The organism is Escherichia sp. WS1152, from assembly GCF_046487665.1.
GTDB classification, from domain to species: domain Bacteria; phylum Pseudomonadota; class Gammaproteobacteria; order Enterobacterales; family Enterobacteriaceae; genus Escherichia; species Escherichia coli.
The window spans coordinates 1-57,671 of record NZ_JBJQJA010000022.1 but is presented as its reverse complement, the minus strand read 5'-3'; the positions used below and the strand labels follow the sequence as shown (position 1 = coordinate 57,671).

43 protein-coding genes and 1 pseudogene (1 of these 44 running past the window's edge) are annotated in these 57,671 nt (G+C 48.8%); 35 read left to right on the top strand and 9 right to left on the bottom strand.

Annotation, left to right across the window (positions count from 1 at the left end):
- The 6 genes from ACJHW7_RS22275 to ACJHW7_RS22250 all read left to right on the top strand — a co-directional run.
- On the top strand, positions 1–679 hold the 3' portion of the coding sequence (locus ACJHW7_RS22275) for a fimbrial protein (RefSeq protein ID WP_021556816.1). The gene continues 236 nt to the left of window position 1, outside the view; the window shows 679 of its 915 coding nt (coding positions 237–915); its start codon lies beyond the left edge, outside the window; its stop codon occupies positions 677–679.
- 333 nt (positions 680–1,012) lie between these two features.
- A complete protein-coding gene (gene ydeP, locus ACJHW7_RS22270; RefSeq protein ID WP_040234716.1) occupies positions 1,013–3,292 on the top strand; it encodes an acid resistance putative oxidoreductase YdeP in 2,280 nt (759 codons plus the stop codon).
- A gap of 247 nt (positions 3,293–3,539) precedes the next feature.
- A complete protein-coding gene (safA, locus tag ACJHW7_RS22265) occupies positions 3,540–3,737 on the top strand; it encodes a two-component system connector SafA (RefSeq protein ID WP_000543389.1) in 198 nt (65 codons plus the stop codon).
- A gap of 73 nt (positions 3,738–3,810) precedes the next feature.
- Positions 3,811–4,572, top strand: a complete 762-nt coding sequence (gene ydeO, locus ACJHW7_RS22260; protein WP_040234715.1) for an acid stress response transcriptional regulator YdeO — start codon at positions 3,811–3,813, stop codon at positions 4,570–4,572.
- Positions 4,573–4,973: 401 nt separating this feature from the next.
- On the top strand, positions 4,974–6,656 hold the full coding sequence (locus ACJHW7_RS22255; RefSeq protein WP_001303114.1) for a sulfatase-like hydrolase/transferase: 1,683 nt from the start codon (positions 4,974–4,976) through the stop codon (positions 6,654–6,656).
- Positions 6,657–6,707: 51 nt separating this feature from the next.
- Positions 6,708–7,865, top strand: a complete 1,158-nt coding sequence (locus ACJHW7_RS22250) for an anaerobic sulfatase maturase (protein WP_001401031.1) — start codon at positions 6,708–6,710, stop codon at positions 7,863–7,865.
- Here the strand turns inward: ACJHW7_RS22250 and ACJHW7_RS22245 are convergent.
- Positions 7,831–7,953, bottom strand: a complete 123-nt coding sequence (locus ACJHW7_RS22245) for a hypothetical protein (protein WP_122633168.1) — start codon at positions 7,951–7,953, stop codon at positions 7,831–7,833. The genes ACJHW7_RS22250 and ACJHW7_RS22245 overlap by 35 nt on opposite strands.
- A 201-nt stretch (positions 7,954–8,154) precedes the next feature.
- On the opposite strand from ACJHW7_RS22245, the gene ACJHW7_RS22240 reads away from it, so the two are divergent.
- The 14 genes from ACJHW7_RS22240 to ACJHW7_RS22175 all read left to right on the top strand — a co-directional run bounded on the left by ACJHW7_RS22240 (position 8,155) and on the right by ACJHW7_RS22175 (position 30,393).
- Entirely contained in the window at positions 8,155–9,840 is a 1,686-nt protein-coding gene (locus tag ACJHW7_RS22240; RefSeq protein WP_024227169.1) for an ABC transporter ATP-binding protein/permease, read from the top strand.
- 37 nt (positions 9,841–9,877) lie between these two features.
- Positions 9,878–12,250, top strand: a complete 2,373-nt coding sequence (locus tag ACJHW7_RS22235) for a TonB-dependent receptor plug domain-containing protein (protein ID WP_021556813.1) — start codon at positions 9,878–9,880, stop codon at positions 12,248–12,250.
- Positions 12,251–12,306: 56 nt separating this feature from the next.
- Positions 12,307–15,090 (top strand): M16 family metallopeptidase, encoded by a 2,784-nt coding sequence (locus tag ACJHW7_RS22230; RefSeq protein ID WP_021556812.1) that lies wholly within the window; start codon positions 12,307–12,309, stop codon positions 15,088–15,090.
- A gap of 361 nt (positions 15,091–15,451) precedes the next feature.
- Positions 15,452–16,852: a glutamate decarboxylase gene (locus tag ACJHW7_RS22225; protein WP_000358933.1), complete on the top strand. Its 1,401-nt coding sequence runs from the start codon at positions 15,452–15,454 to the stop codon at positions 16,850–16,852.
- A 155-nt stretch (positions 16,853–17,007) separates the two neighbouring features.
- The gene (gadC, locus tag ACJHW7_RS22220) at positions 17,008–18,543 is read left to right on the top strand and encodes an acid resistance gamma-aminobutyrate antiporter GadC (RefSeq protein ID WP_000246019.1); all 1,536 of its coding nucleotides are present in this window, start codon (positions 17,008–17,010) and stop codon (positions 18,541–18,543) included.
- A gap of 130 nt (positions 18,544–18,673) precedes the next feature.
- Entirely contained in the window at positions 18,674–19,993 is a 1,320-nt protein-coding gene (locus ACJHW7_RS22215) for a family 10 glycosylhydrolase (protein ID WP_000350395.1), read from the top strand.
- 371 nt (positions 19,994–20,364) lie between these two features.
- The gene (dosC, locus tag ACJHW7_RS22210; RefSeq protein WP_000426292.1) at positions 20,365–21,747 is read left to right on the top strand and encodes a diguanylate cyclase DosC; all 1,383 of its coding nucleotides are present in this window, start codon (positions 20,365–20,367) and stop codon (positions 21,745–21,747) included.
- A 24-nt stretch (positions 21,748–21,771) separates the two neighbouring features.
- On the top strand, positions 21,772–24,171 hold the full coding sequence (dosP, locus tag ACJHW7_RS22205; RefSeq protein WP_001427328.1) for an oxygen-sensing cyclic-di-GMP phosphodiesterase DosP: 2,400 nt from the start codon (positions 21,772–21,774) through the stop codon (positions 24,169–24,171).
- 257 nt (positions 24,172–24,428) lie between these two features.
- Positions 24,429–25,010, top strand: a complete 582-nt coding sequence (gene ddpX, locus ACJHW7_RS22200; protein WP_001285834.1) for a D-alanyl-D-alanine dipeptidase — start codon at positions 24,429–24,431, stop codon at positions 25,008–25,010.
- Between the two features lie 13 nt (positions 25,011–25,023).
- Positions 25,024–26,574, top strand: coding sequence for an ABC transporter substrate-binding protein (locus tag ACJHW7_RS22195; RefSeq protein WP_021556811.1), 1,551 nt, complete (start codon positions 25,024–25,026; stop codon positions 26,572–26,574).
- A gap of 1 nt (position 26,575) precedes the next feature.
- On the top strand, positions 26,576–27,598 hold the full coding sequence (locus tag ACJHW7_RS22190) for an ABC transporter permease (protein WP_021556810.1): 1,023 nt from the start codon (positions 26,576–26,578) through the stop codon (positions 27,596–27,598).
- The gene (gene ddpC / locus ACJHW7_RS22185) at positions 27,595–28,491 is read left to right on the top strand and encodes a D,D-dipeptide ABC transporter permease (protein ID WP_021556809.1); all 897 of its coding nucleotides are present in this window, start codon (positions 27,595–27,597) and stop codon (positions 28,489–28,491) included. Before ACJHW7_RS22190 ends, ddpC begins: the two co-directional genes overlap by 4 nt.
- The gene (locus ACJHW7_RS22180; protein WP_021556808.1) at positions 28,488–29,474 is read left to right on the top strand and encodes an ABC transporter ATP-binding protein; all 987 of its coding nucleotides are present in this window, start codon (positions 28,488–28,490) and stop codon (positions 29,472–29,474) included. Before ddpC ends, ACJHW7_RS22180 begins: the two co-directional genes overlap by 4 nt.
- Positions 29,467–30,393, top strand: coding sequence for an ABC transporter ATP-binding protein (locus ACJHW7_RS22175; protein ID WP_021556807.1), 927 nt, complete (start codon positions 29,467–29,469; stop codon positions 30,391–30,393). Before ACJHW7_RS22180 ends, ACJHW7_RS22175 begins: the two co-directional genes overlap by 8 nt.
- A 55-nt stretch (positions 30,394–30,448) precedes the next feature.
- Here the strand turns inward: ACJHW7_RS22175 and osmC are convergent, their stop codons facing one another.
- On the bottom strand, positions 30,449–30,880 hold the full coding sequence (osmC, locus tag ACJHW7_RS22170; RefSeq protein ID WP_000152305.1) for a peroxiredoxin OsmC: 432 nt from the start codon (positions 30,878–30,880) through the stop codon (positions 30,449–30,451).
- Between the two features lie 345 nt (positions 30,881–31,225).
- Between osmC and bdm the strand changes: the two genes are divergently transcribed.
- The 5 genes from bdm to ACJHW7_RS22145 all read left to right on the top strand — a co-directional run bounded on the left by bdm (position 31,226) and on the right by ACJHW7_RS22145 (position 35,109).
- The gene (bdm, locus tag ACJHW7_RS22165; RefSeq protein WP_000495766.1) at positions 31,226–31,441 is read left to right on the top strand and encodes a biofilm-dependent modulation protein; all 216 of its coding nucleotides are present in this window, start codon (positions 31,226–31,228) and stop codon (positions 31,439–31,441) included.
- Positions 31,442–31,542: 101 nt separating this feature from the next.
- On the top strand, positions 31,543–31,680 hold the full coding sequence (gene sra, locus ACJHW7_RS22160) for a stationary-phase-induced ribosome-associated protein (RefSeq protein ID WP_000841554.1): 138 nt from the start codon (positions 31,543–31,545) through the stop codon (positions 31,678–31,680).
- Positions 31,681–31,836: 156 nt separating this feature from the next.
- Positions 31,837–33,534: a malate dehydrogenase gene (gene maeA / locus ACJHW7_RS22155; protein ID WP_000433475.1), complete on the top strand. Its 1,698-nt coding sequence runs from the start codon at positions 31,837–31,839 to the stop codon at positions 33,532–33,534.
- 133 nt (positions 33,535–33,667) lie between these two features.
- Entirely contained in the window at positions 33,668–34,678 is a 1,011-nt protein-coding gene (gene adhP / locus ACJHW7_RS22150; protein ID WP_000642407.1) for an alcohol dehydrogenase AdhP, read from the top strand.
- Between the two features lie 146 nt (positions 34,679–34,824).
- Positions 34,825–35,109, top strand: a complete 285-nt coding sequence (locus ACJHW7_RS22145; RefSeq protein WP_000781370.1) for a HigA family addiction module antitoxin — start codon at positions 34,825–34,827, stop codon at positions 35,107–35,109.
- Positions 35,110–35,337: 228 nt separating this feature from the next.
- Here the strand turns inward: ACJHW7_RS22145 and fdnI are convergent, their stop codons facing one another.
- The 3 genes from fdnI to fdnG are packed head-to-tail and all read right to left on the bottom strand — an operon-like array spanning position 35,338 to position 39,928.
- Entirely contained in the window at positions 35,338–35,991 is a 654-nt protein-coding gene (fdnI, locus tag ACJHW7_RS22140; protein WP_000045648.1) for a formate dehydrogenase-N subunit gamma, read from the bottom strand.
- A complete protein-coding gene (fdnH, locus tag ACJHW7_RS22135; protein ID WP_001240582.1) occupies positions 35,984–36,868 on the bottom strand; it encodes a formate dehydrogenase N subunit beta in 885 nt (294 codons plus the stop codon). The genes fdnI and fdnH overlap by 8 nt, the downstream gene beginning before the upstream one ends.
- Before the next feature lie 12 nt (positions 36,869–36,880).
- Positions 36,881–39,928, bottom strand: a complete 3,048-nt coding sequence (gene fdnG / locus ACJHW7_RS22130) for a formate dehydrogenase-N subunit alpha (protein WP_094319692.1) — start codon at positions 39,926–39,928, stop codon at positions 36,881–36,883.
- 231 nt (positions 39,929–40,159) lie between these two features.
- On the opposite strand from fdnG, the gene yddG reads away from it, so the two are divergent.
- The 9 genes and pseudogenes from yddG to ACJHW7_RS22085 all read left to right on the top strand — a co-directional run bounded on the left by yddG (position 40,160) and on the right by ACJHW7_RS22085 (position 52,378).
- Positions 40,160–41,041 carry an aromatic amino acid efflux DMT transporter YddG gene (gene yddG, locus ACJHW7_RS22125; protein WP_000198214.1) on the top strand — a complete coding sequence of 294 codons (882 nt, stop codon included), beginning with the start codon at positions 40,160–40,162 and terminating at the stop codon, positions 41,039–41,041.
- Between the two features lie 258 nt (positions 41,042–41,299).
- Positions 41,300–41,575, top strand: a pseudogene (locus tag ACJHW7_RS22120) (porin); the annotation flags it as partial.
- 38 nt (positions 41,576–41,613) lie between these two features.
- Positions 41,614–42,945 (top strand): leucine-rich repeat domain-containing protein, encoded by a 1,332-nt coding sequence (locus tag ACJHW7_RS22115; protein WP_000627095.1) that lies wholly within the window; start codon positions 41,614–41,616, stop codon positions 42,943–42,945.
- 323 nt (positions 42,946–43,268) lie between these two features.
- A complete protein-coding gene (narU, locus tag ACJHW7_RS22110) occupies positions 43,269–44,657 on the top strand; it encodes a nitrate/nitrite transporter NarU (protein WP_001207907.1) in 1,389 nt (462 codons plus the stop codon).
- Between the two features lie 94 nt (positions 44,658–44,751).
- The gene (gene narZ, locus ACJHW7_RS22105; protein WP_021556803.1) at positions 44,752–48,492 is read left to right on the top strand and encodes a nitrate reductase Z subunit alpha; all 3,741 of its coding nucleotides are present in this window, start codon (positions 44,752–44,754) and stop codon (positions 48,490–48,492) included.
- Complete coding sequence (gene narH / locus ACJHW7_RS22100; RefSeq protein WP_000702550.1) at positions 48,489–50,033, top strand: nitrate reductase subunit beta; 1,545 nt, start codon at positions 48,489–48,491, stop codon at positions 50,031–50,033. The genes narZ and narH overlap by 4 nt, the downstream gene beginning before the upstream one ends.
- Positions 50,033–50,728, top strand: a complete 696-nt coding sequence (narW, locus tag ACJHW7_RS22095) for a nitrate reductase molybdenum cofactor assembly chaperone (RefSeq protein ID WP_021556802.1) — start codon at positions 50,033–50,035, stop codon at positions 50,726–50,728. Before narH ends, narW begins: the two co-directional genes overlap by 1 nt.
- On the top strand, positions 50,725–51,405 hold the full coding sequence (narI, locus tag ACJHW7_RS22090; protein ID WP_000617116.1) for a respiratory nitrate reductase subunit gamma: 681 nt from the start codon (positions 50,725–50,727) through the stop codon (positions 51,403–51,405). The genes narW and narI overlap by 4 nt, the downstream gene beginning before the upstream one ends.
- 79 nt (positions 51,406–51,484) lie before the next feature.
- On the top strand, positions 51,485–52,378 hold the full coding sequence (locus ACJHW7_RS22085; protein ID WP_021556801.1) for a PhzF family isomerase: 894 nt from the start codon (positions 51,485–51,487) through the stop codon (positions 52,376–52,378).
- Positions 52,379–52,473: 95 nt separating this feature from the next.
- Here the strand turns inward: ACJHW7_RS22085 and nhoA are convergent, their stop codons facing one another.
- The gene (gene nhoA / locus ACJHW7_RS22080) at positions 52,474–53,319 is read right to left on the bottom strand and encodes an N-hydroxyarylamine O-acetyltransferase (RefSeq protein WP_021556800.1); all 846 of its coding nucleotides are present in this window, start codon (positions 53,317–53,319) and stop codon (positions 52,474–52,476) included.
- A 172-nt stretch (positions 53,320–53,491) separates the two neighbouring features.
- Between nhoA and ACJHW7_RS22075 the strand changes: the two genes are divergently transcribed.
- Positions 53,492–54,061: a flavin reductase family protein gene (locus ACJHW7_RS22075; protein ID WP_021556799.1), complete on the top strand. Its 570-nt coding sequence runs from the start codon at positions 53,492–53,494 to the stop codon at positions 54,059–54,061.
- A gap of 3 nt (positions 54,062–54,064) precedes the next feature.
- On the opposite strand, the gene pptA is transcribed toward ACJHW7_RS22075, so the two are convergent.
- The 3 genes from pptA to ACJHW7_RS22060 all read right to left on the bottom strand — a co-directional run.
- Positions 54,065–54,292 (bottom strand): tautomerase PptA, encoded by a 228-nt coding sequence (gene pptA / locus ACJHW7_RS22070; protein ID WP_001120147.1) that lies wholly within the window; start codon positions 54,290–54,292, stop codon positions 54,065–54,067.
- A 594-nt stretch (positions 54,293–54,886) separates the two neighbouring features.
- Entirely contained in the window at positions 54,887–55,300 is a 414-nt protein-coding gene (locus ACJHW7_RS22065; RefSeq protein ID WP_021556798.1) for a hypothetical protein, read from the bottom strand.
- Positions 55,301–57,671, bottom strand: a 2,371-nt coding sequence (locus tag ACJHW7_RS22060; RefSeq protein WP_175172330.1) for an RHS repeat domain-containing protein, incomplete at its 5' end; no start/stop codon positions are given.

Here is a 57,671-nt window from a genome sequence, read left to right as displayed (position 1 = left end):
AAACCTGGTACAAGGCTCAGCTTTCGCAGGCTCTCTACAGTCATATAAAGGATCGCTGTACTGGAATAATGTGACCTACCCCTTCCCGTTGACGACAAATACCAACGTATTGGATATTGGTGATAAGACACCGATGCCATTACCGTTAAAACTCTATATTACCCCAGTCGGGGCGGCCGGTGGAGTTGTCATAAAAGCCGGGGAAGTTATTGCCCGTATTCATATGTATAAAATTGCCACGTTAGGAAGCGGAAATCCGCGTAATTTTACGTGGAATATTATTTCAAATAACAGTGTTGTTATGCCAACAGGCGGCTGCACTGTTGATAGTCGTAATGTCACCGTGAATCTCCCGGACTTTCCTGGAAGCGCAGAAATCCCCCTTGGCGTATATTGCTCAAGCGAACAAAAGCTCTCATTTTATCTTTCGGGTGCCACCACTGACAGTGCCCGACAAGTGTTTGCTAACACAGCACCTGATGCAACAAAAGCATCGGGAGTGGGTGTCTCTCTGATGCGTAATGGAAAAATACTGGCTACGGGAGAAAATATCTCCCTGGGGACAGTAAATAAAAGCAAAGTACCTCTGGGTTTAAGCGCAACCTATGGACAAACAGGAAACAAGGTTTCAGCCGGAACCGTCCAGTCAGTCATTGGTGTCACTTTTATCTATGAATAATTGTGATTTTGACATTGGTCTATGCGCTCCATTCACGAAAATTGCGCGGATAATTATTTTGTGAAGGCTATTATCCTACACCTGTAAGAAAATCCGCGCACAATTGAAGCCAGAGTCTTATTTTTTATATTAAAAAATATGTTAATTTAAACACTATGAGAGATGATGCTTACCTTATCGTATTTAATCTATTGTTTAACGATAATAGATTAAAAATAGAAAGAGAGTAGTCCCCTACTCTTATATATCCATGTTGGCGATAATCCCTTTGTATGTACTGTGCATCATCGCTATTACAAATCCTAATAATTCATTTCCACACAGGATAAGTAGATGAAGATAAAAATTGAATCCTACCAGGGAGCTGCCGGTGGTTGGGGTGCTGTTAAATCCGTAGCGAATGCAGTACGTAAGCAGATGGATATACGCCAGGATGTTATTGCCATGTTTGACATGAATAAGCCAGAGGGCTTTGACTGTCCGGGTTGTGCATGGCCAGATCCTAAGCACAGTGCGTCATTCGACATTTGTGAAAACGGCGCAAAAGCAATCGCCTGGGAAGTCACGGATAAGCAGGTAAACGCCTCTTTCTTTGCTGAGAATACGGTTCAATCATTACTTACCTGGGGAGACCACGAGCTTGAGGCTGCGGGGCGACTCACTCAGCCTTTGAAATATGATGCCGTCAGCGACTGTTACAAGCCATTAAGCTGGCAACAAGCTTTCGATGAAATTGGCGCACGCCTTCAAAGCTATAGTGATCCCAATCAGGTTGAATTCTATACTTCGGGCCGCACTTCCAATGAGGCTGCCTTTCTTTATCAGCTTTTTGCCCGTGAATACGGGAGCAATAACTTTCCCGACTGCTCCAACATGTGCCATGAACCGACAAGCGTGGGTTTGGCAGCGAGTATCGGTGTAGGTAAAGGGACCGTGTTGCTGGAAGACTTTGAGAAGTGCGATTTAGTCATTTGCATTGGGCATAACCCTGGTACAAACCACCCTCGCATGCTGACTTCGTTGCGCGCTTTAGTGAAACGGGGAGCGAAAATGATCGCCATCAATCCTCTACAGGAACGTGGCCTGGAGCGATTTACCGCACCGCAAAACCCGTTTGAAATGCTGACGAACTCTGAGACTCAGTTGGCCAGTGCCTACTACAACGTGCGCATTGGTGGCGATATGGCGTTGCTCAAGGGGATGATGCGCCTGTTAATTGAGCGCGATGATGCTGCAAGTGCCGCAGGTCGGCCCTCATTGCTGGATGACGAATTTATTCAAACGCATACCGTCGGCTTTGACGAGCTACGCCGTGACGTTCTCAATTCCGAGTGGAAAGATATCGAACGTATTTCTGGACTAAGTCAGACACAAATCGCCGAACTGGCTGATGCATATGCCGCTGCCGAACGCACCATTATCTGTTACGGAATGGGGATCACTCAGCACGAACATGGTACCCAGAATGTACAGCAACTGGTCAATCTGCTGTTGATGAAAGGTAACATTGGCAAGCCTGGTGCGGGTATCTGCCCACTACGTGGCCACTCTAATGTACAGGGCGACCGAACCGTCGGTATCACCGAGAAACCGTCTGCAGAGTTTCTGGCTCGCCTGGGTGAGCGCTATGGCTTCACTCCACCTCAAGCACCTGGACATGCTGCAATTGCCAGCATGCAAGCAATATGTTCAGGGCAGGCTCGAGCATTGATCTGCATGGGGGGCAACTTTGCACTGGCAATGCCAGATCGGGAAGCGAGCGCTGTACCGTTAACGCAATTAGATCTGGCGGTACACGTAGCCACTAAGCTTAACCGCTCTCATCTGCTGACCGCACGGCATAGCTATATTCTGCCGGTTCTGGGACGTAGCGAGATTGACATGCAAAAAAGCGGTGCGCAGGCGGTAACCGTTGAGGATTCAATGTCGATGATTCATGCCTCGCGTGGCGTGTTAAAACCCGCCGGTGTAATGCTGAAATCAGAGTGTGCAGTGGTCGCGGGAATCGCGCAGGCAGCACTACCCCAGAGCGTGGTAGCCTGGGAGTATCTGGTGGAAGATTATGATCGCATTCGCAATGACATTGAAGCTGTGCTGCCAGAGTTCGCCGATTATAACCAGCGCATCCGACATCCTGGTGGTTTTCACCTGATAAACGCTGCTGCTGAAAGGCGCTGGATGACTCAGTCAGGTAAGGCTAATTTCATTACCAGCAAAGGGCTGTTAGAAGATCCCTCTTCAGCGTTTAACAGTAAGCTGGTCATGGCGACAGTACGCAGCCACGATCAGTACAACACGACGATTTATGGTATGGATGATCGCTATCGAGGGGTATTCGGTCAACGAGATGTGGTCTTTATGAGTGCTAAACAAGCTAAAATTTGCCGTGTAAAAAACGGCGAAAGAGTTAATCTTATTGCGCTTACGCCAGACGGTAAGCGCAGCTCACGCCGCATGGATAGATTAAAAGTGGTCATTTACCCTATGGCTGACCGCTCACTGGTGACCTATTTTCCAGAATCGAATCACATGCTAACACTTGATAACCACGATCCATTAAGTGGCATTCCTGGCTATAAAAGTATTCCGGTTGAATTAGAACCATCAAATTAATGCCTCTTCTCATTTCTTCTGCTGTCATCCGCACAGCAGAAGAATACCTCATTGACTATTATCGCGCAATTTGCTCACATGGATTAAATTAAACTACATACTATAAGATATAAACTTCTGCCTACAGCTGTAAGAAACTCCGCTCAGTACTGAAGTACCAGTCCTATTTCCTCTTTTCTCAAGCCTGTTATATTAAGCATACTGATTAACGATTTTCAACGTTATCCGCTAAATAAACATATTTGAAATGCATGCGACCACAGTGAAAAACAAAATCACGCAAAGAGACAACTATAAAGAAATCATGTCTGTAATTGTGGTTGTCTTATTACTGACCCTTACGTTGATAGCCATTTTTTCGGCAATTGATCAGCTGGGTATTTCAGAAATGGGTCGCATTGCAAGAGATCTTACACATTTCATTATCAATAGTTTGCAAGACTGAAAATAAACAGCGAATTATAAATATGAAATGTTAAAAAAGTATCGATAAAACTTTATTGTTTTAAGGAGATAAAATGTCGCTCGTTTGTTCTGTTATATTTGTTCATCATGCTTTCAACGCTAACATTTTAGATAAAGATTACGCCTTCTCTGACGGCGAGATCCTGATGGTAGATAACGCTGTTCGTACACATTTTGAACCTTATGAGCGGCATTTTAAAGAAATCGGATTTAATGAAAATACCATTAAAAAATATCTACAATGCACTAACATCCAGACAGTGACGGTGCCTGTTCCTGCGAAGTTTTTACGTGCTTCAAATGTACCGACTGGATTGCTTAATGAAATGATTGCTTATCTCAACTCGGAAGAACGCAATCATCATAATTTTTCAGAACTTTTGCTTTTTTCTTGCCTGTCTATTTTTGCCGCATGCAAAGGTTTCATTACACTATTAACTAACGGTGTGCTATCCGTTTCCGGGAAAGTGAGAAATATTGTCAACATGAAGCTGGCGCACCCATGGAAGCTGAAAGATATTTGTGACTGCCTGTACATCAGTGAAAGCCTGTTGAAGAAAAAACTAAAGCAAGAGCAAACGACATTCTCACAGATTCTATTAGATGCCAGAATGCAGCACGCAAAAAATTTGATACGCGTAGAAGGTTCAGTCAATAAAATTGCCGAACAATGTGGTTATGCCAGTACATCTTATTTTATTTATGCGTTCCGCAAACATTTCGGCAACAGTCCGAAGAGAGTTTCTAAGGAGTACCGTTGTCAAAGGCACACCGGTATGAACACGGACAACACGATGAGTGCTTTAGCTATTTGATTATTTGCTAACGGGTAGTCAACCACACACGCTACGTAAGAATTAAATGGGGCAGCCATTCCTTGCCCCGCGTTGTTTTTAGGCGATATATTTATTGAAATAAATAAGTGACATTCATCACATATTTATGCATTTGCATAACCTGTTGCATGATTATTTATGATCTCAATTCGGCATTTTGTCAGTAAAATACAATAATTTATTAAATATCAATAGATTAGTTGTTTATCGGCGAGAAATTACTTAGTAGAACAGAAAGTAATGTCAACGCTTTATGGACTGTTATTTCCCTTTTTTTAGCTAAATCTGCTATCTCTTTATGTGACTAACTTCACTTACATCCACTTATTTCTCTTCGTAAAATTACTTTGGAATTAAGTACAATAAGAAGAGGAACATTTATGAAGTCTGCATTAAAGAAAAGTGTCGTAAGTACCTCGATATCTTTGATACTGGCATCTGGTATGGCTGCATTTGCTGCTCATGCGGCAGATGATGTAAAGCTGAAAGCAACCAAAACAAACGTTGCTTTCTCAGACTTTACGCCGACTGAATACAGTACCAAAGGAAAGCCAAATATTATCGTACTGACCATGGATGATCTTGGTTATGGACAACTTCCTTTTGATAAGGGATCTTTTGACCCAAAAACAATGGAAAATCGTGAAGTTGTCGATACCTACAAAATAGGGATAGATAAAGCCATTGAAGCTGCGCAAAAATCAACGCCGACGCTCCTTTCATTAATGGATGAAGGCGTACGTTTTACTAACGGCTATGTGGCGCACGGTGTTTCCGGCCCCTCCCGCGCCGCAATAATGACCGGTCGAGCGCCCGCCCGCTTTGGTGTCTATTCCAATACCGATGCTCAGGATGGTATTCCGCTAACAGAAACTTTCTTGCCTGAATTATTCCAAAATCATGGTTATTACACTGCAGCAGTAGGTAAATGGCACTTGTCAAAAATCAGTAATGTGCCGGTACCGGAAGACAAACAAACACGTGACTATCATGACAACTTCACCACATTTTCTGCGGAAGAATGGCAACCTCAAAACCGTGGCTTTGATTACTTTATGGGATTCCACGCTGCAGGAACGGCATATTACAACTCCCCTTCACTGTTCAAAAATCGTGAACGCGTCCCCGCAAAAGGTTATATCAGCGATCAGTTAACCGATGAGGCAATTGGCGTTGTTGATCGTGCCAAAACACTTGACCAGCCTTTTATGCTTTACCTGGCTTATAATGCTCCGCACCTGCCAAATGATAATCCTGCACCGGAGCAATATCAGAAGCAATTTAATACCGGTAGTCAAACGGCAGATAACTACTACGCTTCCGTTTATTCTGTTGATCAGGGTGTAAAACGCATTCTCGAACAACTGAAGAAAAACGGACAGTATGACAATACTATTATTCTCTTTACCTCCGATAATGGTGCGGTTATCGATGGTCCTCTGCCGCTGAACGGGGCGCAAAAAGGCTATAAGAGTCAGACCTATCCTGGCGGTACTCACACCCCAATGTTTATGTGGTGGAAAGGAAAACTTCAACCCGGTAATTATGACAAGCTGATTTCCGCAATGGATTTCTACCCGACAGCTCTTGATGCAGCCGATATCAGCATTCCAAAAGACCTTAAGCTGGATGGCGTTTCCTTGCTGCCCTGGTTGCAAGATAAGAAACAAGGCGAGCCACATAAAAATCTGACCTGGATAACCTCTTATTCTCACTGGTTTGATGAGGAAAATATTCCATTCTGGGATAACTACCACAAATTTGTCCGTCATCAGTCAGACGATTACCCGCATAACCCCAACACTGAGGACTTAAGCCAATTCTCTTATACGGTGAGAAATAACGATTATTCGCTTGTCTATACAGTAGAAAACAATCAGTTAGGTCTCTACAAACTGACGGATCTACAGCAAAAAGATAACCTTGCCGCCGCCAATCCGCAGGTCGTTAAAGAGATGCAAGGCGTGGTAAGAGAGTTTATCGACAGCAGCCAGCCACCGCTTAGCGAAGTAAATCAGGAGAAGTTTAACAATATCAAGAAAGCACTAAGCGAAGCGAAATAACTAAACCTTCATGCGGCGGAATTTTCCGCCGCCTTATTGAGCGAGATAGCGATGCACGTTACAGCCAAGCCCTCCAGTTTTCAATGTAATCTCAAATGTGATTACTGTTTTTACCTTGAAAAAGAGTCGCAGTTTACTCATGAAAAATGGATGGATGACAGCACTCTGAAAGAGTTCATCAAACAATATATCGCAGCGTCTGGCAATCAGGTCTATTTTACCTGGCAAGGCGGTGAACCCACTCTGGCTGGCCTGGATTTTTTCCGTAAAGTTATTCACTATCAACAACGCTATGCAGGCCAAAAACGTATTTTTAATGCATTACAAACGAATGGCATTTTATTGAATAATGAATGGTGTGCCTTTCTCAAAGAACATGAATTTCTGGTTGGTATCTCGATCGATGGCCCCCAGGAGTTACATGACCGTTACAGACGCAGTAATTCAGGTAACGGTACTTTTACAAAAGTGATAGCAGCCATCGAGCGTCTGAAATCATATCAAGTAGAGTTTAATACGTTAACCGTCATTAATAACGTTAATGTCCATTACCCTCTTGAGGTTTATCATTTTTTAAAATCTATCGGCAGTAAACATATGCAATTTATCGAATTGCTAGAAACCGGGACGCCGAATATTGATTTCAGTGGTCATAGTGAGAACACATTCCGTATCATTGATTTTTCTGTGCCTCCCACGGCTTATGGCAAGTTTATGTCAACCATTTTTATGCAATGGGTTAAAAACGATGTGGGTGAAGTTTTCATCCGTCAGTTTGAAAGCTTTGTCAGCCGTTTTTTGGGGAATGGGCATACCAGTTGTATTTTCCAGGAGTCCTGCAAGGATAATCTGGTTGTTGAAAGTAATGGAGACATTTACGAATGCGACCATTTTGTCTATCCACAGTACAAAATTGGAAACATTAATAAATCTGAACTCAAAACGATGAACAGTGTACAACTGACAGCGCAAAAAAAACGGATTTCAGCGAAATGTCTGAAATGTGCATATAAACCTATCTGCAATGGCGGTTGTCCTAAGCATCGTATTACTAAAGTAAACAATGAGACTGTTTCTTATTTTTGCGAAGGTTATAAAATCCTTTTTTCAACCATGGTACCTTATATGAACGCCATGGTAGAGTTAGCTAAGAACAGAGTACCGCTTTATCACATTATGGATGTTGCAAAACAAATGGAGAATAATTAATAACACGCCCTCTTAGCTCCAGTCTTAGCCTACGTCTTATGACCTTAACAAAGCACCCGACATAAATTCCTGTCGGGTGTGTCGTCATCATCATCTTACCTTGCGAAAATCCTGGCATACGTGGTATGCGTCAGGGCATTAGCAATACCCTTGATTATCAATAGCATAACCATAACCACTGAAATTAAAAATTTCTATATATTTCATATTGTTAAATGATACTTAAATAAATTTCATCAGTAAATCATTGCCATAGATAATCATTGGATGGCACAATCAATTTTCGCTAATGATAACCATTCCCATTACGTTTTGTATGTTGATAGCAAAGTATCTCTGTCTGCTGAAGCCCTTTTGGCTGCGTAAGAATAATAAAACTTCAGTGTTGTTAATCATTATTATCCTCGCCATGATCCTTGGCGTGGTTAAAATTCAGGTCTGGTTAAACGACTGGAATAATGATTTTTTCAATGCGCTAAGCCAGAAAGAAACCGATAAGCTTTGGCAGCTTGTCCTTTGGTTCCCTGCCCTGCTGGGGATCTTTGTATTAATATCCGTAAACAAAACATGGTTAATTAAACTGCTGACTATTCGCTGGCGCGAATGGTTAACAGATTACTACCTTAATCGGTGGTTTGCAGATAAAAACTACTACTTCACGCAGATCTACGGCGAGCATAAAAATACAGATAACCCTGACCAACGTATCGCTGAAGACATTCTCTTACTGATCAGCAAAACGCTCAGTCTTTCATTTGGCTTCATCCAGTCACTTAGCATGCTGATCACCTTTACCGTTATTCTTTGGCAAAGCGCGGGTACGCTCTCATTCACTGTTGGTGGAACAGAATGGAATATCCAGGGGTATATGGTCTATACCGTCGTGCTCATTGTGATCGGTGGAACTTTATTTACCCATAAGGTGGGTAAACGTATTCGTCCACTTAATGTGGAAAAACAACGTAGCGAAGCGACATTTCGAACTAATCTTGTGCAGCATAATAAACAGGCAGAACTGATTGCGCTAAGCAATGCTGAGTCTCTACAACGCCAGGAGTTGAGCGACAATTTTCATACCATTAAAGAGAACTGGCATCGTTTAATGAATCGTCAGCGGTGGCTTGATTACTGGCAGAATATTTATTCGCGTTCGCTTAGCGTTCTTCCGTACTTTCTGTTATTGCCGCAGTTTATTAGCGGACAGATCAATCTGGGCGGACTGATGAAATCGCGCCAGGCATTTATGCTGGTATCGAACAATTTAAGCTGGTTTATTTATAAATATGACGAACTTGCTGAACTGGCTGCGGTTATCGATCGCTTGTATGAGTTCCATCAACTCACCGAACAGCGCCCTACGAATAAGCCTAAAAATTGCCAACATGCGGTACAAGTGGCTGACGCGAGTATTCGTACCCCTGATAATAAGATCATATTAGAGAACCTGAACTTTCATGTTCCGCCAGGCAAATGGCTATTACTGAAAGGTTACTCTGGTGCGGGAAAAACCACACTGCTTAAAACATTATCCCACTGCTGGCCGTGGTTTAAAGGTGATATTTCTTCTCCTGCTGACAGTTGGTATGTGTCACAAACACCGTTAATCAAAACCGGCTTACTGAAAGAGATTATTTGTAAAGCACTTCCCCTGCCCGTAGACGATAAATCGTTGAGCGAAGTACTGCATCAGGTTGGTCTTGGGAAATTGGCTGCGCGTATTCATGACCACGATCGCTGGGGAGATATTCTTTCCAGCGGCGAAAAACAACGTATCGCCCTGGCACGATTAATTTTACGACGTCCGAAATGGATATTTCTTGACGAAACTACCTCTCATCTTGAGGAACAAGAGGCTATCCGCTTACTGCGTTTAGTGCGTGAAAAACTACCCACAAGCGGCGTCATTATGGTTACACATCAACCCGGTGTCTGGAACCTGGCCGATGATATTTGTGACATTAGCGCGGTTTTATAAAAACAATAAAAGCCCTGCTGTACGGAGATATAAATAAATGAAGCGAGTTCTTATTCCTGGCGTCATTTTATGTGGCGCTGATGTGGCGCAGGCCGTCGATGATAAAAACATGTACATGCATTTTTTTGAAGAGATGACGGTCTATGCTCCTGTCCCTGTACCCGTAAACGGCAACACGCATTACACCAGTGAAAGCATCGAGCGTTTACCGACCGGGAATGGCAATATCAGCGATCTGCTGAGAACCAACCCTGCGGTACGCATGGATTCAACGCAAAGTACCTCGTTGAACCAGGGAGATATTCGCCCGGAGAAAATCTCTATTCACGGTGCGTCGCCCTACCAGAATGCCTATTTGATTGATGGTATTAGTGCCACTAATAACCTGAACCCAGCGAATGAGTCCGATGCCAGTAGTGCAACCAATATTAGCGGGATGTCACAGGGGTATTATCTTGATGTCAGCTTACTGGACAATGTGACGCTTTATGACAGTTTTGTGCCGGTTGAATTCGGTCGCTTCAATGGCGGGGTAATTGATGCAAAGATCAAACGCTTCAACGCTGATGATAGCAACGTGAAACTGGGTTATCGCACTACGCGTTCGGACTGGTTAACATCGCATATCGATGAGAATAACAAGAGCGCATTTAATCAAGGTTCTTCAGGAAGTACTTATTACTCTCCAGATTTTAAAAAGAACTTTTATACCTTGTCGTTTAATCAGGAACTCGCTGATAACTTTGGCGTTACCGCCGGTTTATCGCGCCGCCAGTCTGATATCACCCGCGCGGATTATGTTTCAAATGACGGCATTGTCGCCGGTCGGGCACAGTATAAAAACGTTATCGATACTGCATTGAGCAAATTTACCTGGTTTGCCAGCGACCTCTTTACCCACGATTTAACCTTAAAATATACCGGCTCCAGCCGTGATTATAATACCAGCACCTTCCCGCAGTCTGATCGCGAAATGGGTAATAAATCCTATGGTCTGGCATGGGATATGGATACGCAGCTCGCATGGGCCAAACTACGTACCACCGTTGGTTGGGATCATATTAGTGATTATACCCGTCACGATCATGACACCTGGTACACCGAACTTTCATGTACATATGGTGATATTACAGGGCGTTGCACCCGTGGCGGATTAGGACACATTTCCCAGGCTGTAGATAATTACACCTTCAAAACACGCCTGGACTGGCAAAAATTCGCCGTGGGTAATGTTTCGCATCAACCCTACTTCGGCGCGGAATACATCTATTCCGATGCATGGACTGAACGCCATAACCAGTCTGAATCCTATGTGATTAATGCTGCCGGAAAGAAAACTAACCATACCATTTACCATAAAGGTAAAGGCAGCCTGGGAATTGACAACTACACACTGTATATGGCGGATCGCATTAGCTGGCGTAATGTGTCATTAATGCCCGGCGTGCGGTATGACTATGACAACTATCTGTCAAACCACAATATCTCCCCGCGCTTTATGACGGAATGGGATATTTTTGCTGATCAAACCTCAATGATTACCGCAGGTTATAACCGTTACTATGGTGGGAATATTCTTGATATGGGATTACGTGATATCCGCAATAGCTGGACGGAATCGGTATCAGGCAATAAAACCCTGACGCGTTATCAGGATTTGAAAACGCCTTATAACGATGAACTGGCAATGGGATTGCAGCAGAAAATCGGTAAGAACGTTATTGCGCGTGCAAACTATGTTTACCGTGAAGCGCATGATCAAATCAGCAAAAGCAGTCGTACCGACAGCGCGACTAAAACCACTATTACTGAATATAACAACGATGGCAAAACCAAAACGCATTCGTTCAACCTCAGTTTTGAGCTGGCCGAACCCCTGCATATCCGCCAGGTAGATATTAACCCACAAATTGTCTTTAGCTATATCAAGAGCAAGGGCAACTTGTCGTTAAACAATGGTTATGAGGAGAGCAATACCGGTGATAACCAGGTGGTTTATAACGGTAATCTTGTCTCTTACGATAGCGTTCCAGTGGCAGATTTTAATAACCCATTAAAGATCTCCTTAAACATGGATTTCACGCATCAACCGAGCGGGTTGGTGTGGGCGAATACGCTGGCCTGGCAAGAAGCGCGTAAAGCTCGCATTATCCTGGGTAAGACGAATGCGCAATACATCAGCGAATATTCAGATTACAAGCAGTATGTTGACGAAAAACTGGATAGCAGCCTGACCTGGGACACCCGCTTGTCCTGGACGCCACAATTTCTGAAACAACAAAACCTGACGATCAGTGCCGATATTCTCAATGTACTGGATAGCAAAACCGCGGTTGATACAACGAATACCGGTGTGGCGACCTACGCCAGTGGCCGTACTTTCTGGCTTGATGTCAGCATGAAATTTTAATAGTTCGGATTTTACTTAACCGGGTAAATTCGCCCGGTTTTCGCATGGAGATAATTATGAGAAACCTCTGTTTCTTACTGACGTTAGTGGCAACTCTGTTGCTCCCCGGGCGGCTGATTGCCGCCGCCTTACCGCAGGATGAAAAGTTAATTACCGGGCAATTGGACAATGGCTTGCGATATATGATTTATCCGCATGCTCATCCAAAGGATCAGGTAAATTTATGGCTGCAAATTCATACCGGTTCATTGCAGGAAGAAGACAATGAGCGCGGCGTGGCTCATTTTGTAGAACATATGATGTTTAACGGCACAAAAACATGGCCGGGTAATAAAGTCATCGAAACATTTGAGTCAATGGGCCTGCGTTTTGGTCGCGATGTTAATGCCTATACCAGCTATGACGAAACGGTGTATCAGGTGAGTTTGCCAACTACGCAGAAACAAAATCTGCAACAAGTGATGGCAATCTTCAGTGAATGGAGTAATGCCGCAACCTTTGAAAAACTCGAAGTAGACGCTGAACGCGGCGTAATTACTGAGGAATGGCGTGCCCATCAGGATGCGAAATGGCGCACCTCTCAGGCGCGCCGCCCTTTCCTGCTGGCTAATACCCGTAATTTAGACCGTGAACCTATCGGCCTGATGGATACTGTCGCCACGGTCACACCGGCACAATTGCGCCAATTTTATCAACGCTGGTATCAACCAAATAATATGACCTTTATCGTGGTTGGCGATATCGACAGTAAAGAAGCGCTGGCGCTGATAAAGGATAATTTAAGTAAGCTTCCGGCTAACAAAGCAGCTGAAAATCGCGTCTGGCCGACAAAAGCCGAAAACCACCTGCGCTTTAATATCATTAATGATAAAGAAAACCGGGTGAACGGCATCGCACTCTATTATCGCCTGCCAATGGTACAAGTGAACGATGAGCAAAGCTTTATCGAACAAGCTGAATGGAGCATGTTAGTTCAGCTGTTCAATCAACGTCTGCAGGAACGTATACAGTCGGGCGAGTTGAAGACTATTTCTGGCGGCACTGCGCGCAGCGTTAAAATTGCACCCGATTATCAGTCGCTGTTTTTCCGTGTAAATGCACGAGACGATAATATGCAGGATGCTGCGAATGCATTAATGGCAGAGTTGGCAACCATTGATCAGCATGGTTTTTCTGCTGAAGAACTCGATGATGTCAAATCTACCCGCCTCACCTGGCTGAAAAATGCGGTTGATCAGCAAGCTGAACGTGATTTACGTATGCTGACCAGTCGCCTGGCATCCAGCTCATTAAATAATACGCCGTTCTTGTCGCCGGAAGAGACATATCAACTTTCGAAACGTCTGTGGCAGCAAATTACCGTGCAAAGTCTGGCGGAAAAATGGCAGCAGTTAAGAAAGAACCAGGACGCATTTTGGGAGCAAATGGTAAACAATGAGGTTGCCGCAAAAAAAGCATTGTCTCCTGCGGCTATCCTGGCGCTGGAAAAAGAGTACGCCAACAAAAAGCTGGCGGCTTACATCTTCCCAGGCAGAAATTTATCGTTAACAGTAGACGCTGACCCACAGGCGGAAATTAGCAGCAAAGAAACGCTGGCTGAGAATCTGACATCATTAACACTTTCCAATGGTGCCAGGGTTATTCTGGCAAAATCCGCGGGTGAAGAGCAAAAGCTACAAATTATTGCCGTATCGAATAAAGGCGATTTAAGTTTCCCTGCGCAGCAAAAATCACTTATCGCGCTGGCAAATAAAGCAGTTAGCGGAAGCGGCGTTGGCGAACTCTCCTCTTCCAGCCTGAAACGCTGGAGTGCGGAAAACTCGGTAACCATGAGCAGTAAAGTCAGTGGCATGAATACGTTGCTCTCCGTTAGCGCGCGGACTAATAACCCTGAACCTGGTTTCCAGTTGATTAACCAGCGAATCACCCACAGCACGATTAACGACAATATTTGGGCATCGCTACAAAATGCTCAAATTCAGGCGTTGAAAACGCTCGACCAGCGTCCAGCGGAGAAATTCGCCCAGCAGATGTATGAGACGCGCTATGCTGATGACCGCACGAAATTACTGCAAGAAAATCAGATTGCACAGTTTACTGCCGCAGATGCGCTGGCTGCCGATCGCCAGTTGTTTTCATCTCCAGCGGATATCACGTTTGTCATTGTCGGTAATGTCGCAGAAGACAAACTCATGGCGTTAATTACGCGTTACTTAGGCTCAATCAAACACTCTGATTCGCCATTAGCCGCAGGTAAACCATTAACTCGCGCGACGGACAACGCATCGGTTACTGTAAAGGAACAAAATGAACCCGTGGCACAGGTTTCACAGTGGAAGCGTTATGATTCCCGGACACCTGTTAATCTGGCGACGCGTATGGCGCTCGATGCTTTTAACGTCGCACTGGCAAAAGATCTACGCGTTAATATTCGTGAACAGGCATCTGGGGCATACAGCGTTTCTTCTCGCCTCTCGGTTGATCCTCAGGCCAAAGATATCAGTCATTTGCTGGCTTTTACTTGTCAACCAGAACGACATGATGAACTGTTAACGTTAGCGAATGAAGTGATGGTTAAGCGTCTGGCTAAAGGGATCAGTGAGCAAGAACTGAACGAATACCAGCAAAACGTTCAGCGCAGCCTCGATATCCAACAGCGTAGCGTTCAACAATTAGCGAACACTATTGTAAATAGTCTTATTCAATATGACGATCCTGCAGCATGGACTGAGCAGGAGCAATTGTTGAAACAAATGACGGTAGAGAATGTTAACACTGCCGTTAAACAATATCTTTCTCATCCGGTAAATACTTATACCGGAGTATTATTGCCTAAATAATAACAGCCCCGTCAACACATCGTTGGCGGGGATTTTAGCAATATTCGCTATTTTTATGTAATAATTTTATAAATGCGTTCAAAATAATAACCAAGTACTAATAGTGATATTTTAAGGTCTGATTTTTACGTGATAATTCAGGAGGCACAGAATGCGCATAAAAATAACAGCATAAAACACCTTACCACCACCCAAGAGCTCTCTACTATATTGTTTTTCAATGAAAAAATATTATTCACGCAATATCTCACCATAAATAACATTAGGATTTTGTTATTTAAACACGAGTCCTTTGCACTTGCTTACTTTATCGATAAATCCTACTTTTTTAATGCGATCCAATCATTTTAAGGAGTTTAAAATGGATAAGAAGCAAGTAACGGATTTAAGGTCGGAACTACTCGATTCACGTTTTGGTGCGAAGTCTATTTCCACTATCGCAGAATCAAAACGTTTTCCGCTGCACGAAATGCGCGACGATGTCGCATTTCAGATTATCAATGACGAATTATATCTTGATGGCAACGCTCGTCAGAACCTGGCCACTTTCTGCCAGACCTGGGACGACGAAAATGTCCACAAGTTGATGGATTTATCCATTAACAAAAACTGGATCGACAAAGAAGAATATCCGCAATCCGCAGCCATCGACCTGCGTTGCGTAAATATGGTTGCCGATCTGTGGCATGCGCCTGCGCCGAAAAATGGTCAGGCCGTTGGCACCAACACCATTGGTTCTTCCGAGGCCTGTATGCTCGGCGGGATGGCGATGAAATGGCGTTGGCGCAAGCGTATGGAAGCTGCAGGCAAACCAACGGATAAACCAAACCTGGTGTGCGGTCCGGTACAAATCTGCTGGCATAAATTCGCCCGCTACTGGGATGTGGAGCTGCGTGAGATCCCTATGCGCCCCGGTCAGTTGTTTATGGACCCGAAACGCATGATTGAAGCCTGCGACGAAAACACCATCGGCGTGGTGCCGACTTTCGGCGTGACCTACACCGGTAACTATGAGTTCCCGCAACCGCTGCACGATGCGCTGGATAAATTCCAGGCCGACACCGGTATCGACATCGACATGCACATCGACGCCGCCAGCGGTGGCTTCCTGGCACCGTTCGTCGCCCCGGATATCGTCTGGGACTTCCGCCTGCCGCGTGTGAAATCGATCAGTGCTTCAGGCCATAAATTCGGTCTGGCTCCGCTGGGCTGCGGCTGGGTTATCTGGCGTGACGAAGAAGCGCTGCCGCAGGAACTGGTGTTCAACGTTGACTACCTGGGTGGTCAAATTGGTACTTTTGCCATCAACTTCTCCCGCCCGGCGGGTCAGGTAATTGCACAGTACTATGAATTCCTGCGCCTCGGTCGTGAAGGCTATACCAAAGTACAGAACGCCTCTTACCAGGTTGCCGCTTATCTGGCGGATGAAATCGCCAAACTGGGGCCGTATGAGTTCATCTGTACGGGTCGCCCGGACGAAGGCATCCCGGCGGTTTGCTTCAAACTGAAAGAGGGTGAAGATCCGGGATACACCCTGTACGACCTCTCTGAACGTCTGCGTCTGCGCGGCTGGCAGGTTCCGGCCTTCACTCTCGGCGGTGAAGCCACCGACATCGTGGTGATGCGCATTATGTGTCGTCGCGGCTTCGAAATGGACTTTGCTGAACTGTTGCTGGAAGACTACAAAGCCTCCCTGAAATATCTCAGTGATCACCCGAAACTGCAGGGTATTGCCCAACAGAACAGCTTTAAACATACCTGATAACGTTTAACGGTAACGGTGTCCCGAAACGAACCCGTTTCGGGACAATTTCCAAAGTCTGTTCACTGGCATTAGCAACGGAAAATATTGTTCTGAATACGCTTCAGAACAAAACAGGTGCGGTTCCGACAGGAATACCGTTTTAGGGGGATAATATGGCTACATCAGTACAGACAGGTAAAGCTAAGCAGCTCACATTACTCGGCTTTTTTGCCATAACGGCATCGATGGTAATGGCTGTTTATGAATACCCTACCTTCGCAACATCGGGCTTTTCATTAGTCTTCTTCCTGCTATTAGGCGGGATTTTATGGTTTATTCCCGTGGGACTTTGTGCTGCGGAAATGGCCACCGTCGACGGCTGGGAAGAAGGTGGTGTCTTCGCCTGGGTATCAAATACTCTGGGGCCGAGATGGGGATTTGCAGCGATCTCATTTGGCTATCTGCAAATCGCCATTGGTTTTATTCCGATGCTCTATTTCGTGTTAGGGGCACTCTCCTACATTCTGAAATGGCCAGCGCTGAATGAAGACCCCATTACCAAAACTATTGCAGCACTCATCATTCTTTGGGCGCTGGCATTAACGCAGTTTGGTGGCACGAAATACACGGCGCGAATTGCTAAAGTTGGCTTCTTCGCCGGTATCCTGTTACCTGCATTTATTTTGATTGCATTAGCGGCTATTTATCTGCACTCCGGTGCCCCCGTTGCTATCGAAATGGATTCGAAGACCTTCTTCCCTGACTTCTCTAAAGTGGGCACCCTGGTTGTATTTGTTGCCTTCATTTTGAGTTATATGGGCGTAGAAGCTTCCGCAACCCACGTCAATGAAATGAGTAACCCAGGGCGCGACTATCCACTGGCTATGTTACTGCTGATGGTGGCGGCAATCTGCTTAAGCTCTGTTGGCGGTTTGTCTATTGCGATGGTCATTCCGGGTAATGAAATCAACCTCTCCGCAGGGGTAATGCAAACCTTTACCGTTCTGATGTCCCATGTGGCACCGGAAATTGAGTGGACGGTTCGCGTGATCTCCGCACTGCTGTTGCTGGGTGTTCTGGCGGAAATCGCCTCCTGGATTGTTGGTCCTTCTCGCGGGATGTATGTCACAGCGCAGAAAAACCTGCTGCCAGCGGCATTCGCTAAAATGAACAAAAATGGCGTACCGGTAACGCTGGTCATTTCACAGCTGGTGATTACTTCTATCGCGTTGATCATCCTCACCAATACCGGTGGCGGTAACAACATGTCCTTCCTGATCGCACTGGCGCTGACGGTGGTGATTTATCTGTGTGCTTATTTCATGCTGTTTATTGGCTACATTGTGTTGGTTCTTAAACATCCTGACTTAAAACGCACATTTAATATCCCTGGTGGTAAAGGTGTGAAACTGGTCGTGGCTATTGTCGGTCTGCTGACTTCAATTATGGCGTTTATTGTTTCCTTCCTGCCGCCGGATAATATCCAGGGTGACTCTACCGATATGTATGTTGAATTACTGGTCGTTAGTTTCCTGGTGGTACTTGCCCTGCCCTTTATTCTCTATGCTGTTCATGATCGTAAAGGCAAAGCGAATACCGGCGTCACTCTGGAGCCAATCAACAGTCAGAACGCACCAAAAGGTCACTTCTTCCTGCACCCGCGTGCACGTTCACCACACTATATTGTGATGAATGACAAGAAACACTAACCATGTCTGAATGGTTATAAGACAAGGGAGCGATAATTCATCGCTCCCTTTTTCGTGCTTGCTGTCGTATTGACTTAACCGGGATAAGTACGAGAATGAGCGCACATCTGTTTACCGGAAACCAGCACATATGGATATCTGCTCCCGAAACAAGAAATTAACGATTAGAAGACCAGCGATACTGGTTGCACTGGCACTTTTACTGTGTAGTTGTAAAAGCACGCCTCCAGAGTCCATGGTGACACCACCAGCGGGTTCAAAGCCACCAGCCACGACGCAACAATCGTCACAACCGATGCGTGGCATCTGGCTGGCCACGGTGTCTCGCCTCGACTGGCCACCGGTTTCCTCGGTTAACATTAGTAACCCCACCAGCCGGGCCCGTGTACAACAACAGGCGATGATCGACAAATTGGATCATTTGCAACGTCTCGGTATAAACACGGTCTTTTTCCAGGTCAAGCCGGACGGTACCGCCCTGTGGCCTTCAAAAATTTTGCCATGGTCCGATCTTATGACCGGTAAGATTGGTGAAAATCCGGGTTACGATCCGCTGCAATTTATGCTCGACGAAGCCCACAAGCGTGGGATGAAAGTACACGCCTGGTTTAACCCCTATCGCGTATCGGTTAATACGAAGCCCGGTACTATCAGGGAACTGAATAGCACTCTGTCTCAACAACCGGCGAGCGTCTATGTGCAACACCGTGACTGGATCAGAACGTCTGGCGATCGCTTTGTCCTCGACCCGGGCATCCCTGAGGTTCAGGACTGGATCACATCAATAGTCGCAGAAGTGGTTTCCCGCTATCCGGTAGATGGCGTGCAGTTTGACGACTATTTCTATACTGAGTCACCGGGTTCACGGCTAAATGATAACGAAACGTACCGCAAATACGGAGGCGCATTTGCGTCAAAAGCAGACTGGCGGCGCAACAATACTCAGCAGTTAATTGCAAAAGTATCGCACACCATTAAAAGCATTAAGCCGGGAGTCGAATTTGGTGTTAGCCCGGCAGGCGTGTGGCGTAACCGATCACACGATCCGCTCGGTTCCGATACCCGAGGCGCGGCAGCCTATGACGAATCCTACGCTGACACCCGTCGATGGGTGGAACAAGGATTGCTGGATTACATTGCTCCCCAAATTTACTGGCCGTTCTCACGGAGTGCCGCGCGTTATGACGTGTTGGCAAAATGGTGGGCGGATGTCGTTAAACCGACCAGGACCCGCCTGTATATCGGTATCGCCTTCTATAAAGTGGGTGAACCTTCAAAGATAGAGCCAGACTGGATGATTAACGGCGGCGTACCGGAACTGAAAAAGCAGCTCGATCTTAACGATGCGGTACCAGAAATTAGCGGCACCATCTTGTTCCGTGAGGACTATCTGAATAAACCGCAGACTCAACAAGCGGTCAGCTATCTGCAAAGTCGTTGGGGCAGTTAAACTCCCATTCTTACTTTGTAACAAGCCGGTACATTACCCACCGGCTTGTTACCCTCTTGAACTATCCCACTACTAATCATGCTTACTAAAGTCAAATTAACCATGCAATTAACCACACTTAGTTAAACAGCCATAAATCCCCTAATACAAATGTATGAATATGAAAAAACATACGATATTCGCTGTCACCGAAAAATAATTACGATGGGCTATACTCTTCTGAAGAACAGTAGCGTAGATTGAAACTGTCCTAAGTCGCTTATTTCTTTTCAGTATATCTTCATATTTCAGGAGAATATGGTGCAGTTAGTCGATCTCGCACGTTGCGTTTTGATTCCGTCTGATTTCCCAGCCTTATAAGGGTGTGAATTATGGAGATGTATTTTAAAAGAATGAAAGATGAGTGGACCGGACTTGTCGAACAGGCAGATCCGCCCATTCGAGCTAAAGCCGCGGAAATTGCCGTTGCGCATGCTCATTATCTGAGTATTGAGTTTTATCGAATTGTCCGCATCGACCCGCATGCCGAAGAATTCTTGAGTAATGAACAAGTTGAGCGGCAGTTGAAAAGTGCGATGGAACGCTGGATTATTAACGTGCTTTCTGCCCAGGTTGACGATGTCGAAAGGCTAATACAAATCCAGCATACCGTCGCGGAAGTGCATGCCCGCATAGGAATTCCGGTAGAAATTGTCGAGATGGGGTTTCGGGTGCTGAAAAAGATCCTCTATCCGGTAATCTTCTCTTCGGATTATTCTGCCGCAGAAAAACTTCAGGTCTACCATTTCTCGATTAACAGTATTGATATCGCTATGGAAGTGATGACCCGCGCGTTTACCTTTAGTGACAGTAGTGCCTCAAAAGAAGATGAAAACTATCGTATCTTCTCGTTACTGGAAAACGCCGAAGAAGAAAAAGAACGGCAAATAGCCTCAATACTTTCATGGGAAATAGATATCATCTATAAAATCCTGCTGGATTCTGATTTAGGCAGTAGTTTGCCTTTAAGCCAGGCTGATTTTGGCCTGTGGTTTAACCATAAAGGTCGACATTATTTCAGCGGCATTGCTGAAGTGGGCCATATCTCTCGTCTGATTCAGGATTTCGACGGTATTTTCAATCAAACCATGCGTAACACCAGGAATTTGAATAACAGAAGTCTGCGGGTGAAATTTTTATTACAGATAAGAAATACCGTATCGCAAATTATTACCTTGCTGCGTGAATTGTTTGAAGAAGTATCGCGCCACGAAGTCGGTATGGATGTACTGACGAAATTACTTAACCGCCGTTTCCTGCCGACTATCTTCAAACGCGAAATTGCCCATGCCAACCGGACCGGTACACCGCTGTCAGTGCTGATTATTGACGTTGATAAATTCAAAGAGATCAACGATACGTGGGGCCATAACACTGGCGATGAAATTCTGCGTAAAGTCTCTCAGGCCTTTTATGACAACGTCCGCAGTAGTGATTATGTTTTCCGCTACGGGGGCGATGAATTTATCATTGTTTTGACTGAAGCTTCTGAAAACGAAACGTTACGTACCGCAGAACGTATTCGCAGTCGGGTGGAGAAAACCAAACTGAAAGCCGCAAACGGCGAAGATATTGCCCTCTCACTTTCCATCGGTGCCGCCATGTTTAATGGTCATCCTGACTATGAGCGCCTCATTCAAATAGCCGATGAAGCTCTGTATATCGCCAAAAGACGAGGTAGAAACCGTGTTGAACTCTGGAAAGCCAGTCTTTAGATGCGCCAGGATGCAGAGGTAATCATGAAGCTAACCGATGCGGATAATGCCGCCGATGGCATTTTTTTCCCCGCCCTTGAGCAAAATATGATGGGTGCGGTGTTAATTAACGAAAATGATGAAGTGATGTTTTTCAACCCCGCCGCAGAGAAGCTCTGGGGGTACAAACGTGAAGAAGTCATTGGCAATAACATTGATATGCTGATTCCGCGGGATTTGCGTCCTGCGCATCCTGAATACATTCGTCATAACCGTGAAGGCGGTAAAGCGCGCGTCGAGGGGATGAGTCGGGAGCTGCAGCTGGAGAAAAAAGACGGCAGTAAAATCTGGACCCGTTTTGCGCTATCAAAAGTGAGCGCCGAGGGGAAAGTTTATTACCTGGCGCTGGTACGGGATGCCAGCGTAGAAATGGCGCAAAAAGAACAGACCAGGCAATTGATTATTGCCGTTGACCATCTCGACCGACCGGTGATTGTCCTCGATCCGGAACGCCATATTGTGCAGTGCAATCGCGCATTTACCGAAATGTTTGGTTACTGCATTAGCGAAGCCAGCGGTATGCAGCCCGATACACTCCTGAACATTCCTGAATTCCCTGCCGATAACCGCATTCGTTTACAACAGTTGCTATGGAAAACCGCCCGCGATCAGGACGAATTTCTGCTGTTGACGCGCACCGGTGAAAAAATCTGGATTAAAGCTTCTATCAGCCCGGTTTATGACGTGCTCGCGCATCTGCAGAACCTGGTAATGACCTTCTCGGATATCACCGAAGAACGGCAAATCCGCCAGCTTGAAGGCAATATTCTCGCCGCCATGTGCAGCAGCCCGCCATTTCATGAAATGGGGGAAATCATTTGTCGTAATATCGAATCTGTTCTCAACGAATCGCATGTTTCGCTGTTCGCACTGCGCAACGGGATGCCGATACACTGGGCGTCATCTTCCCACGGTGCAGAAGTTCAAAATGCGCAAAGCTGGTCAGCGACCATTCGTCAGCGTGATGGCGCGCCTGCGGGGATCCTGCAAATTAAAACCTCGTCAGGAGCAGAAACCAGCGCCTTTATCGAACGCGTGGCAGATATCAGCCAGCATATGGCCGCGCTGGCGCTGGAACAGGAAAAAAGCCGTCAGCATATTGAACAACTCATCCAATTTGATCCGATGACCGGTCTGCCAAATCGCAATAACCTGCACAATTACCTCGATGACCTGGTCGACAAAGCCGTCTCTCCGGTGGTGTATCTCATCGGTGTTGACCATATTCAGGATGTGATTGATAGCCTTGGCTATGCGTGGGCCGATCAGGCATTGCTGGAAGTGGTCAATCGCTTTCGTGAAAAACTCAAACCGGATCAGTATCTCTGTCGTATCGAAGGTACGCAGTTTGTCCTCGTGAGCCTGGAAAACGACGTCAGTAACATTACCCAAATCGCCGATGAGCTACGGAATGTGGTCAGCAAGCCGATAATGATTGACGATAAACCCTTCCCGCTTACCTTGAGTATTGGCATCAGCTACGACGTGGGTAAAAACCGCGATTACCTGCTCTCCACTGCTCACAATGCAATGGATTATATTCGCAAGAATGGCGGTAACGGCTGGCAGTTCTTCAGCCCGGCGATGAACGAAATGGTAAAAGAGCGTTTGGTTTTAGGCGCAGCGCTGAAAGAGGCGATTAGCAATAACCAACTGAAACTGGTTTACCAGCCGCAAATCTTCGCAGAAACGGGTGAACTGTACGGCATCGAAGCCCTTGCTCGCTGGCACGATCCCCAGCATGGTCATGTGCCCCCTTCACGGTTTATTCCTCTCGCAGAAGAGATTGGTGAAATCGAAAATATTGGGCGCTGGGTCATCGCGGAAGCTTGCCGTCAGTTAGCAGAATGGCGTAGCCAGAATATTCATATCCCGGCGTTATCCGTGAACTTGTCGGCGCTGCACTTTCGCAGTAATCAACTGCCTAATCAGGTGTCTGATGCAATGCAAGCCTGGGGTATTGACGGCCACCAGCTGACGGTGGAAATCACGGAAAGCATGATGATGGAACACGATACCGAAATCTTTAAGCGCATTCAGATCCTGCGTGATATGGGCGTGGGTTTATCGGTAGATGATTTTGGCACGGGCTTTTCCGGATTATCCCGCTTAGTCAGTCTTCCGGTAACGGAAATCAAAATTGACAAAAGTTTTGTCGATCGTTGTCTGACGGAAAAACGCATCCTTGCCTTACTTGAAGCCATTACCAGCATTGGGCAAAGCCTCAATTTAACCGTCGTGGCGGAAGGCGTCGAAACCAAAGAGCAATTTGAGATGCTACGTAAGATCCACTGTCGAGTTATTCAGGGATATTTCTTTTCCCGCCCCCTACCCGCCGAAGAAATTCCAGGCTGGATGAGCAGCGTGTTACCGCTGAAAATCTGACAAATTCCTCTCGCCCGCACTCGCGGGTTTTCATTTAACGTGACACTGTCACTTAAATACTGTGATTTCAGCTACGATTCCGGGAGATTCCTTCCTTAACTTCCCCTCTTGCACCAAAACTGCACTACGCTGCACAAATGTTGATCAAAAGTTAAAAAATATAACTTTAAGCCAGCATTCTGGCGCTTATCCCGGCATGGCATGAGATCTGCATAAGCGGAAAGCGCAGCAATTTTTGTCTTATACAGGAACCGTTTATGTCGGATACCACCGAACTGGTTGATTTAGCCGTGATCTTCCCTGATCTGGAGATCGAATTGAAATACGCCTGCGCTGATAACATCACAGGTAAAGCTATTTATCAGCAAGCGCGTTGTCTGTTACACAAGGATGCGATTACCGCGCTGGCGAAAAGTATCAGTATCGCCCAGCTCTCAGGCTTACAACTGGTGATTTACGATGCGTACCGCCCACAACAAGCACAGGCGATGTTGTGGCAAGCCTGCCCAGACCCGCAATATGTTGTTGATGTGACGGTCGGTTCTAATCACAGCCGTGGCACGGCGATCGACCTGACGCTTCGTGATGAGCACGGGAACATCCTCGATATGGGCGCAGGGTTCGATGAAATGCACGAGCGCTCCCATGCCTATCACCCTTCCGTCCCGCCCGCCGCTCAGCGCAATCGCCTGTTGCTGAATGCGATAATGACTGGTGGCGGTTTTGTCGGTATCTCCAGCGAATGGTGGCACTTCGAATTACCCCAGGCAGCGAGTTACCCACTGCTCGCTGATCAATTCACCTGTTTTATATCCCCTGGCACACAGCACGTCAGTTAATCAGGAAACTGTCATGAAAAGATCGATATCGTTTCGTCCTACATTGCTCGCGCTCGTCCTTGCCACAACTTTCCCGGTTGCGCACGCCGCCGTACCGAAAGATATGCTGGTGATTGGTAAGGCCGCCGATCCACAAACCCTCGACCCGGCGGTAACAATAGATAATAACGACTGGACGGTGACCTACCCGTCTTATCAGCGGCTGGTTCAGTACAAAACGGACGGTGATAAAGGCTCAACCGACGTTGAAGGCGATCTGGCGAGTGGCTGGAAAGCGTCTGACGATCAAAAAGAGTGGACGTTCACCCTGAAGGACAATGCTAAATTTGCCGATGGCACACCCGTCACTGCCGAAGCAGTAAAACTCTCTTTTGAGCGGTTACTAAAAATCGGCCAGGGGCCAGCAGAAGCATTTCCCAAAGATTTAAAGATTGATGCTCCCGACGAACATACGGTGAAGTTTACCCTTAGCCAGCCATTTGCACCGTTCCTCTACACGCTGGCGAATGACGGTGCATCCATTATCAATCCGGCGGTGTTAAAGGAACATGCGGCGGATGATGCCCGCGGCTTCCTCGCGCAAAATACCGCCGGTTCCGGACCATTTATGCTGAAAAGCTGGCAAAAAGGTCAGCAATTAGTTCTGGTGCCAAATCCGCATTACCCTGGCAATAAACCGAACTTTAAGCGAGTATCGGTAAAAATTATTGGTGAAAGTGCCTCCCGTCGCCTGCAGCTCTCCCGTGGCGACATTGACATTGCCGATGCGCTGCCGGTGGATCAACTCAACGCCCTGAAGCAGGAAAATAAAGTCAATGTGGCAGAGTATCCGTCACTGCGCGTCACCTATCTGTATCTGAATAACAGCAAAGCGCCACTTAATCAGGCGGATCTGCGGCGGGCCATTTCCTGGTCTACCGATTATCAGGGCATGGTTAACGGCATTCTGAGTGGTAACGGAAAACAGATGCGCGGCCCGATTCCGGAAGGCATGTGGGGCTACGATGCGACGGCAATGCAATACAACCATGACGAAACGAAAGCCAAAGCTGAATGGGATAAAGTGACGAACAAACCCACCAGCCTGACGTTTCTCTATTCTGATAATGATCCGAACTGGGAGCCTATTGCTCTGGCGACACAATCCAGTCTCAACAAGCTGGGCATCAATGTGAAGCTGGAAAAGCTGGCGAACGCCACCATGCGCGACAGAGTGGGTAAAGGTGATTACGACATTGCGATTGGCAACTGGAGTCCGGATTTTGCCGACCCGTATATGTTTATGAATTACTGGTTTGAGTCAGACAAAAAAGGTCTGCCGGGTAACCGCTCGTTCTATGAAAACAGTGAGGTCGATAAGTTACTGCGCAATGCGCTCGCGACCACCGACCAGACGCAGCGTACCCGGAACTACCAGCAGGCACAGAAAATCGTCATTGATGACGCTGCTTATGTGTACCTGTTCCAGAAAAACTACCAACTGGCGATGAACAAAGAGGTGAAAGGCTTTGTGTTCAATCCCATGCTGGAACAGGTCTTCAATATCAATACCATGAGTAAATAACGTGACCTTCTGGAGTATTTTACGCCAACGCTGCTGGGGGCTGGTGCTCGTGGTGGCGGGCGTCTGCGTGATTACGTTTATTATCTCGCATCTGATCCCCGGCGATCCGGCGCGGTTACTGGCGGGTGACCGCGCCAGCGATGCTATCGTGGAAAATATTCGCCAGCAACTGGGACTGGACCAGCCACTGTATGTACAGTTTTACCGCTACGTCAGCGACCTGTTTCATGGTGACCTGGGAACATCCATTCGTACCGGGCGTCCGGTGCTGGAAGAGTTGCGTATATTTTTCCCGGCGACGCTGGAGCTGGCTTTTTGTGCCCTGCTGCTGGCACTCTTGATTGGCATCCCGCTGGGCATACTCTCTGCAGTCTGGCGAAATCGCTGGCTGGATCATCTGGTGCGAATAATGGCCATTACCGGAATCTCCACACCTGCGTTCTGGCTTGGACTGGGCGTCATTGTGCTGTTTTATGGTCATCTGCAAATTCTTCCCGGCGGCGGAAGGCTTGATGACTGGCTGGATCCACCAACGCACGTTACCGGCTTTTATCTGCTCGATGCGCTGCTTGAAGGCAACGGTGAAGTATTCTTCAATGCGTTGCAACATCTCATCTTACCGGCATTAACGCTGGCGTTCGTTCACCTGGGAATTGTCGCTCGCCAGATCCGCTCAGCGATGCTGGAACAATTGAGTGAAGACTACATTCGTACCGCCCGGGCCAGCGGCTTGCCCGGCTGGTATATCGTTTTATGTTATGCGCTACCCAATGCGTTGATCCCATCGATTACCGTATTGGGTCTGGCGCTGGGCGATTTGTTGTATGGCGCAGTGCTCACCGAAACCGTTTTTGCCTGGCCCGGAATGGGGGCATGGGTAGTGACATCAATACAGGCGCTCGACTTCCCTGCGGTGATGGGATTTGCCGTCGTGGTTTCGTTTGCTTATGTGCTGGTCAACCTGGTAGTGGATTTGCTCTATTTGTGGATTGATCCGCGTATCGGACGTGGAGGTGATGAATGATGCTAAGCGAGGAAACGTCCGCCGTACGCCCAGCAAAACAAACGCGATTTAACGGTGCAAAACTGGTATGGATGCTGAAAGGCAGTCCGCTCACCGTGACCGGCGCAGTCATCATTGTATTAATGCTATTGATGATGATTTTTTCACCGTGGCTTGCGACGCATGATCCCAACGCCATTGATTTAACCGCCCGCCTTTTGCCGCCTTCTGCGGCGCACTGGTTTGGCACCGATGAAGTGGGACGCGATCTGTTCAGCCGCGTACTGGTCGGCAGTCAGCAATCAATTCTCGCCGGATTAGTCGTGGTTGCCATTGCGGGTATGATTGGTTCGCTACTCGGATGTCTATCCGGTGTGCTTGGCGGACGCGCAGACGCCATCATCATGCGCATCATGGACATTATGCTGTCGATTCCTTCGTTGGTACTGACAATGGCACTGGCTGCCGCTCTCGGGCCGAGTTTATTTAACGCCATGCTGGCGATTGCTATTGTGCGAATTCCCTTTTATGTGCGCCTGGCGCGGGGGCAAGCATTAGTTGTACGCCAGTATACCTATGTTCAGGCGGCGAAAACCTTTGGTGCGTCGCGTTGGCATCTGATCAGCTGGCATATTTTACGTAACTCCCTGCCGCCGCTGATCGTGCAGGCATCGCTGGATATCGGTAGCGCGATTTTAATGGCCGCCACGTTGGGATTTATTGGCCTGGGTGCTCAACAACCGAGTGCTGAATGGGGCGCGATGGTAGCAAATGGTCGCAACTATGTACTCGATCAGTGGTGGTATTGCGTATTTCCGGGGGCAGCGATTTTGCTTACCGCCGTCGGGTTTAATCTCTTTGGTGATGGTATTCGCGATCTGCTTGACCCGAAAGCAGGAGGAAAGCAGTCATGACCCAACCCGTTCTGGACATTCAACAGCTGCATTTGAGTTTCCCCGGTTTTAACGGTGATGTTCACGCGCTCAACAATGTGTCCTTGCAGATTAACCGCGGTGAAATTGTCGGTCTGGTGGGAGAATCCGGCTCAGGTAAATCAGTCACCGCAATGCTGATTATGCGTCTGCTACCGACGGGCAGTTATTGCGTACATCGGGGGCAGATTTCACTGCTGGGAGACGATGTTCTTAACGCTCGGGAAAAACAGCTTCGTCAGTGGCGCGGCGCACGAGTGGCGATGATCTTTCAGGAACCGATGACCGCCCTCAATCCGACACGTCGAATAGGTCTTCAGATGATGGACGTGATCCGCCATCATCAACCAATAAGCCGTCGGGAAGCCAGAGCTAAAGCGATTGACCTGCTGGAAGAGATGCAAATCCCGGATGCCGTGGAAGTTATGTCGCGCTATCCGTTTGAGCTTTCAGGTGGTATGCGCCAGCGGGTAATGATTGCGCTGGCATTCTCCTGCGAGCCGCAATTGATTATTGCCGACGAACCGACTACGGCGCTGGACGTCACGGTACAGTTGCAGGTACTGCGTTTGCTTAAACATAAAGCCCGCGCCAGTGGAACTGCGGTACTGTTCATCAGCCATGATATGGCCGTGGTATCGCAACTGTGCGATAGCGTTTACGTGATGTATGCCGGAAGCGTAATTGAAAGCGGCGTGACGGCAGACGTTATCCATCATCCCCGGCATCCGTATACCATTGGTTTGCTGCAATGCGCACCAGAACATGGAGTACCACGCCAGCCATTACCCGCCATTCCAGGGACGGTACCAAACCTCACCCATTTGCCTGACGGCTGCGCTTTTCGCGATCGTTGCTATGCGGCAGGTGCACAGTGTGAAAACGTCCCGGCGCTGACAGCGTGTGGTGACAACAACCAGCGCTGCGCCTGTTGGTATCCGCAGCAGGAGGTCATAAGTGTCTGACACGTTATTAACGTTACGCGACGTCCATATCAATTTCCCGGCCCGTAAAAACTGGCTTGGTAAAACTACGGAACATGTTCATGCCATTAATGGTATTGATTTACAGATCCGCCGTGGTGAAACCTTAGGGATCGTCGGCGAGTCAGGCTGCGGCAAAAGCACCCTCGCACAGCTTTTAATGGGTATGCTGCAACCGAGCCACGGGCAATACATCCGTTCTGGCTCACAACGCATTATGCAGATGGTGTTTCAGGACCCGCTCTCTTCGCTCAATCCGCGCTTACCGGTGTGGCGCATCATCACAGAACCGCTCTGGATAGCTAAGCGTAGTAGTGAACAACAGCGGCGAGCGTTGGCAGAGGAGCTGGCTGTGCAGGTGGGTATTCGTCCGGAGTATCTCGACCGCCTGCCTCATGCGTTCTCCGGCGGGCAGCGGCAACGCATCGCCATTGCCAGAGCACTCTCTTCGCAGCCTGACGTGATTGTGCTTGATGAGCCAACCTCAGCGCTGGATATCTCCGTGCAGGCGCAGATCCTCAATTTACTGGTAACGCTACAGGAAAATCACGGGCTGACTTATGTGCTGATTTCACACAATGTCTCGGTGATACGTCATATGAGCGATCGGGTGGCGGTGATGTATCTCGGGCAGATTGTGGAATTAGGGGAAGCGCAACAGGTGCTAACGGCTCCGGCACATCCATACACCCGATTATTGCTGGATTCTCTCCCCGCCATTGATAAACCGCTGGAGGAAGAATGGGCATTACGTAAAACGGATCTGCCGGGAAACCGCACGTTGCCGCAAGGCTGTTTTTTCTACGAACGTTGCCCTCTGGCAACCCACGGATGTGAAGTCCGGCAATCATTAGCAATAAGGGAGGACGGACGTGAGCTCCGGTGCTGGCGGGCGCTGTAGAGATGCTAACAACGCATCAGGCATTCACGCGCCTGACGCGTCATCCGGCAATGCTTTACGATTTCAACTGGTAATCCAGCGTAATTTCCGCTTTCAGTACCTGAGAGACCGGGCATCCTGCTTTTGCTTTCTGGATGATGCCGTCAAAGGTAGAGGCATCAATACCCGGCACCGCAACTTCACTCTTCAGTGCGATTTTCGTAATCGCAAAACCGGCATCCACTTTATCCAGCGACACATCGGCGGTGGTATCAATCGATGTTGGCGTAAATCCCGCTTCCCCCAGCATTAATGAAAGCGCCATTGAGAAACATGCGGCATGCGCTGCGCCAATCAGTTCTTCAGGGTTAGTTCCTTTTTCGCCTTCAAAACGCGTGTTAAATCCATACGGCTGTTGGTTCAGCACACCACTCTCGGTGGATACTGTTCCCTTCCCGCGTTTGATATCGCCTTCCCAGTGTGCCTGACCTTTCTTATGGATTGTCATTGTTGCTCTCCTGTGGGCTTAAAAAGGAAATTATAGACTACGTGAGAAACAGCACGAGGATAAGCAGGATATTCCGAATAAAAATCCGGCAGAAATATTACTTCTGCACTTAAATTAAATTTCCACAATAGATAACCGGGAATATATAACCCAAGAGATATTGCATTAATATTAATCAACTCACCACAATAATAATACCTATCAATATCATGAGGTTAAAATATAAAAATCATCAACCAGGACTAATCTTAACAACGAAGCGGCAAATATTTGCCATGCTGAATGTGCTTTATAAATCTGCGATCCGTAGCAGACACCATAAATACACAGACACGGAGAATCACTATGTTTACTTATTATCAGGCAGAAAATTCAACAGCAGAACCCGCTCTGGTTAATGCCATTGAGCAAGGCCTTCGGGCAGAGCACGGTGTTGTCACTGAAGATGACATTCTCATGGAGCTGACCAAATGGGTGGAAGCTTCTGATAACGACATCCTCAGTGATATCTACCAGCAAACGATCAATTATGTGGTCAGTGGCCAGCACCCTACGCTTTAAGGTGCTATGCTTGATCGGCAACCTAATTTAGGGGTTTAGCACGTGTTTCTTCGCTACGGCGATGTTGTCCTTAAAACTAGCAACAGGATTGAGGAGTTAAAATGAAATCGAACCGTCAGGCACGTCATATTCTTGGACTGGACCATAAAATTTCTAACCAGCGCAAAATAGTTACCGAAGGTGACAAATCCAGCGTGGTAAATAATCCAACCGGCAGAAAACGCCCCGCTGAAAAGTAATTCATAACCATCAGTCCTCAATGACGATTAAACACCATTGCCTGCGCAATGGTGTTTTTGTTTTTATCTGCTTTATACTTGGGGCCGACGCCCTGGTGGTAAAGCAAAGACGATAAAAGCGTGCCAGGGATGGATATTCAAAAAAGAGTGAGTGACATGGAACCAAAAACAAAAAAACAGCGTTCGCTTTATATCCCTTACGCTGGCCCTGTACTGCTGGAATTTCCGTTGTTGAATAAAGGCAGTGCCTTCAGCATGGAAGAACGCCGTAACTTCAACCTGCTGGGGTTACTGCCGGAAGTGGTCGAAACCATCGAAGAACAAGCGGAACGAGCATGGATCCAGTATCAGGGATTCAAAACCGAAATCGACAAACACATCTACCTGCGTAACATCCAGGACACTAACGAAACCCTCTTCTACCGTCTGGTAAACAATCATCTTGATGAGATGATGCCTGTTATTTATACCCCAACCGTCGGCGCAGCCTGTGAGCGTTTTTCTGAGATCTACCGCCGTTCACGCGGCGTGTTTATCTCTTACCAGAACCGGCACAATATGGACGATATTCTGCAAAACGTGCCGAACCATAATATTAAAGTGATTGTGGTGACTGACGGTGAACGTATTCTGGGGCTTGGTGACCAGGGCATCGGTGGGATGGGCATTCCAATCGGTAAACTGTCGCTCTATACCGCCTGTGGCGGCATCAGCCCGGCGTATACCCTTCCGGTGGTGCTGGATGTCGGGACCAACAACCAGCAGCTGCTTAACGATCCGCTGTATATGGGCTGGCGTAATCCACGTATCACTGACGATGAATACTATGAATTCGTTGATGAATTTATCCAGGCTGTGAAACAACGCTGGCCGGACGTGCTGTTGCAGTTTGAAGACTTTGCTCAAAAAAATGCGATGCCGTTACTTAACCGCTATCGCAATGAAATTTGTTCTTTTAACGATGACATTCAGGGCACTGCGGCGGTAACAGTCGGCACACTGATCGCAGCCAGCCGCGCGGCAGGTGGTCAGTTAAGCGAGAAAAAAATCGTCTTCCTTGGCGCAGGTTCAGCGGGATGCGGCATTGCCGAAATGATCATTTCCCAGACCCAGCGCGAAGGATTAAGCGAGGAAGCGGCGCGGCAGAAAGTCTTTATGGTCGATCGCTTTGGCTTGCTGACCGACAAGATGCCGAACCTGCTGCCTTTCCAGACCAAACTGGTGCAGAAGCGCGAAAACCTCAGTGACTGGGATACCGACAGCGATGTGTTGTCACTGCTGGATGTGGTGCGCAATGTAAAACCAGATATTCTGATTGGCGTCTCAGGACAGACCGGGCTGTTTACGGAAGAGATCATTCGTGAGATGCATAAACACTGTCCGCGTCCGATCGTGATGCCGCTGTCTAACCCGACGTCACGCGTGGAAGCCACACCGCAGGACATTATCGCCTGGACCGAAGGTAACGCGCTGGTCGCCACTGGCAGCCCGTTTAATCCAGTGGTATGGAAAGATAAAATCTACCCTATCGCCCAGTGTAACAACGCCTTTATTTTCCCGGGCATCGGCCTGGGGGTTATTGCTTCCGGCGCGTCACGTATCACCGATGAGATGCTGATGTCGGCAAGTGAAACGCTTGCTCAGTATTCGCCGCTGGTCCTGAACGGCGAAGGTCTGGTACTACCGGAACTGAAAGATATTCAGAAAGTCTCCCGCGCAATTGCGTTTGCGGTTGGCAAAATGGCGCAGCAGCAAGGCGTGGCGGTGAAAACGTCTGCCGAAGCTCTGCAACAGGCCATTGATGATAATTTCTGGCAAGCCGAATACCGCGACTACCGCCGTACCTCCATCTAAGCCTGCGCCCGGTAGTGAAGGCTACCGGGCAATTTTCCTCTCCCTTTTTCAGATCTCATCCATACTGGGTAGTGGCGAATAAATCTCATTTGCCTCACCTGCTATGCAGAACATCATCCGAAAAGGAGGAACTATGAAGGCTGCAGTTGTTACGAAGGATCATCATGTTGACGTTACGGATAAAACACTGCGCTCACTGAAACATGGCGAAGCCCTGCTGAAAATGGAGTGTTGTGGTGTATGTCATACCGATCTTCATGTTAAGAATGGCGATTTTGGTGACAAAACCGGCGTAATTCTGGGCCATGAAGGCATCGGTGTGGTGGCAGAAGTGGGTCCAGGTGTCACCTCATTAAAACCAGGCGATCGTGCCAGCGTGGCGTGGTTTTACGAAGGATGCGGTCATTGCGAATACTGTAACAGTGGTAACGAAACGCTCTGCCGTTCAGTTAAAAATGCCGGATACAGCGTTGATGGCGGGATGGCGGAAGAGTGCATCGTGGTCGCCGATTACGCGGTAAAAGTGCCAGATGGTCTGGACTCGGCGGCGGCCAGCAGCATTACCTGTGCGGGGGTCACCACCTACAAAGCCGTTAAGCTGTCAAAAATTCGTCCCGGGCAGTGGATTGCTATCTACGGTCTTGGCGGTCTGGGTAACCTTGCCCTGCAATACGCGAAGAATGTCTTTAACGCGAAAGTGATCGCCATTGATGTCAATGATGAGCAGTTAAAACTGGCAACCGAAATGGGTGCAGATTTAGCGATTAACTCACGCACCGAAGACGCCGCCAAAATTGTGCAGGAGAAAACCGGTGGCGCTCACGCTGCGGTGGTAACAGCGGTAGCTAAAGCTGCGTTTAACTCGGCAGTTGATGCTGTCCGTGCAGGTGGGCGTGTTGTGGCAGTCGGTCTGCCGCCGGAGTCTATGAGCCTGGATATCCCACGCCTTGTGCTGGATGGCATTGAAGTGGTCGGTTCGCTGGTCGGCACGCGCCAGGATCTAACCGAAGCCTTCCAGTTTGCCGCCGAAGGCAAAGTGGTGCCGAAAGTCGCCCTGCGTCCGTTAGCGGACATCAACACCATCTTTACCGAGATGGAAGAAGGCAAAATCCGTGGCCGAATGGTGATTGATTTCCGCCGCTAAGAGGCCTTTGCTGCGACTGCCAGTCCTGGTGTCGCAGCATCGCACACTCTCCAACATGAAATGGCTAAATGGATTATTGTTGCGTAGGAAGGAACAATAATGATAGTGTTCCCAGAGAAGGAACGCTACTGAGAGTAAAGACACTAATGAAAATGGCCAATCATCCCCGCCCGGGGGACATTATTCAGGAATCACTGGACGAACTTAATGTCAGCCTGCGCGAGTTTGCCAGAGCAATGGAAATTGCGCCCTCAACGGCAAGCCGATTGCTGACCGGAAAAGCAGCTTTGACGCCAGAAATGGCAATTAAACTTTCCGTGGTGATCGGCAGTTCGCCGCAAATGTGGCTGAATCTGCAAAACGCCTGGAGTCTGGCAGAGGCTGAAAAAACGGTGGATGTGTCACGATTACGCCGTCTGGTTACGCAATAAAAAAATGGCACCTTATAAAGCGCCATTTGAAACTGATGACAAACGCAACATTGCCTGATGCGCTACGCTTATCAGGCCTACACGTTCACTGCAATCTATTGGATTTGAACGGTTTGTAGGCCGGATAAGGCGTTCACGCCGCATCCGGCATGAACAAAGCCTACGTTGTCTACAATATGAAAATGGCGCTTCTTATAGCGCCATTTTCAGCTTAAAGTTCAAAAGAGATTATATCCCTTCTTCACTCTCTTTTTTCGCTTCTGCCTTCTCGATTTCACGATACCAGCGTGGATGGTGTTTCTTCGCCCAGCGACGGCTCACCTTCCCTTCGATCATCCCTTTAATCGATCCTTTCACCCAAAATGCCATATACATATGGATCAGGATGGCGTGGATCAGGATGATACCCGCAGCCGCGTGGATCAGCAGGCTATAACGGACAACCTGCATCGGGAAGTACTGCGCAAAGTACGGACGCCAGATAATCACCCCGGTCACCAACAGCACGAAAATCATGCTCATGATCGACCAGAACATCATCTTTTGCCCGGCGTTGTACTTACCGACATCCGCCACTTTGTGCTCATTGCCTTTTAATACTTCGACAATGTTCAACAGCCACGGAATATCTTTCTTATCCGGGATGTTGTGATGCACAAAACGCACAAACATAAACATCAGTGCGACGAAAATCGCAATGCCGAAGAATGGGTGCAAAATACGTCCCATCTGCGGCGTACCGAAGGTTTGCGTCAGCCATTGCAGCGTCGGGAAGAAGAACGAAATCCCGGACAGCGCCACCAGGAAGAAGCAAATCACCACGGTCCAGTGACAGGCGCGATCAATAAATTTGGTGCGCACAATCATTTTCGACTTACTCATGATGATCCTCCTCGTCATCGTCCACTTCCTTATTCGGGCCAATACCGATGTAGTGGAAAATCAACCCGGCAAAAGTGGCAATAAAGCCAGCCGCTGCCAGCGGTTTCAACGCGCCTTTCCACAGGCTTACCGAGGTGTCGATCTTCGGATCTTTCGGCAGACCGTGATACAGCTCCGGCTGATCGGCGTGATGCAGCACGTACATAACGTGCGTACCACCGACCCCTTCCGGGTTGTAGACGCCAGCATGTTCGTAACCACGCGCTTTCAGTTTCGCCACGCGCTGTTCCGCCAGCTCCAGCATCTCCTTCTTGGTGCCGAAGTGGATAGCCCCGGTCGGACAGGTTTTCACACAAGCCGGTTCCTGGCCGACGCTGACGCGATCGACGCAGAGCGTGCATTTATATACCCGGTTATCCTCTTTGTTGAGGCGCGGAATATTAAACGGACACCCGGCAATGCAGTAACCACAGCCGATGCAGTTTTCCGACTGGAAATCGACAATCCCGTTAGCGTACTGAATGATTGCACCAGCAGACGGGCACGCCTTCAGGCAGCCGGGATCTTCACAGTGCATACAGCCGTCTTTACGGATCAGCCACTCCAGCTTGCCGTTCTGTTCGGTTTCGCTAAAGCGCATCACCGTCCAGGACTTGGCGCTCAGATCGGCGGGGTTATCGTAAACCCCGACGCAGTGCCCCACTTCATCACGGATGTCGTTCCACTCCGAACACGCCACCTGACAGGCTTTACAGCCGATACAGGTGGAAACGTCGATAAGTTTTGCGACTTCTGCTTTGTAATCACGCACCTGAGAAGGCGGCGTGATGGAGTTAGTTGCGGACCTTTTGATAATGTCCTGCGTTTCCATAGCCATCTGTTCGCCCCCTTACGCCTTCTCGATGTTGACTAAGAACGCTTTATATTCCGGCGTTTGCGAGTTTGCATCACCGACATTCGGCGTCAGAGTGTTAGCGATATAACCTTTACGCGCGACACCCTCAAAGCCCCAGTGGATTGGAATACCCACCGTTTCAACCTGCTGACCATTTACATTCAGTGGTTTCAGACGACGCGTTACCACAGCCACCGCGCGGATAAAGCCACGCTTGCTTGAGACAGTGACACGATCGCCATTATTAATGCCTTTCGCCGCCGCCAGCGTTTCGCTGATTTCCACAAACTGTTCCGGCTGAGCAATTGCGTTGAGCAATGCGTGCTTGGTCCAGGTGTGGAAGTGCTCGGTCAGACGATAGGTCGTACCCACATACGGGAACTGCTCTTTTTTACCCATCCGCAGTGCGTCTTGTTCATACAGACGAACAACCGGGTTAGACACCACGTTCGGATGCAGCGGGTTAGTGCCCAGCGGCGTTTCAATCGGCTCGTAGTGTTCCGGGAACGGACCTTCCGCCATTTTGTTGATGGCAAACAGGCGTCCCATCCCTTCCGGCTGCATGATAAACGGCCCGGTTGGCGTACCCGGTGCGGCATTGCCGAAGTCAGGAATATCGTTACCCGTCCACTTGCTGCCGTTCCACTGGATCAGCATCCGTTTCGGATCCCACGGTTTACCGTTGATATCCGCCGAAGCACGGTTGTACAGCACGCGACGGTTGAGCGGCCACGCCCAGGCCCATCCCAGCGTATTCCCCAGACCGGACGGGTCGGAGTTATCGCGGTTAGCCATCTGGTTGCCCTGCTCTGTCCAGCTACCGGTGTAGATCCAGCAAGAAGATGCGGTTGTACCGTCATCACGCAGATGCGCAAAGCTACTCAGCAACTGACCTTTCTTCGCAATCAGCACGCCATTAGCATCATAGAGATCTTCCAGCGCATAGCCGTTGTTCTCTTTAGCTACTTCGTCAGATTGCGGTTCGTGCGGCTGCTTGTAGTTCCAGCTCATCTTCATCAGCGGTTCTACGCCTTTACCACCTTCGGCCTGGTACAGCTCGCGCAGGTGATGGTAGATACCCGCCAGAATTTCACCGTCGTTACGCGCTTCGCCCGGCGCATCCTGACCTTTCCAGTGCCACTGCAGCCAGCGACCGGAGTTAGCAATAGAACCATCTTCTTCAGCAAAGCAGGTCGAAGGCAGACGGAATACTTCAGTCTGAATAGACGCCGGATCGACATCGTTCGACTCGCCGTGGTTCTGCCAGAAGGTTGAGGTTTCAGTCACCAGCGGATCGATAACCACCATGTACTTCAGCTTGCTTAGGCAGCTCACCACTTTGTTTTTGTCCGGGAAGGACGCAACCGGGTTAAAGCCCTGGCAGAAATAACCGGTGACTTTGCCTTCATCCATCATGTTGAAATACTTGATGACGTCGTAGGTCTGGTCCCACTTCGGCAGCCAGTCATAGCCCCAGTTGTTCTCTTTCTGCGCGGCATCGCCATAGAAAGATTTCATCAGGCTAACGAAGAACTTCGGATAGTTGCTCCAGTAGTTCACCTGACCAGCCAGCGTCGCTTTCGGCGTGTTCGCTTCCAGATACGACTGCAAATCAACCTGTTTTTCTGACGGCAGCGTCAGATAACCTGGCAGGCTGGTAGAGAGCAGACCTAAGTCAGTCAGACCCTGAATGTTGGAGTGACCACGCAATGCATTCACGCCGCCACCGGCCATACCCATGTTACCGAGCAGCAACTGGATCATCGCCATAGTACGGATGTTCTGCGCACCCACGGTGTGCTGCGTCCAGCCCAGCGCGTACAGGAAGGTGGTTGTGCGATTCGGTGCGCTGGTGGAGGCCAGCACTTCACACACTTTCAGGAAGTCGGCTTTTGGCGTACCACAGATGTTTTCAACAACGTCCGGCGTGTAGCGGGAAACGTGCGCTTTCAGCAGGTTCCACACACAGCGCGGATGAGTCAGTGTTTCATCGCGTTTCGCATAGCCGTTTTCATCGAACTGATAGTTCCAGGACGATTTATCGTATTGCCGTTTTTCAGCGTCGTAGCCGCTGAACAGACCGTCTTCGAAAGCAAAATCATCACGCACCAGCAGGCTGGCGTTGGTGTAATGCTTAACGTATTCGGCGTTGATTTTGTCGTTTTCGATCAGGTAGCGCAAAACGCCAGACAGGAACGTAATGTCCGTACCGGAACGAATAGGTGCGTAAATATCCGCCACAGAAGCGGTACGCGTAAAACGAGGATCGACAACGATCAAGGTTGCATCGTTGTTGTTTTTCGCTTCCATCGCCCAGCGGAAACCGACGGGATGCGCTTCAGCAGCGTTACCGCCCATTACCATTACGACGTTAGCGTTTTTGATATCCACCCAGTGGTTGGTCATCGCACCGCGACCAAATGTTGGAGCAAGACTTGCTACCGTTGGTCCGTGTCAGACGCGCGCCTGGTTGTCTACCGCCAGCATCCCGAGGGAGCGGGCAAATTTCTGTGTCAGCATCCCGGTTTCGTTGCTGGCACCGGAGGCACACAGCATACCGGTAGAAAGCCAACGGTTTACCGTTACGCCCTGCTCGTTCTTTTCAATAAAGTTAGCGTCACGGTCAGCTTTCATCAGCTTTGCAATACGGGAGAATGCTTCTTCCCAGCTAATGCGCTGCCATTTGTCAGAACCTGGCGCACGATATTCCGGGTAGCGCAGACGGTTTTCGCTGTTGACGTAATCCAGCAAACCGGCCCCTTTTGGGCACAGCGCACCACGGCTTACCGGATGATCCGGGTCACCTTCAATGTGATAAATCGCTTCTCTGGCGTTTTTCGCGCCATCACCCAGGCTATACATCAATAGCCCGCAACCTACGGAACAGTATGTGCAGGTGTTACGGATCTCTTTAGCGCGTAATAATTTGTAGTTTCGCGCCTGAGCCAGTGCTTGCTTCGGGGCAAAGCCCAATGCCGCTACCGTTGTTCCAGCCATACCGCCCGCGCAGATTTTAAAAAATTGTCTGCGACTGACGTCCATTGCTTTCCTCTTTTTTCAGGGGTATTACTGCGCGAGGAAACTAACAGTAAAATTCTGAATCTTTTTGCGCGAAATCAAAAAGAACACGTGTTTGCCACAAAATAATCCGCCTGCGCAAATTGACCTACCTCAATAGCGGTAGAAAAACGCACCACTGCCTGACAGGCCAGTTAAAAAAATGCTATAAAATTCAGCTTAATTTTTAACGGCAAGAGAGACAAAACAGCGAGCATGACACGACAAAAAGCAACGCTCATAGGGCTAATAGCGATCGTCCTGTGGAGCACGATGGTAGGATTGATTCGCGGTGTCAGCGAGGGGCTCGGCCCGGTCGGCGGCGCAGCTGCTATCTATTCATTAAGCGGGCTGCTGTTAATCTTCACGGTTGGATTTCCGCGTATTCGGCAGATTCCGAAAGGCTATTTACTCGCCGGGAGTCTGTTATTCGTCAGCTATGAAATCTGTCTGGCGCTTTCCTTAGGGTATGCGGCGACCCGTCATCAGGCGATTGAAGTGGGTATGGTGAACTATCTATGGCCCAGCCTGACAATTCTCTTTGCCATTCTGTTTAATGGTCAGAAAACCAACTGGCTGATTGTACCAGGATTATTATTAGCCCTGGTCGGCGTCTGCTGGGTGTTAGGCGGTGATAATGGGTTACATTATGATGAAATCATCAATAATATTACCACCAGCCCATTGAGTTATTTCCTGGCGTTTATTGGTGCGTTTATCTGGGCAGCCTATTGCACAGTAACGAATAAATACGCACGCGGATTTAACGGAATTACCGTTTTTGTCCTGCTAACGGGAGCAAGTCTGTGGGTTTACTATTTTCTCACGCCACAACCAGAAATGGTATTTAGCACGCCCGTCATGATTAAACTCATCTCTGCGGCATTTACCTTAGGATTTGCTTATGCTGCATGGAATGTCGGTATATTGCATGGCAATGTCACCATAATGGCGGTAGGCTCGTATTTTACACCTGTACTTTCCTCAGCGCTTGCAGCCGTGCTGCTCAGCGCCCCACTGTCGTTCTCGTTCTGGCAAGGCGCGCTAATGGTCTGCGGCGGTTCCCTGCTCTGCTGGCTGGCGACACGTCGTGGTTAAAATAATTGCCGGGTCTACGGCCCGGCAGTTAATCAGATAAATTCCGACAATATTAAAAAATAAATTTCAAATACCAGTAATTCACCTTATATCTCATTTCGACTTCGATCACATATCGATAAATAATATTATTTCATCTATTTTTCTCATTGTTTTTAATCACCATTCTATTTTAAAAACAGTATGTCATTTATAAATGACGCCGTTTAAAATTCGTTTAGAAAATACGTTTAACGATAATTAAAAGGATTCTGTTAAATGAAATTAAAAATAGTTGCGGTGGTTGTAACTGGTTTGTTAGCTGCGAACGTAGCACACGCTGCCGAAGTCTATAACAAGGATGGTAATAAACTCGACCTTTATGGCAAGGTTACCGCTCTACGTTATTTTACTGATGATAAGCGTGAAGATGGTGATAAAACTTATGCCCGTCTCGGCTTTAAAGGAGAAACGCAAATCAATGATCAAATGATTGGTTTTGGTCACTGGGAATATGATTTTAAAGGCTATAACGATGAAGCCAACGGCTCGCGCGGCAAGAATCTCTGATTGAGTTAAGTGCCCATCACAATATGATCACTGACCTTATATTACACAATCATCCCAGGATGAAAACAATCACTTTAAACGACAACCATATTGCACATTTAAACGCCAAAAACACTACAAAACTGGAATATTTAAACTTAAGCAATAACAATTTACTGCCAACCAATGACATTGATCAACTAATATCATCAAAACATCTTTGGCATGTATTAGTTAACGGCATCAACAATGATCCACTTGCACAAATGCAGTACTGGACTGCAGTAAGAAATATAATTGATGACACTAATGAAGTGACCATTGATTTATCAGGACTTAATTTAACCACTCAACCACTAGGGCTGCAAAACTTCACCTCTATCAATCTTGATAATAACCAACTCACACATTTTGATGCAACCAACTACGATAGACTCGTAAAGCTAAGTCTGAATAGTAATACTCTTGACTCAATAAATTTTCCTCAAGGCAGAAATGTAAGTATTACACATATATCTATGAATAATAATGCTCTCAGAAATATTGATATAGATAGGCTTTCATCAGTTACTTATTTTAGTGCGGCACATAATCAACTAGAGTTTGTGCAATTAGAATCTTGCGAATGGCTGCAATACCTGAATCTCAGCCATAATCAATTAACTGATATTGTTGCAGGTAATAAAAATGAACTCTTACTGCTGGATCTATCCCATAATAAACTAACAAGTTTACACAATGACTTATTTCCCAACTTGAATACGTTACTTATTAACAACAATTTGCTTTCTGAAATTAAAATATTCTATAGCAACTTCTGCAATGTTCAGACATTAAACGCTGCTAACAACCAGTTGAAATATATAAATCTTGATTTCCTGACTTATCTTCCATCTATCAAAAGTTTAAGACTGGACAATAATAAAATAACCCACATTGATACTAATAATACATCCGATATTGGAACTTTATTCCCCATAATAAAACAGAGCAAAAACTTAAATTTTTTAAATGTTTCTGGGAAGAACAATTGCCCTACTATGCAGCTCATGTTATTTAATTTGTTTTCCCCAGCACTTAAGCTTAATACTGGCCTGGCAATTCTTTCGCCTGGTGCATTTGAAGTTCACTCTGACGGAATAGATGTGGATAACGAATTGTTTCACTATCCTATTAAAAAAGCATATACCCCATATAATATACACACTTACAAGACAGAGGAAGTTGTAAACCAGAGGAATATAAAAGTTAAAAACATGACCTTAGATGAAATAAACAATACTTACTGTAATAACGATTATTACAATCAGGCAATAAGAGAGGAACCGATAGACCTTCTGGACAGATCGTTTTCCTCCAGTTCATGGCCTTTTTAGTGAATAAATCATCACTAATTCTATAAGTGTCTGGTCTTGTTGATAATATAGTTAATATGTAACCCTTTAGATTCACGATCTGAAGGGTTGAAACATGACATACGTTCAAAGATTAACCCCCGTTTGAAGGTTAGCTTGTTAGTTACATTTAGTAACACATATCTGGCTACTTAATCCCCATTCTGCCCCCGCGGTTACGCTTTCTTATCTATTCTTTCAATCAGCACTTCACCCAATTCATCCTTAATTCTAATAACTGGCTATTGCGCCTTACCTCCTGTTTTGTCTTTTTTCATTACCAATGTGTGCATGTGAGGAACAATATGGCACTGCAAAATGAGAAAAATAGTCGTTATCTTTTACGCGACTGGAAACCAGAAAATCCGGCCTTCTGGGAAAATAAAGGAAAACATATTGCTCGAAGAAACCTCTGGATATCAGTCAGTTGTCTACTTCTTGCCTTCTGTGTCTGGATGCTATTTAGCGCAGTTACCGTTAATCTCAATAAAATCGGTTTTAATTTTACTACCGATCAACTCTTTTTATTAACCGCATTACCCTCCGTTTCTGGCGCATTATTGCGTGTTCCCTACTCCTTTATGGTGCCTATATTCGGTGGACGCCGATGGACGGTTTTTAGTACTGCAATCCTGATTATTCCTTGCGTCTGGCTCGGAATTGCCGTGCAAAATCCGAATACTCCTTTTGGGATATTTATCGTTATCGCTTTGCTATGCGGTTTTGCAGGTGCAAACTTTGCTTCGAGCATGGGCAATATCAGTTTCTTCTTTCCAAAAGCCAAACAAGGGAGCGCTCTTGGGATTAATGGCGGATTAGGAAACTTAGGTGTAAGTGTAATGCAGCTGGTTGCACCGCTGGTCATTTTTGTACCTGTATTTGCCTTTCTCGGCGTCAATGGCGTACCGCAGGCCGACGGTTCGGTGATGTCGCTGGCGAATGCCGCATGGATTTGGGTACCGCTACTGGCGATTGCCACGATCGCCGCATGGTCAGGGATGAATGATATCGCCAGTTCACGCGCCTCAATTGCCGACCAGCTCCCTGTCTTACAACGCCTGCATCTCTGGCTGCTGAGCCTGCTTTACCTTGCCACCTTCGGTTCGTTTATCGGTTTTTCTGCGGGTTTTGCCATGCTGGCAAAAACCCAGTTCCCGGATGTGAATATTCTGCGCCTGGCGTTCTTTGGCCCATTTATCGGTGCCATCGCGCGGTCGGTGGGTGGTGCTATTTCCGATAAATTCGGCGGCGTGCGGGTGACGTTGATCAACTTTATTTTTATGGCGATTTTCAGCGCCCTGCTGTTCCTTACCTTACCGGGCACAGGCTCCGGTAATTTCATCGCCTTTTACGCCGTATTTATGGGGCTGTTTCTGACCGCGGGTCTGGGAAGTGGTTCTACTTTCCAGATGATCGCCGTCATCTTTCGCCAGATAACCATTTATCGGGTGAAGATGAAAGGCGGTAGTGATGAGCAAGCTCAGAGAGAAGCCGTCACCGAAACGGCGGCGGCTCTGGGCTTTATCTCAGCCATTGGCGCAGTGGGCGGCTTTTTTATTCCGCAGGCGTTTGGCATGTCGCTCAATATGACCGGCTCTCCAGTGGGCGCGATGAAAGTGTTTTTAATCTTCTACATCGTTTGTGTGCTACTGACCTGGCTGGTTTATGGTCGGCGGAAGTTCAGCCAAAAATAAGAGATCGATGCCTGACACGTCTTATCAGGCTACAACCGTGTCGCATCCGACAAGGCATCAGATCCCAATTCATTCCTGGAGCAGGAGTTATGTCATGAGTAAACTTTTGGATCGCTTTCGCTACTTCAAACAAAAGGGCGAAACCTTTGCCGATGGTCACGGACAGGTAATGCATAGCAACCGCGACTGGGAGGACAGCTATCGCCAGCGTTGGCAGTTCGACAAAATCGTGCGTTCCACCCACGGTGTTAACTGTACAGGCTCCTGTAGCTGGAAAATCTACGTTAAAAATGGTCTGGTGACCTGGGAAATCCAACAGACCGACTACCCGCGCACTCGCCCTGACCTGCCCAATCATGAACCTCGCGGCTGCCCGCGTGGCGCAAGTTACTCCTGGTATCTTTACAGCGCTAACCGCCTGAAATACCCGCTCATTCGTAAACGACTGATTGAACTGTGGCGCGAAGCCCTCAAACAACACAGCGATCCGGTACTGGCGTGGGCATCGATTATGAACGATCCGCAAAAGTGCCTGAGCTACAAACAAGTGCGTGGGCGCGGCGGCTTTATCCGCTCCAACTGGCAGGAACTAAACCAGCTGATTGCCGCCGCTAACGTCTGGACCATCAAAACCTACGGCCCGGATCGCGTTGCCGGTTTCTCGCCGATCCCGGCGATGTCGATGGTTTCTTACGCCGCCGGAACGCGTTATCTGTCGCTGCTTGGCGGCACCTGTTTAAGTTTCTACGACTGGTATTGCGACCTGCCGCCCGCCTCGCCGATGACCTGGGGCGAGCAAACCGACGTACCGGAATCTGCCGACTGGTATAACTCCAGTTACATCATCGCCTGGGGGTCTAACGTACCGCAGACACGTACGCCGGACGCCCACTTCTTTACCGAAGTGCGATACAAAGGCACTAAAACCATCGCCATTACCCCTGACTACTCTGAAGTGGCCAAATTGTGCGACCAGTGGCTGGCACCGAAACAAGGCACTGATAGCGCCCTGGCGATGGCAATGGGCCATGTGATTTTAAAAGAGTTTCATCTCGATAATCCCAGCGACTACTTTATCAACTACTGCCGCCGCTACAGCGACATGCCGATGCTGGTAATGCTGGAACCTCGCGACGATGGTAGCTACGTACCCGGGCGCATGATCCGCGCGTCTGACCTGGTAGATGGACTGGGCGAAAGCAATAATCCGCAGTGGAAAACCGTGGCGGTTAATACCGCAGGTGAATTGGTAGTGCCGAACGGTTCGATTGGTTTCCGCTGGGGAGAAAAAGGCAAATGGAATCTGGAATCCATTGCCGCCGGTAAGGAAACCGAATTGTCGTTAACCCTGCTCGGTCAACATGACGCCGTTGCAGGCGTGGCCTTCCCCTACTTTGCCGGCATCGAAAATCCGCATTTTCGCAGCGTAAAACACAATCCGGTGCTGGTGCGCCAATTACCCGTTAAAAACCTGACATTAGCCGATGGCAGCACCTGTCCAGTGGTCAGCGTTTATGATTTGGTACTGGCGAATTACGGCCTCGATCGCGGGCTGGAAGATGAAAACAGCGCGAAAGATTACGCTGAAATCAAACCTTACACCCCAGCCTGGGGTGAGCAAATTACCGGTGTGCCGCGCCAGTATATTGAAACCATCGCTCGTGAATTTGCCGATACCGCCCATAAAACGCATGGGCGCTCAATGATTATCCTCGGTGCTGGCGTCAACCACTGGTATCACATGGATATGAACTACCGTGGGATGATCAATATGCTGATCTTCTGCGGTTGTGTCGGGCAAAGCGGCGGCGGCTGGGCGCATTATGTCGGTCAGGAAAAACTGCGCCCACAAACCGGCTGGTTGCCGCTGGCCTTTGCGCTCGACTGGAACCGCCCACCGCGCCAGATGAACAGCACCTCGTTTTTCTACAATCATTCCAGCCAATGGCGCTATGAAAAAGTCTCTGCGCAGGAGTTACTTTCACCGCTCGCCGATGCCAGTAAGTACAGCGGTCATCTGATTGATTTCAACGTTCGCGCCGAACGTATGGGCTGGCTACCTTCTGCGCCGCAGCTGGGGCGTAACCCGCTCGGGATTAAAGCTGAAGCCGACAAGGCCGGATTATCCCCCACAGAATTTACCGCCCAGGCACTGAAATCGGGCGATTTACGTATGGCCTGCGAACAACCAGATAGCGGCAGCAATCATCCGCGTAATTTGTTTGTCTGGCGTTCTAACCTGCTTGGTTCCTCCGGCAAAGGCCACGAGTATATGCAGAAGTATCTGCTGGGGACCGAAAGCGGGATTCAGGGCGAGGAACTCGGTGCCAGCGACGGGATCAAACCGGAAGAAGTCGAGTGGCAAACTGCGGCGATTGAAGGCAAGCTCGACCTGCAGGTGACGCTCGACTTCCGCATGTCCAGTACCTGCCTGTTCTCCGATATCGTTCTGCCCACCGCCACCTGGTATGAAAAAGACGATATGAACACCTCGGATATGCATCCGTTTATTCATCCGCTATCTGCGGCGGTCGATCCGGCCTGGGAATCACGCAGCGACTGGGAAATCTACAAAGGTATTGCCAAAGCATTTTCGCAAGTGTGTGTGGGTCATCTTGGCAAAGAAACCGACGTGGTATTGCAACCACTGCTGCACGACTCTCCGGCAGAGCTCTCACAGCCGTGTGAAGTCCTCGACTGGCGCAAAGGCGAATGCGATCTGATTCCAGGTAAAACCGCACCCAATATTGTGGCGGTGGAGCGCGACTACCCTGCTACCTATGAACGCTTTACCTCGCTCGGGCCATTGATGGACAAACTTGGCAACGGCGGTAAAGGGATTTCGTGGAATACGCAGGATGAAATCGATTTCCTCGGTAAACTCAATTACACCAAGCGTGATGGCCCAGCGCAGGGGCGTCCGCTGATTGACACCGCCATTGACGCTTCAGAAGTGATTCTGGCACTGGCACCAGAAACCAACGGTCATGTTGCAGTTAAAGCGTGGCAGGCGCTGGGCGAGATCACCGGACGCGAACATACCCATCTGGCGCTGCACAAAGAGGACGAGAAGATTCGCTTTCGCGATATTCAGGCGCAGCCGCGTAAAATTATCTCCAGCCCCACATGGTCTGGTCTGGAAAGCGATCACGTCTCCTATAATGCGGGATACACCAACGTTCATGAGTTAATTCCGTGGCGCACGCTGTCGGGACGCCAGCAACTCTATCAGGATCATCCGTGGATGCGAGCTTTTGGTGAAAGCCTGGTGGCTTATCGCCCGCCTATTGACACCCGTAGCGTCAGTGAAATGCGCCAAATCCCGCCAAACGGCTTCCCGGAAAAAGCACTTAACTTCCTGACGCCGCACCAGAAATGGGGCATTCACTCAACCTACAGTGAAAACCTGCTAATGCTGACGCTTTCTCGCGGTGGACCGATTGTCTGGATCAGCGAAACCGATGCCCGAGAATTGACCATTGTCGATAACGACTGGGTGGAAGTGTTTAACGCCAATGGCGCGCTGACGGCCCGCGCGGTGGTCAGCCAACGTGTACCGCCGGGTATGACCATGATGTATCACGCCCAGGAACGCATTATGAATATCCCTGGTTCGGAAGTAACTGGCATGCGCGGCGGCATTCATAACTCGGTTACCCGCGTTTGCCCGAAACCAACGCATATGATTGGCGGTTACGCGCAGCTGGCCTGGGGCTTTAACTACTACGGCACCGTCGGCTCAAACCGTGATGAATTCATCATGATCCGCAAGATGAAGAACGTTAACTGGCTGGATGATGAAGGTCGCGATCAGGTACAGGAGGCGAAAAAATGAAAATACGTTCGCAAGTCGGCATGGTGCTTAACCTCGATAAATGTATCGGCTGCCATACCTGTTCGGTGACCTGTAAAAACGTCTGGACCGGACGCGAAGGTATGGAGTACGCATGGTTTAACAACGTCGAAACCAAACCGGGCATTGGTTATCCGAAAAACTGGGAAGATCAGGAAGAGTGGCAAGGCGGCTGGGTCCGCGATGTGAATGGCAAGATACGCCCGCGTCTGGGCAGCAAGATGGGTGTAATAACCAAAATCTTCGCCAACCCGGTGGTGCCGCAGATTGATGATTACTACGAACCTTTCACCTTCGACTACGAACATTTGCATAGCGCACCGGAAGGCAAACATATCCCTACTGCTCGCCCGCGTTCGCTGATTGACGGTAAGCGGATGGACAAAGTGATCTGGGGGCCAAACTGGGAAGAACTGCTGGGCGGCGAGTTTGAAAAACGTGCCCGCGACCGCAACTTCGAGGCCATGCAAAAGGAGATGTACGGGCAGTTTGAAAACACCTTCATGATGTACCTGCCGCGCCTGTGCGAACACTGCCTCAATCCCAGCTGCGTGGCGACCTGCCCAAGCGGCGCTATCTACAAACGCGAAGAAGACGGTATTGTGCTGATTGATCAGGATAAATGCCGTGGCTGGCGTTTGTGCATTAGCGGTTGTCCGTACAAAAAAATCTACTTCAACTGGAAAAGCGGCAAGTCAGAAAAATGCATCTTCTGTTATCCGCGAATTGAGTCAGGCCAACCAACCGTATGCTCAGAAACCTGCGTGGGTCGAATCCGATATCTGGGCGTGCTGCTTTACGACGCTGACCGCATCGAGGAAGCGGCGAGCACCGAGCGCGAAGTTGACCTCTATGAACGCCAGTGCGAAGTGTTCCTCGATCCACACGATCCCTCAGTGATCGAGGAAGCCCTGAAACAAGGTATTCCACAAAATGTGATTGACGCTGCCCAGCGTTCGCCTGTCTACAAAATGGCGATGGACTGGAAACTGGCGCTACCGTTGCACCCTGAATACCGCACCCTGCCGATGGTCTGGTACGTTCCTCCGCTGTCACCGATTCAGTCTTACGCTGATGCGGGCGGTTTGCCGAAAAGCGAAGGCGTGCTCCCCGCCATCGAAAGCCTGCGTATTCCGGTGCAATATCTCGCCAATATGTTGAGTGCCGGCGATACCGGTCCGGTACTGCGGGCGCTAAAACGGATGATGGCGATGCGCCACTATATGCGTTCACAAACCGTGGAAGGCGTTACTGATACTCGTGCCATCGACGAAGTAGGCCTGAGCATCGCCCAGGTCGAAGAAATGTATCGCTATCTCGCCATTGCCAACTATGAAGATCGTTTTGTTATCCCGACCAGCCATCGGGAAATGGCGGGCGATGCCTTCGCTGAACGCAACGGCTGCGGTTTTACCTTTGGCGACGGTTGCCACGGTTCGGACAGTAAATTCAACCTGTTCAACAGTAGCCGTATCGATGCCATCAACATCACCGAAGTGCGCGACAAAGCGGAGGGCGAATAATGCAGATCCTCAAAGTGATCGGCCTGTTGATGGAGTATCCGGACGAGCTGTTGTGGGAATGCAAGGAGGACGCGCTGGCGTTGATCCGCCGCGACGCGCCGATGCTTACGGATTTCACCCGCAACCTGCTTAACGCGCCGCTGCTGGATAAACAGGCCGAATGGTGCGAAGTGTTTGACCGCGGGCGCACCACGTCGCTGCTGCTGTTCGAACATGTTCATGCCGAGTCCCGCGATCGCGGCCAGGCAATGGTGGACCTGCTGGCGGAGTATGAAAAGGTCGGCCTGCAGCTGGATTGTCGGGAACTGCCCGATTATCTACCGCTGTATCTGGAGTATTTAAGCGTACTGCCTGACGATCAGGCGAAAAAAGGATTGCTCAATGTTGCGCCGATCCTCGCCCTGCTTGGCGGTCGCTTAAAACAACGCGAGGCACCGTGGTACGCGTTGTTTGATGCTCTGCTGCAACTGGCGGGAAGTACACTTTCAAGTGACAGTGTCACAAAACAAGTAAACAGCGAAGAGCGCGATGACACCCGCCAGGCGCTTGATGCAGTGTGGGAAGAGGAACAGGTGAAGTTTATTGAAGATAACGCCACGGCGTGTGACAGCTCGCCGCTTAATCAATATCAGCGACGCTTTAGCCAGGATGTCGCGCCGCAGTATGTCGACATCAGTGCGGGAGGTGAGAAATGATTCAGTATCTGAACGTCTTTTTTTACGATATCTACCCGTACATTTGTGCGACGGTGTTTTTCCTCGGCAGCTGGCTGCGCTACGACTACGGGCAGTACACCTGGCGCGCCTCCTCAAGTCAAATGCTCGATAAACGCGGGATGGTGATATGGTCGAATCTGTTCCATATTGGCATTTTGGGGATTTTCTTCGGGCACCTGTTCGGCATGTTAACGCCGCACTGGATGTACGCGTGGTTTTTGCCGGTGGCAGCGAAACAACTAATGGCGATGGTGCTCGGAGGCATTTGCGGTGTGTTGACGTTGATTGGTGGCGCAGGACTGCTGTGGCGCAGGCTGACAAATCAGCGCGTGCGTGCCACTTCCACTACGCCGGATATCATCATCATGAGCATTTTGCTGGTCCAGTGTCTGTTGGGGCTAAGCACCATACCGTTTTCAGCACAGTATCCTGATGGTAGCGAAATGATGAAGCTGGTGGGTTGGGCGCAAAGCATTGTCACTTTCCGTGGTGGATCGTCAGAGATGCTTAACGGTGTAGCGTTCGTCTTCCGCCTGCATCTGGTGTTGGGAATGACCATCTTCCTGCTCTTCCCGTTCACTAGACTGGTGCATGTGTGGAGCGCGCCGTTTGAGTACTTTACTCGTCGGTATCAGATTGTGCGTTCGCGGCGATAATTTTCACCCTGGCCGGATAGCCCTTCGCTCTCCGGCCACTTGCAGGCTATGATAGTTCTCCAGTCACAGGAGAACGTTAATGAAACCGCAGATTTACCACGTCGATGCTTTTACCTCTCAACCATTTCGCGGCAATTCTGCCGGTGTTGTTTTCCCCGCCGATAATCTTAGCGAAGCGCAAATGCAGCTTATCGCCCGCGAATTAGGTCATTCGGAAACTGCTTTTCTGCTGCACAGCGACGACAGCGATGTGCGCATCCGCTACTTTACGCCAACGGTTGAAGTTCCGATTTGTGGTCACGCGACAGTAGCTGCGCACTATGTACGTGCGAAGGTGTTAGGTTTAGGAAATTGCACGGTCTGGCAAACATCGCTGGCAGGAAAACATCGCGTGACTATCGAAAAGCACCACGATGATTATCGTATTTCGCTGGAACAAGGTACGCCGGGCTTTGAGCCACCGCTGGAAGATGAAACACGTGCGGCGATTATCAACGCGCTTCATCTCACTGAGGACGATATTCTGCCAGGCTTGCCAATTCAGGTGGCAACAACAGGACACTCAAAAGTGATGATCCCGTTGAAACCAGAAGTGGATATCGACGCCCTTTCGCCTGATCTTGCTGCGCTGAGCGCTATCAGCAAACAGATTGGCTGCAATGGTTTCTTCCCGTTCCAGATCCGCCCAGGCAAAAACGAAACCGATGGTCGCATGTTCTCGCCTGCGATTGGTATTGTGGAAGATCCGGTGACTGGCAATGCCAATGGCCCGATGGGTGCATGGTTGGTACATCACAACGTATTGCCCCACGATGGCAAGGTGCTGCGTGTTAAAGGCCATCAGGGGCGCGCATTGGGGCGTGACGGCGTGATTGAAGTGACGGTGACAATTCGTGATAACCAACCGGAAAAAGTCACCATTTCTGGCGCGGCGGTGATTTTGTTTCATGCCGAATGGGCAATTAAACTCTGAAACCGTTGCCTGATGCGCTTCGCTTATCAGGTCTACAACCGAGCTAATGTATGCCGGATAAGGCGTTTACGCCGCATCCGGCAACCTGACATAAATTATTTTCCCGCCTCCGGGTGCGTATCAAACGCCGCCATCACCAGCGCTAACTCATCCACGGTTAAGCCATGTTTCGCATCATCCACGCCCAGACCAAACTGTTCTTGCATCACAGCATATAATGACGCCACATCCGGTAGATTTCGCTGCTCCACCGCGTGCCCATTTTCATAATGGGTAAAATGAAAATTGGTCAGTGTCAGCTTGCCGCCGTCCGGCAAATGGCGGCACATCAGCAAATGATGGCGAAAATGCGACTGCGGCCAGTGCGCCGACCAGAAATTGCCCATCACATAATCGCTTTGTTGCTGCTCGCAGAGATCAAAACGGTACATCGACTGCCAATGCTGATGATGATTAAACTGCAACACCCAATCATCACCCTCCTGCAACAACCGATACTCTCCGTGTGGCGTGGTCTGCACGAGATCGGGAACTAAACGAATCGGCGCGGTTAGCGTCTGCCCACCGAAACCGACATCAGCAATCCATTTTTCCCCTTCCAGTTCCACCAACAGCAAACGATGGGTGCGCGGCGGTAATGCTGGCGGATTTGATAACACTACCCGCCCTAACAAGCTGCGAACGTTAAACCCCAGCTCGCGTAACACCCGCTCAAACACGCCATTCTGCTCAAAACAGTAACCGCCACGACGGGCTATCACCAGTTTCTCTTCCAGCGATTGATCATCAAGCTGTATTTCCCTCGGCAGCAAAACGTCGAGGTTTTCAAACGGAATGGTGCAATTGTGTTTCAGGTGCAATGCACGAAGCGTATCAATATTGACCGCAGCAGCTCCCGACCAGTTAATACGGGCAAAATAGTGATTCAGAATGGGCGTCATCAGGCGTTTCCCTTAGTGGTTTTCTCAACTTATAACCTGGAATAGACGCCGCACCGGCTATTTTGTGCGATCGCGGACATGCATCACGTTCGCAAATCGCCAATCCCGTTAATTTCGTTACTTATTGCGTTACGGACTACGCTTAAAAAAACCTTCTTCGCGAGGCGATACCATGAGCCGATTCATCCCCATAGAATTACACCATGCCAGCCGTCTGTTAAATCATGGCCCAACTGTCTTGATCACCAGTTTCGATGAGCAATCCCAGCGGCGTAACATTATGGCTGCAGCCTGGTCAATGCCGGTGGAGTTTGAACCTCCACGCGTGGCGATTGTGGTAGATAAATCGACATGGACCAGGGAGTTGATTGAACATAACGGTAAATTTGGCATCGTTATCCCGGGCGTTGCAGCAACTAACTGGACGTGGGCAGTGGGAAGTGTATCTGGGCGTGAAGAAGATAAATTTAATTGCTACGGCATTCCGGTGGTGAAAGGTCCGGTGCTTGGTTTGCCACTTGTTGAAGAGAAATGCCTGGCGTGGATGGAGTGCCGCCTGCTACCTGCGACTTCTGCGCAACAAAAATACGACACGCTGTTTGGCGAGGTGGTATCAGCAGCGGCAGACGCACGGGTATTTGTCGAAGGCCGCTGGCAGTTTGATGATGATAAGCTCAATACGTTGCATCATTTAGGTGCTGGCACGTTTGTTACCAGCGGCAAGCGAGTTACGGCGGGTTAAGCATTACATGCTGTAACCGGGTTTCTTTATCAAAGCCTCCATTTGGGGCGCGATTTCGGCATCCCAGATAGCTTGCCATGATTCTGGTTGAATCTGCTGTAGAGAAATGCTTATCGAGCTATCTTTACTGTTCAGATGGCGAATAATAACGTCGGTAATATCTGCAGCAAGTGCTGCTTTTTGTTGTTCGTCCAGTTCACGCGGAAAACATTTAATGTCGATGTGCGGCATGATTACGCTCCTTTTGAAAGATGTCAGTAAAATTAACACACATTGTGAATGTCGTATGTCCGGTGATGCGTTTTTACGACAATAATGCCTGCTTGAAATTGTAGATATTTGCACTACACCCTTTTAAATAAAGCACCAACAAATCGTCAACTTGCAGAACATATTCTTCTGCCTACATACCATTAAGAAAACATCAAGTTCCCGACTTGCCAATTTATTAACGCCCATTATAGACGCTGAAACAAGCTACGGACAAAGGAGATGCCAAAATTACCGGCAATGCAGAAAAACTCAACGAACCATGGCTCTTTACCACAGCAGCCGGGGTTGTTTGGGACCGACTTCCGACAGCAGATCCCGGTGGGCCTGCCACCATCTCTTCACAAGTTTATGCTTATTACATGCAAAACGTCCCGTTTTGCATCTTTGTGCCTACGGCACACCGTGATCTTTCCCTGGTCCCTGTCCCGGATTGTAGTACCGGTGCCAGTTGTAGTGCAGTTCGGATTCGTCGTCATACTGCTAGCCCGGATGGCGGAGCAGTTGCTCTAGTCACTCAGAATATTGTAATAGTGATAGAGTGCAGTGCCGGTTTCAATATCCTAACGCTGGTCTTTTGCCTGTATTAACTGATTTAGCTGGTTTGCTACATATTAATGCCTTCAGATTTTCCCTTTCCTTGTCTGTGATACTGTCACAAACCCTACTAGCCCATTCTACTTCACTCTTCTCCAGGCATTCTATTTTCTTATTGCTCATTGTTCTAATGTTTGGTGTTGCATCTCCATTTAATAACATCCATGTTTCATTTTTCTTCATAAAACATCTTCCATTATGTTCAAAGATATTAGGTGTGAATATATTATCAGAATCCCATGTTACGACTTGCTCGAGGGCTATATTATCTTGATAGTCCATGCCAGCATTATAATAATCACAAGATATAATTATCATGGAAATAATTATCATGGAAATAATTATCACTAATATCTTCCCAAGCATTTCCATTTACTTTACCTCTTGAAATTCAAATGGGAATCCAGTGAAAGGACCTTTAGGCATAATATATCTTTGATATCCATAAAGCTCACCGAGCACTTGTAGGCTTATAGGCGCATTTGTATTCATAGAGGGGTTGTTAAACCCGCACGCCTCAAAAATCATGTTCGTTCGGCTAAAACAATTATTTAAAACAGGAAGAGGCCCGAGGTTAATAGTTTTTAGTTTTTTATTAAGGTCTATTGCCTTATTCATCATACATTGTTCTTCTTCATCTGTTGTATCTATTATCCAAATCCAGGTATCTCTGCGGGATTGTATCTTTTTAAAATAATCAGAGACAGAGGCTCCCATCTCATCCCCAGTTCCCGAACTCATTAATCCATATCGATTTGCCGCCGCAGCATGCCCAAAAGGATTATCAGGAACGGGGCCGTTACCTATTATCATAGTACTAAGCCCTAATGGATCAACGTGTTGCACTGGATTCAGCGGATATTGGTACAGATTCCATCCCCCCTTCAGCCCTATCGGGTCCTGAGTGATATACCGCCCCTGCAACGGATCGTAGTACCGGTTCCGGTTGTAGTACAGCCCCGACTCCTTATCATACTGCTGCCCCGGCAGCCGGTACGGCTGGTGCAGGTGATGCGGGTTCTCCTCATTAAGCTGGTTGCCCCATTCATCATACTCCGCGCTCCACGCCGTATTGCCGTCTTCACTGATAAGCGCCAGCGGCAGGCCCCGGTGGTCGCAGTGGTAAAGATGAACTTTTCTCGCCGGTGTGTATTCCGGCTCCATCTGTCTGGCCAGTTGCTCCACCGTCAGCCCGCACTGCGCAAGCCACGCCCGGCTTTCACTGCTCACGCGGTCTGCCCGGATTTCTTCCTCCAGTCTGTCCAGCAGCCGCACCAGTTCAGCCGGAAATACCACGCCGTGCCCGTCCTCGCTCCCTTCCTGCTGCATCTTCTCCGCCAGGCTGCGGCGCTGCGCTTTCTCCCGCTCGCCGTTCTCTGTCTCGCCCCGGATGAGCGGCGTGAAGCTTCCCGGCTCGTATACCGTCTGGATACGTGTGGTGTCAGTCTGCACCGTCGTCAGCCTGTCGCCGTCCCACCCGTACCATGTCTCCTCCGGTTTACGCGACAGCGACATCCATCCCGTCAGGTCACGCCCGCGACGCCACACCCGTTTCGCCATTCGCCGTCCCAGCGGGTCGTAGAGGTAGCAGCTCTCGACCAGTGGCTCGCCATGCTGTATCCGCGTGTAGAACACCAGGCGGTGCTGGCTGTCGTAGTGATAGTGGTGGGTGCGCTCGTCGTGCATCCGGATAACCCCTTCCGGGATACGGTCCGTCTTCTCCGCCAGCCTGCCGTATTCATCGTAGCGGTAGACATAGTGCGCATCTTCCGCGATGCGGTTATCCGGCCACGCCGTGAAGGTGCTGTCCGGGTGCAGTTCCGGGTCCGGCAGCCGGTTTCCTGCCGGGTCCGTCGCATACGGGATATCGATATCCAGGTTCGCTGCCGTGGTGTGGACGCCCGTCAGCCTTCCCGTGCCGCTGTAACGGTACTCCCGGCTCTCCTGCGGGCCGCTGATGCGGATTAGCTGTCCGTTGTCGTTCCAGTCGTAGTCATGGTCAAGCTGCGGAAGGTTCAGGTGCCTGCTCCGGAGCTGGCCGCTGGTATTCCAGGCGGTGGCAAGTTCATATGCCTCCCCGCCGAAGCTGCGGGCCGTCTCACGGTGCAGCCGGTCCCGCGTGTACTCGACCAGCGGCGTTCCGCCCAGCTTCATCCCCGCAAGATAACCGCTGCCATACGTCAGCCACTCCACCCGCGGCAGGCTGTCCGGCGTGACGCGGTTTGCCAGACCCTGTTCGTTGTATGCGTGCTCTGTCTCATGCTGCCACAGCAGTTCCCCCGTCTCCGGGTTATGCACCGTCTGGCGTTCGCCGGCCAGGCGACCCTTATCATCATAACCGTAATGCACCGCCACCTGATGGCCTTCGCTCAGGTGGCTGATGTCTGTCAGCCAGCCGTGGCCGTCATACTGCCACTGCTCTGCCGGTTCACCGTTCACCGTGCGGTGAGTGATACGGTCCGATTCGTCGTAGTGCCAGAGGGTGACAAGTCCCTCATCCTCACTCTGTGTGAGTTTTCCGGTCAGGTCATAATGATAACGCTGCGTCCGCCCGTCAAAGCCGCCCTGCTGTACCAGGCGGTCCAGCGCATCGTAGCTGAAGTCGCTGTGACTGCCGTTCTCGTTGGTCAGGCTGATGACACGTCCGGCAGCATCGTACTCCATACTGCGCGTCAGCCCGCCCTGCGTGGTGCTGACCGCCTTTCCCCACGCATCGTACTGTGTCTCGCTCCGGTTGCCGTCC

What these genes read in the sequence shown, in the direction of transcription:
- narI (WP_000617116.1), top strand. Translation starts at nt 50,725, where the DNA reads ATGATTCAGTATCTGAACGTCTTTTTTTACGATATCTACCCGTACATT.
- bdm (WP_000495766.1), top strand. Translation starts at nt 31,226, where the DNA reads ATGTTTACTTATTATCAGGCAGAAAATTCAACAGCAGAACCCGCTCTG.
- ACJHW7_RS22065 (WP_021556798.1), bottom strand. Translation starts at nt 55,300, where the DNA reads ATGGAAATGCTTGGGAAGATATTAGTGATAATTATTTCCATGATAATT.
- maeA (WP_000433475.1), top strand. Translation starts at nt 31,837, where the DNA reads ATGGAACCAAAAACAAAAAAACAGCGTTCGCTTTATATCCCTTACGCT.
- ACJHW7_RS22215 (WP_000350395.1), top strand. Translation starts at nt 18,674, where the DNA reads ATGGATATCTGCTCCCGAAACAAGAAATTAACGATTAGAAGACCAGCG.
- dosP (WP_001427328.1), top strand. Translation starts at nt 21,772, where the DNA reads ATGAAGCTAACCGATGCGGATAATGCCGCCGATGGCATTTTTTTCCCC.
- ydeP (WP_040234716.1), top strand. Translation starts at nt 1,013, where the DNA reads ATGAAGATAAAAATTGAATCCTACCAGGGAGCTGCCGGTGGTTGGGGT.
- ACJHW7_RS22225 (WP_000358933.1), top strand. Translation starts at nt 15,452, where the DNA reads ATGGATAAGAAGCAAGTAACGGATTTAAGGTCGGAACTACTCGATTCA.
- ACJHW7_RS22250 (WP_001401031.1), top strand. Translation starts at nt 6,708, where the DNA reads ATGCACGTTACAGCCAAGCCCTCCAGTTTTCAATGTAATCTCAAATGT.
- ACJHW7_RS22180 (WP_021556808.1), top strand. Translation starts at nt 28,488, where the DNA reads ATGACCCAACCCGTTCTGGACATTCAACAGCTGCATTTGAGTTTCCCC.
- gadC (WP_000246019.1), top strand. Translation starts at nt 17,008, where the DNA reads ATGGCTACATCAGTACAGACAGGTAAAGCTAAGCAGCTCACATTACTC.
- fdnI (WP_000045648.1), bottom strand. Translation starts at nt 35,991, where the DNA reads ATGAGTAAGTCGAAAATGATTGTGCGCACCAAATTTATTGATCGCGCC.
- nhoA (WP_021556800.1), bottom strand. Translation starts at nt 53,319, where the DNA reads ATGACGCCCATTCTGAATCACTATTTTGCCCGTATTAACTGGTCGGGA.
- ACJHW7_RS22230 (WP_021556812.1), top strand. Translation starts at nt 12,307, where the DNA reads ATGAGAAACCTCTGTTTCTTACTGACGTTAGTGGCAACTCTGTTGCTC.
- ACJHW7_RS22235 (WP_021556813.1), top strand. Translation starts at nt 9,878, where the DNA reads ATGAAGCGAGTTCTTATTCCTGGCGTCATTTTATGTGGCGCTGATGTG.
- narU (WP_001207907.1), top strand. Translation starts at nt 43,269, where the DNA reads ATGGCACTGCAAAATGAGAAAAATAGTCGTTATCTTTTACGCGACTGG.
- ACJHW7_RS22255 (WP_001303114.1), top strand. Translation starts at nt 4,974, where the DNA reads ATGAAGTCTGCATTAAAGAAAAGTGTCGTAAGTACCTCGATATCTTTG.
- ddpX (WP_001285834.1), top strand. Translation starts at nt 24,429, where the DNA reads ATGTCGGATACCACCGAACTGGTTGATTTAGCCGTGATCTTCCCTGAT.
- dosC (WP_000426292.1), top strand. Translation starts at nt 20,365, where the DNA reads ATGGAGATGTATTTTAAAAGAATGAAAGATGAGTGGACCGGACTTGTC.
- ACJHW7_RS22075 (WP_021556799.1), top strand. Translation starts at nt 53,492, where the DNA reads ATGAGCCGATTCATCCCCATAGAATTACACCATGCCAGCCGTCTGTTA.
- osmC (WP_000152305.1), bottom strand. Translation starts at nt 30,880, where the DNA reads ATGACAATCCATAAGAAAGGTCAGGCACACTGGGAAGGCGATATCAAA.
- sra (WP_000841554.1), top strand. Translation starts at nt 31,543, where the DNA reads ATGAAATCGAACCGTCAGGCACGTCATATTCTTGGACTGGACCATAAA.
- ACJHW7_RS22240 (WP_024227169.1), top strand. Translation starts at nt 8,155, where the DNA reads ATGATAACCATTCCCATTACGTTTTGTATGTTGATAGCAAAGTATCTC.
- ACJHW7_RS22245 (WP_122633168.1), bottom strand. Translation starts at nt 7,953, where the DNA reads ATGACGACACACCCGACAGGAATTTATGTCGGGTGCTTTGTTAAGGTC.
- ACJHW7_RS22085 (WP_021556801.1), top strand. Translation starts at nt 51,485, where the DNA reads ATGAAACCGCAGATTTACCACGTCGATGCTTTTACCTCTCAACCATTT.
- adhP (WP_000642407.1), top strand. Translation starts at nt 33,668, where the DNA reads ATGAAGGCTGCAGTTGTTACGAAGGATCATCATGTTGACGTTACGGAT.
- narH (WP_000702550.1), top strand. Translation starts at nt 48,489, where the DNA reads ATGAAAATACGTTCGCAAGTCGGCATGGTGCTTAACCTCGATAAATGT.
- narZ (WP_021556803.1), top strand. Translation starts at nt 44,752, where the DNA reads ATGAGTAAACTTTTGGATCGCTTTCGCTACTTCAAACAAAAGGGCGAA.
- safA (WP_000543389.1), top strand. Translation starts at nt 3,540, where the DNA reads ATGCATGCGACCACAGTGAAAAACAAAATCACGCAAAGAGACAACTAT.
- yddG (WP_000198214.1), top strand. Translation starts at nt 40,160, where the DNA reads ATGACACGACAAAAAGCAACGCTCATAGGGCTAATAGCGATCGTCCTG.
- fdnH (WP_001240582.1), bottom strand. Translation starts at nt 36,868, where the DNA reads ATGGCTATGGAAACGCAGGACATTATCAAAAGGTCCGCAACTAACTCC.
- narW (WP_021556802.1), top strand. Translation starts at nt 50,033, where the DNA reads ATGCAGATCCTCAAAGTGATCGGCCTGTTGATGGAGTATCCGGACGAG.
- ydeO (WP_040234715.1), top strand. Translation starts at nt 3,811, where the DNA reads ATGTCGCTCGTTTGTTCTGTTATATTTGTTCATCATGCTTTCAACGCT.
- ACJHW7_RS22145 (WP_000781370.1), top strand. Translation starts at nt 34,825, where the DNA reads ATGAAAATGGCCAATCATCCCCGCCCGGGGGACATTATTCAGGAATCA.
- ACJHW7_RS22115 (WP_000627095.1), top strand. Translation starts at nt 41,614, where the DNA reads ATGATCACTGACCTTATATTACACAATCATCCCAGGATGAAAACAATC.
- ACJHW7_RS22195 (WP_021556811.1), top strand. Translation starts at nt 25,024, where the DNA reads ATGAAAAGATCGATATCGTTTCGTCCTACATTGCTCGCGCTCGTCCTT.
- ddpC (WP_021556809.1), top strand. Translation starts at nt 27,595, where the DNA reads ATGATGCTAAGCGAGGAAACGTCCGCCGTACGCCCAGCAAAACAAACG.
- pptA (WP_001120147.1), bottom strand. Translation starts at nt 54,292, where the DNA reads ATGCCGCACATCGACATTAAATGTTTTCCGCGTGAACTGGACGAACAA.